Source organism: Ottowia cancrivicina, from assembly GCF_029813755.1.
Taxonomy (GTDB): domain Bacteria; phylum Pseudomonadota; class Gammaproteobacteria; order Burkholderiales; family Burkholderiaceae_C; genus Ottowia; species Ottowia massiliensis.
Map to the genome: position 1 here is coordinate 1 of NZ_JARVII010000003.1, position 55,788 is coordinate 55,788.

Here is a 55,788-nt window from a genome sequence, read left to right on the forward strand (position 1 = left end):
GGATATTTACCATTGCGGGGCGTGCCATCAAATAAATTAAAACGATCGCGAGGGCTAAGCCATTTGTCTTCTTCTTCGGCATCTTTGAAAAGAAAAGAAGCATAACCGTCGAAATTGCATTCCAGGATGTGCATGTCATTCTTTCGGGGGAGCTGGTTTCGATCCGGGATAGGTTCCGTCTAGCAGGCTCTCGCGGATTCTGTTCAGTATATCGACAGCTCTATCACGATTATTAATGCGACCTAAATCTCTGTTTATTGCATTGTAATAATCATCACTATGCAAACTCGGATGGTAAGCCCCTGGCGCCGTGCTGCCGGGCCGGCTGGGCAGGAAAACACCGTTTGCCGCTGAATTCAGGTCTATGGGCGGGTTGAAGCTGCCCAGCAGGTCGCGGATGCGCTGGGCGCGGCGGTCGCCATAGGGCACGATGTGGTGCGCGGCGGTGTCTGGCGGCCTTGGCACGCCTGCAGCCTCAAGGTTGCCGCCCAGTATCTCGGAAGGCGTTTTGTCCCGCATCTGATCGTCCCTGTCTGGCGGCGGCGCAGAGGGGTTGATCAGCGGCGCGGGGGCTGCCGGAATGTGGATTTGCGGCAGCAGCGAGGGCAAGGGCGGCAGTGAGTCCTCGCCATAACCTGGCGTGCCGCGCGGCCTCTCAAGGCGCGGGTCATAGCCGGGCGGGCCATAGGTGTCAGGCGGCGGCGCGAGCGGGAAGCCGCCGCCCACGGCGCCAGGGCCGATCCAGAGCGGGGGCGCAAGCTGGACCAGGGGTGTATTGACGGGGCCGGGCGCGGGCAAATCAGGACGCCAGCGGCCATCGGGGTCGAAATCGAACACGCGGCCGGTTGGCCCGGGACTGCCGCCTTGCGAGCCGGGAGCGTTGCCAGGGCCGCCGCTGGGCAGGCCCGCCGGTGAGCCGCTGCCTGCCGAGCTGCCGCCTGTTGAACCGCCGCCTGGCGTGCCGTCCTCTGGCGAGCCGCTGCCCGGCGTGGGGCCAATGGGGCCTGAGGCGTTGTTTGATGGCTTGCCGTTACCGGGCAGCAGTCTGGGTGAAGTCAGGGTTTCGCAGCCGCTGCCGCCATGCCTGCGCACGCGGCGCGATGAAGCGCCGTCTCTGCGCCAGTCATCGTCGCCGTCATCGCAGCTTGGCGAATCGTGCCAGTCATAAGGCGCATCGTGATCGCTTTTTGCGGCTGCCTGCTCCTGCTGCCCCTGCTGCCCCTGCTGGCGTTCCGGCTTCCGGGCGCGGGCGGGTATCTGGCTGGCAATGGAAAGCGGCAGCGGCAACTGGGTCAGATCCGTCTGTGCGCCTTGGCCTGCGGCGGGAGAAGGCGGGACGGAAGGCTCGGGCAGGGCGGCGGGGGAAGGCGGCGCAATAGGCCGGGCCGCAATGGGCGTCAGTCGCATGGCAACTCCTGTGCAGAACGAAGGTGGAAGACAAGCGGCTGCATGTATACGTGAAATAGACTACCTACGTAAACTATTCAATTACTGGCGTATCGGGAATTGACCATCGTGCCAATACGGATGGAGCGCCGCAGGCATTGATTCTTCAGCACGCGTATGCCAAGCCATCTTTGATGGCCATTCCTGAAAACCGTCGCGCTGACAACATGGCGGAGAACCCAGGCCAATTCACGCGGCCGCGCCTGCTGGCTGATTTTCCCTTTGGCAGAAACCGTCAAATTCATGGAATTCCGGGCCTGTCAAATGGCAATCGGGCGCGCCCTTTATTGCCATGATGAACGGTGATGCCAATATAAGAAACGGGCAACAAAAATGGCCCCGCGCATGGCTGGCCCAGAATTTTCATCACCCGCAAAAATGCAGCCTGCCTGGTATGCGCCGGGACGATTTTCATTACCAGAATGGCGGAAAACCGCAATCCGCTTTCGAGCAAAAGAAGAAGTATTCCTGGTATGCCCCTCCATCAATTCTGATGAGAGCCGCGCGGCTGGGTCTAATTTCCCAGCGCGCTTTGCGCCATCTTCCAGCGTCATGGAGCCAGAAGCGCTACATAGGACCATGATTAACCTATGCATCCAATCCTGGCCGCTGATTTGCCGCACTTTTGAGAAATAGCGCTGCATCGTAGCGGCATCCGGATGTTTCCGAGCAGCCTTCTGGTATTTACCCGGCCAAAACCGACACACTGAATCAAGAATGATCATAAAAATACGGGCCATAGACTTCAGAAGCACGGCTTTAACTTCAGGGCAGAAAAATCATAATATAATATATCGATCCAGGTTGTACCCATCCATGCTTTTGGGCGGACATCAAGGGATGAATTATCACATGACAATGGCCGATCATTTTTCGCAAAATCTAAAAGAGATGCCTTCATGAAAATCATGAAGGCATCGCGAGTCACCTGGCATTATTGCCAGAATGGCGAAAAATCACATTCCGGGTAATATAGGTATATTTTCTGTTTTGGCTCACCCTCGATGATGACATTAGCAGAACGAGCGGCGCTGATTCCCCAATAGGCTTTACGTCCATCTTCCAGCACCAGTGAACCATGAGCTCTACATGAAACCCAGACGATTTCGTGCATCCAGTCCCGTTCGCTGATTAACCGCGCTTTGGAAAAATAACGCCGCACCGTGGCTATGTCGGGCTTGAAAGTACTGCAATCAGGCTCTCGCAGTTCTTTGCCGCGCCCGTGACTGCCTTCAATATGGATTCGTCGAATAGGTGGAAGTGGTGATGGACACAGCAAAATCGTGGATTCGTATTCCATGATTTCCGAGCAGTTTTCTGATATCGGTTGCGCCGGAGATTCGATGGCCGAAATCAAAATAGCTGACAAGCATATGCCCCATCTTAATACATGCCTCATTTCCATTGGGCGGTAAGCGCTTCAGACCCAGTTTTACGGGACACAATAGGATGAGCAAAAATTTCTGATTCTGGTATTGAAAACTCATTACGAAGTTGCTGTATCAACCATTTTAGTGATGTATTTTGTTCTGCAGTAACCTGTTCAAATACGAGAACTTGTTCTTCTTCTGTGGATAATTTACTAATCCTTATCTCCTCTCGCATTTGAGCGGCAATGTTTGTTGACAAATTTTCGTATTTTAGTGTCTTGCCATTTCCAGTGGTGATGGTGAAATTGAAGCTTCCATCCGGATTGCTGGTTTCCTGATGATTTTTGGCCTTGTAAGCCATACCTGCCAGTTCGATTCCAATGGAGTCGCTATTGGAAGGAAAACGGTCGCCAGCCTGTTTTTCCCTTTCCCGCTGGGCTTCTCCTCTTGGATCATGTTTTTGATTCAGCTTCGTTTCTTCAGGCGAGCAGCTTTTTTCTTGCGCGCAGCGGCTCCTGAGTGGCCCTACATGGTTTGTTGTCTGATGTTTTACGGGCTATTTTGGGGTGCAGGCTGCTTTTCCCTGCCCAACCGCCGCCGCAACACCAGCCGCTTGACAAGCAAAAACATGGGAAACGACAGTAAAAACGCTAAAAATCCGTGTCCCACGCTCCACACTTTGAATGACACGGGAATCACTTTATTGTCGGCGGCGATTCGGTAGCGCGCAGTCATAAAGGCATTGGTATCCAATCGGTTGTTTGCGTAAAACAGCTCGAACGTGTCGGACGGCAGGCGGGTCAGTTGCAGGTAGATGCCTTCGCGGTCGCGCAACACGGTGTCTTCGCGCACCAAGGTTTCGCTGCTTTTCCATTGGTTCAGCGGTTGGGCTTGGATTTCGCCCTGCGTGTTGCGGACGGCCACGGCAAACAGCGGGCTGATTTCGTTGCCTTCGGCATACTGTTGTGCCGGGCGGTGGCGTATGCCCCAGGCCAACGCCATAAAAATGGCCAACCATAGGGCGAAATTTAGGGCAAGGCTGACGGTTTTGGCGATTCCGGTAACGAAAAATTTGCGGGTGTTCATATTGCCTGAAACGGATAAAGCCGTTTTCAAACGGCCTTTAAATCCTGTGCATGGCTTTGAACAGCTCTTCGTCCTGCATACGGATTCAGCGAAGCGGTCTGGTAAATGGTTCCGTCCTTGTCAATCAGAAAGTGGGCGCCATTGGCCTTGTCCTGTGCGTAGCTGTTCAAGGTTGAATTGACCGAAGGAGATTGGGTCTGATAGATGATCAGTCCATTCACCTTTGGCATTTCCATACGCTCAATCTTCGGGCTGATGGTTTCGCGCCCTGCTGCCGTTTTCAGCAGCACCCTTTCATGCTGGACGTGGCCTTTGTCGTCAATGTTGAGCTGGGAGGCGCCGGTTGCCGCGCCTTTGGCGGTTGCCGCTGTGGCTTGCTGCTGGCCAGCCAGGGGCGGGCGGGCATCGCGCGCCATCCGCGTGAGCGTTTGGCTGTTGCCGGGCGTGGAGGGGCTGGAGGCTGGCTGCGGGCTGTCTGCGCCGGCGGGCTGCGGCTGGGGCGCATCGGGCAGGGATTGAAGGCTGCTGCGGGAGGCTGTGCTGGATATTCCATTCATGGCCTGCTCCTTGATGAAAACCCTGACATTCGGGCAGTCCGAAGGCTATACGTAATATTTATTCCTTGCAATATATATGTTTCGTTTATGGCTGATATGTTCGTAAAACTTGTCAATTGTCATTTTCACAAACTAACCGGACGCTTGTCCCTGCTGCCGCCGCCATTTCAGCCCCCTTCGTACACTTCATCCAATGACCGGGTCTGACGCGCTTTCTTCCTCATCTTCCGCCGCTGCCGCCCACTCGCCGCAGTTGCTGGCCCAGGTGGCCGCGCTGCCGGCGCTGCCGGGGGTGTACCGCTACTTTGACGAAAAGGGCCAGGTGCTTTATGTGGGCAAGGCGCGCAATCTGAAAAAGCGCGTGTCCAGCTATTTTCAAAAGAACCACGGCGGCACGCGCATTGGCCACATGGTCAGCAAGATTGCGCGGCTGGAGACGACGGTGGTGCGTTCCGAGGCCGAGGCGCTGATTCTGGAAAACAACCTGATCAAGCAGCTCGCGCCCAAATACAACATTCTTTTTCGCGACGATAAAAGCTACCCCTATCTCAAACTGACGGGCACGGGGCATGAAAAAGACACGCCGCCGCCTGCGGCCCCCAGCGCGCTGGCGCACGCGCGGCTGGCTTATTACCGTGGCGCAGTGGATCGCAAAAACCGCTATTTCGGCCCTTATCCGAATGCCTGGGCGGTGAAAGAAACCATCGAGCTGCTGCAAAAGGTGTTTCGGCTGCGCACGTGTGAGGATTCGGTTTTTGCCAATCGCACGCGGCCTTGCCTGCTTTATCAAATCAAGCGCTGCACCGCGCCTTGCGTGCGCCTGATCAGCCATGAGGATTACGCGGCGGACGTGGCGCGCGCCGGGCAGTTTTTGCACGGCGAAACGCAGGCGCTGCTGCAATCGCTGCAAGCGCGCATGGCGGCGCATTCAGAGGCGCTGGAGTTCGAGCAGGCCGCCGTGCTGCGCGACCAGATTGCCGCGCTCTCGCGCGTGCTGCACCAGCAGGCGGTGGAAACGGGCGGCGAGGCTGACGCCGACATTCTGGCCGTGAAAGTGCAAGGCGGCCGCGCGTGCGTGAACCTGGCGATGGTGCGCGGCGGCCGCCACCTGGGCGACCGCGCCTACTTTCCCGCGCAAGTGCAAGACGCGCTGGCGGGCGAGCGGCTGGACGAAGCCGGGCACGACAGCATCGAGGCGCGCGTGCTCGATGCCTTCATCGCCCAGCACTACCTGCACGTGCCCGCGCCCGCGCACCTGATTGCCAGCGCGCCCGTTTCCGCTGCGCTGCTGGACACGCTGGCGGGCAAGGAAGAGCGCCGCATCACCGCCACCTGGGCGCCGCGCGGCCAGCGCCGCGTGTGGCTGCAAATGGCCGAGCAAAACGCCGCCTTGCAACTGGCCCGCCTGCTGTCGGAAGAAGGCTCGCAGCAGGCCCGCACCCGCGCCCTGGCCGAGGCGCTGAACCTGCCTGATGACGATCTGGACAACCTGCGCATCGAGTGTTTTGACATCAGCCACACCGCTGGCGAGGCCACGCAAGCCAGCTGCGTGGTCTTTCACCACCACAAGATGCAAAGCAGCGAATACCGCCGCTTCAAGATTGAAGGCATCACCGGCGGCGACGACTACGCCGCCATGCGCCAGGCGCTTGAGCGCCGCTACGGCAAGCTGGCCCAGGCGCTGCACGGCGACGAGCCGCAAGAGGTGGAAGCCGCGCGCGCGCGCCTGCCCGATCTGGTGCTGGTCGATGGCGGCAAAGGGCAGGTTGCCGTGGCGCGCGAGGTGTTCGCCGCGCTGGGGCTGGAGCTTTCGCGCATCGTCGGCGTGGAAAAAGGCGAAGGCCGCAAAGTGGGCCTGGAGGAGCTGGTCTTTGCCGATGGCCGCCCCAAGGTCTGGCTGGGCCACGACAGCGCCGCGCTCATGCTGGTGGCGCAAATCCGTGATGAAGCCCACCGCTTTGCCATCACCGGCATGCGCGCCGCGCGCGCCAAAACCCGTGTGGGCGGCAGCCGCATTGAAGAAATTCCCGGCATCGGCCCCCGCCGCCGCGCGCGCCTGCTGCAACGCTTTGGCGGCGCGCGCGGCGTGGAAAACGCCAGCGTGGACGACCTCGCTACCGTGGAAGGCATCTCCCGCACCCTGGCCGAGGCCATCTACAAGGCGCTGCATTGAGCGGTCGCCCGGCGCCTGTGCAGCGCCCGCTCGCAAAGGAAGGCAGTCCAGGCAGGCGGAAGGCGGGCTTATTTCGCTCCTTTATCAATAGCATGAGGTCCTAGTGGAAAGGGCGCGAGGCGGCATTTCAGATGCCCTGAATTCGCTCCTTTTTTAAAAGCCTATTTGCAATCTGCCTGCGGGCACAAAAGCGTGGACTCAAGCGGTTTGCGCCTTGCGGCTTATCCCGATCTGCTCTTTCGCCCCTCTCGGCCAGACTCTGAACAGGTTTAAGACAAAACGAATTACTGCGCCTGCACCGAGCCGGAAACCGTTACGCGCACCGTGCTGGTTCCTGGCTCTACGGCCACAGCGGCCTTTTTGCTCAGCAGGCTGGCTGATTCAGGCGCCGCCGCATACATGGCGCGCGGCATGAATTCATCGTTTTCATTGCCCACGCTCACTTCGCGCAGGGTGTAGCTGGCAAAACCAAAGGCGCGGGTGATTTCGGCGGCGCGCGCCTTGAAGGCATCAATGGCCTGCTTCTGCGCTTCGGTCTGCGCCTTGGCGCGCTGCTCGCGGCTCAGGTCGAACTCCACATGGGAAACCGTCATGGCGCTCACGCGCGCCGCCGCTGCGGTAATGCGCGGAAAGTCGCGCCCTTGCAGCAGCACCGAGGCGCGGCCCTGCCAGCCGCTGATCTTGTTGTTGCGGTCATAGCGGGGAATCACGCTGAATTCGCCCGTTTGCACGTCCATTTGCTGAGGTTCGGCGGTTTTTCTGGCTTCTGACAAGGCGGCGTCCAGTGCCGCGCGCAGGTTTTCCTGCACCTGAGCGGCAGAAGCGCCTTCGCGGTCGGCGGAGAGCGTCAGCATGAGCAAGTCCTGTCGGACTTCAACGCTGCCCTGGGCAGCCAGCTGGAGAACGTTCTGGGGAGCGGTCATGGTCATTGGGCGGGTTTCAGCCTGCGCCGCAGCGGCCAACGCGAGCAGGGCGGCGCACAGTCCGAGGCGCGTGGCAGGCGAGAGTCGGGAAGAGGTCATGAGATTGAAAAGATGAAAAAAAGCCGCCAGAACCCGGCGGCAAGGGGAAAAAACGCGAAAACTCAGTCCGTGCTGCTTGCGCTGCCGACTGACGCCGGCACTTGAAGCGTTGCCAACGCAGGCGGCGCTTCACCCGTAGCTATTGGCATGGAAACCACGGCGCCATTGGCGCTACCGGCAGCTGCAGATGGCGGGGCCGCTGGAGTCATGTGCGCGGCCATCTGGGCTGCCATGTGGGCAGCGTCGTGCGCCGTGTAGCCGCGCACCTGTTCTCGCAGCAAGGCGCGCTCTTCGGCGGAAAGGCGGCGCTGCGTGGCGCGCTGTATGGCGGCAGGCGTGCGGTAATGCGCTTCAATGCTGTTCCACAAGTCGCTGCGCTGAACGCCAGGCGCGCCTTCGCCTGCTGGCTGCGCCCAGCAAGGGCTGGCGGGCCAGATGAAGGCGAACAAGAGGATTGAACGGACTGCTGACATGGCGCAGCGGAGCTTCGCACAAACGCCCGCATTTGCCACTCCCCGGCATGGCCGGTCAGTGGCAACAGACGTAACACAGTGAAATCCGGGCGGCAAAACTCCGTTTTTCGCGTTTTGTCAAGGCCACAATCGCCACCGTTACAAATTCGACCTCAGGAGAATCATGAACCAGCTCGCCAATCGCACCGACAAGATCGTGGTTGTTGATGATGACGCCCGCATTCGTGACCTGCTGCGCCGTTATCTGGCGCAGGAAGGCTTTGAAGTGATCGTGGCCGAAGACGCCAAGGCGCTGTCACGCATCATGCTGCGCGATGCCGTGGACCTGATCGTGCTTGATTTGATGATGCCTGGCGAAGACGGCCTGTCTGTCTGCCGCCGCCTGCGCGCTGCGGGCGACAAAACGCCCATCATCATGCTCACGGCCAAGGGCGAGGACGTGGACCGCATCGTGGGCCTGGAAGTGGGCGCGGATGACTACCTGGGCAAGCCCTTCAATCCGCGTGAGCTGCTCGCGCGCATTCACGCCGTGCTGCGCCGCCGCCCGCCGCTGGAAGCGCCTGGCGCGCCCGCTGCCGAGAGCGAGTCGGTGAGCTTCGGCCCCTTCGTGTTCGATCTGAGCGCCCGCTCGCTGCACAAAAACGGCGTTGAAATCTCCCTGACCACGGGCGAATTCGCCATGCTCAAAGCGCTGGTGCGCCATCCGCGCCAGCCGCTGTCGCGCGAAAAACTCGCCCAGCTGGCGCGCGGCCGCGAATTCGAGCCGTTCGACCGCAGCCTGGACGTGCAGATTTCCCGCCTGCGCAAGCTCATTGAGCAAGACCCGGCCAGCCCGCGCTATATCCAGACAGTGTGGGGCGTGGGCTACGTTTTCGTGCCCGACGGCGCCAACTGATTTGCGCTGACCGCGCGCTTTGTCCGCTCTGGCCTGCCAAGGAAACACGGCGGGCCATTTTTGTATGCCTTTCTTTCCCAAACCCGCACATGTCTGACAGCGCCGAATTGTTCGATTCCATGAGCATGCCGCTGGAAGGGCTGCCGCCGTCCGCTTCTTCTCCCCAGAAAAGCCCGGCGCGCCGCAAGCGCAGGCGCTCCGGCACGGGCCTGAGCCTTTTCTGGCGCACCTTCTTTTTGCTGGCGCTGATGCTGCTGGGCAGCGCCCTGGCGTGGTATCAGCTTTTTCGCACGCTGGAGCACGAACCGCGCGCCATCCAAAGCGCGCGGCAGGTCGCCTCGCTGGTCAATCTCTCGCGCGCCGCGCTCATCCACTCCGACGCCATCGCCCGCATCTCTCTCATCAAAACGCTGGCCGAGCAGGAAAAAGTGCGCATCGCTCCGCACGAGCCTGATGACCGCTTCACCCTCTTTGACAACAGTCCCCTGGAGCAGCGCATCAGCGAGGAACTCGTGGCGCGCCTTGGCCCCGGCACCCTCGTGGCCAGCCGCGTCAATGACGAGCCGGGCCTGTGGGTCGGCTTTTCCATCGAGGGCGACTCCTACTGGCTGCTCATGGACCGCTCGCGCGTGAGCGCTGTGCTGGGCGGCGGCGCCTGGCTGCTGTGGATCGTGGGCCTGTGCGCCACCTCCCTGGTGGGCGCTGCCTTGCTGGCGCGCCTGATCAACCGCCCGCTCAAAGACCTGGCCGTGGCCGCCGCCAGCGTGCGCAGCGGCGACTACGTAGGCCACCGGCTGGAAGAAAACGTGGCCTCGCGCGAAGTGCGGGAAGTCAATGTCGGCTTCAACCGCATGGCCGACCAGCTCTCGCAGATTGAGCTGGACCGCGCCCGCATGCTCGCCGGCATCTCGCACGACTTGCGCACCCCGCTGGCCCGCCTGCGGCTGGAAACCGAAATGAGCGTGCCCGACGAACAGGCCCGCGAGCACATGGCCGCCGACATCGCGCAGGTGGACTCCATCATCAACAAATTTCTCGACTACGCCCGCCCTGAAGAAGTGGAAATGCACCCTGTCAGCCTGGCCGAAGTCATTGAAGGCTGCATCTACCCCTTCAGCACCCGGGAAGACATCCGCATCAACGCCACCATTCCGCTGGATTTGCGTGTCATGGCTGACGAAGTGGAGCTGGGCCGCGTGTTCTCCAACCTCATCGAAAACGCCCGCCGCTACGGCAAAACGCCCGGCACCGGCATCACCACCGTGGACATCAGCACCAACTTGCACGAAGGGCGCGTTTTTGTGCGCGTGCGCGACCACGGCCCCGGCGTCTCCGCCGACAACCTGCCCAAGCTCACCCGCCCGTTCTTCCGTGGCGACAGTGCCCGCACCGAAGCCACCGGCGCGGGCCTGGGCCTGTCCATCGTCGTCAAGATGGTGCAGAACATGGGCGGCCTGCTGCGCCTGACCAACAGCCTGGAAGGCACCGGCCTGGTCGCCACCATCCGCCTGCAGCAGGCGACCGCCCAGCCGCAGACAGGCAGCCGCCGCAATGGCCGCAGCCGCAAGGCCGATCCGCAAGCCTGAGGGCCTGTTCAAAGCCACGCCGTGGGCGTGAAAAGCGCGGACCCGGGCGCTCGTGGGCGCCGCAAATTCTTGTCAGGCCACAGTGTTATTCGCTACTCTATACATAGCATGATGTCCTGATGGAATCTGCGCCAAACGCATTTTTTACCCTGTTAGGTCTGCTCTTGTTTTGATGCAAATGAACGCACTGCCGCTTGCAGCGGCGCTCCTGCCGTTTTCTCTTTTGCTGCGCGGCAACACTGAGGCGGGCGGTCTTATCAAACATCAAGGCGCGCCCGCGTGAACAGGCACATAGTTCAAAATTTTTGATACCTGAAGGAGCATAAAAACGATGGCACGAGACGATGCACAGAAACCCCAGGCCGCCAAGGCCAAGAGCGGCAAGAGCGCGCCGGCAGCCAAGGCGGCCCAGCCGGCAGCCGCCAAAACCGGCAGGCGCGCGCCCGAAGTGCGGCCCGCCGCTGCGGGCGACACACCGCCCTCGCTGCAACGCAAGGACATTGAAAACTTCGTGGCCCGCAAAAGCGCTGTTGCCGCGCAAGACACGCTGGTTTCCGCCGCGCAGGGCCTGATTGACCCGCAGGCGCCCGGCACGCCCGCCGAGCGCGCCAAGGCGCTGCGCGCCCTCATCGAAGGCGCATCGCCCGACGATCAGCGCGCGCTGCGCAAGGCGCTGGAGCGCCACGCCACCCTCTCGCCGGGCAAGGTCAATCCTGACGAGGAGCTGGCCGATGACTGGCGCGAAGGCGGCTACCCCTACAAGAACCTGCTGCGCCGCAGCACCTACGAAAAGCAGAAATTCCGCCTGCAAGTGGAGCTGCTCAAGCTGCAAGCCTGGGCCAAGGAAAACGGCCAGCGCATCGTCATCCTCTTTGAAGGGCGCGACGCCGCTGGCAAGGGCGGCACCATCAAGCGCTTCATGGAGCACCTCAACCCGCGCGGCGCGCGCGTGGTCGCCCTTGAAAAGCCCACCGACGCCGAGCGCGGCCAGTGGTACTTCCAGCGCTACGTGCAGCACCTGCCCACGCATGGCGAAATCGTGCTGTTTGACCGCAGCTGGTACAACCGCGCGGGCGTGGAGCGCGTGATGGGCTTTTGCACCAATGACGAATACCGCGAATTCATGCGCCAGGCCCCCGAATTCGAGCGCCATCTCGTGCACTCGGGCATTCACCTCATCAAGTTCTGGTTCAGTGTGAGCCAGGAAGAGCAGCGCCGCCGCTTTGCCGAGCGCAGGGCGCACCCGCTCAAGCAGTGGAAGCTCAGCCCCATCGACAAGGCCAGCCTCGACAAGTGGGACGACTACACCCGCGCCAAGGAAGCCATGTTCTTCGAGACCGACACCGCCGACAGCCCGTGGATCGTGATCAAGAGCGACTGCAAAAAGCGCGCCCGCCTGAACGCCATGCGCTACGTGCTGCACAAGCTGCCCTATACCAACAAGGACGTCACGCAGATCGGCAAGCTCGATTCCCTGATCGTGGGCCGCGCCTACGCCGTCTATGAGCACGGCGAAAAACCACCCCTGATGCCCTGATCCGGACGCGGGGCCGCCCGCCTCGCGCCGCCATTGCGCGGATAGGCCGTCGCGCGGCGGCCCCATCTGGCCAGCGGTGCGCCCTGCTGGCTCGCCTGACCGTCAGGGGCGGAAAAACGAATCGGGCCAGGCCAGGAGTTTCGCCTCTTTTTAGCTCCTTGTTCCATAGCATGAGGTCCTAGTGGAGCATGCGCGAAATGGCCTTTCAACCCTATCAAATTAGCTCCTTTTTTTAATGCCATGCGGCATGGCTGAGGCCGCCCCGCTGGCTCGGCTCTCCCTTTCATCCCTGCGTCCGCCCTGGGCCTGCAGCGCGGGCGCTTTCCATGCGCCCTGCATAAGCAGGCCGCGAGCAGGTTCTGCTTTCCTCGCCCGCACCCACGGCGCTGGCGCATCCCTGCGCAGGCGCTGCCGCGATGCGCAGCTGGTTTGGGAGCGCGCAGCCCTTCATTTCACATCAAAAAGAGGAGCAAATTTGAAGGGATCAAAACCGGTTCTTGCGCCCATTTCACTAGGACATTACGCTATTGAAAGCAGAGCGTAATAACTCTTTCCGCTCACGGCCTGCGGCCCGGCCGAAGCGGCAAAATGCCAGCCGCCGCCCGCCGGGGCAGGCAGGCCGCCTTCATGGCGCGCCGCGCGGGCTGGCTGCCGCTTCGGCGCTGCGCGCCCACCACGTCCAGATGGCCCAGGTTTCGGCCTGAAAGTAGGCGGGCGTGACGGCGGGCGGGTGCAGGCGCCAGGCGTTGTAGGCCATGTTGTGCACGGGCGAATACCACTGGGGCAGCAGGTAGTGGCTGTGGGTGATGACGCGCTCCAGCGCCCGGCAGGCGGCCAGGTAGTCCGCGTGCCCGCGCGCGCCGACCATGCGGGCAATCAGCTCATCAATGGCGGCGCTGGCGGCGCCGGGGTAGTTGCCCGAGCCTTCGGCACGGGCAGCGGCGCTGCCGAAAAGCTCGGCCATTTCCTGCCCTGGCAAGGCGGCGCCGGCATAGGCCAGCGACGTGATGTCAAAGTCAAACCGGTCCAGCCGCTGCTGGTAAAGGGCGAAATCGACGGCGCGCAGGCTCAGGCGCACGCCGATTTTTTCCAGATTGCGCTGCCACGCGCCCACCACGCGCGCGCCTGCTTCGCTGCTGTCCAGGTATTCCAGCGCCAGGGGCTGGCCTTGCGCGTTGCGCAGCCAGCCGCTGGCGTCGGGCCGCCAGCCGGCCTCGGCCAGCAGCGCCTGGGCGCGGCGCAGGTTGTGGCGCAGGCCGTGGGGGCCGTCTTCGGGGCGGTCGGTGCGCGGCGGCTCGAAGGCGGCTCCGAAGGCGGCGGCGGGAATTTGAGCGCGCAGCGGCTCCATCAGGGCCAGCTGGGCGGCGTCAGGCAGGCCCTCGGCGGCGCATTCTGTGTTGCCGAACAGGCCCTTGACGCGGTTGTAGCTGCCGTAGAAAAAGCGCCGGTTCATCCACTCATAGTCCAGCGCCAGGCCCAGCGCCTGCCGCACGCGCGCATCTTGCAGGGCTGGGCGGCGGCTGTTGAGCACGTAGCTTTGAAAGCCGGTGGGCAGCCGGTGGCGAAAGCTGCCTTTGACCAGCTCGCCCGTGGCAAAGCGCTTGCCGCTCATGCGCCGCGCCCAGTCGCCAGCGGAGAACACGCGCATCAGGTCGAACTCGCCCGCCTTGAAGGCTTCCAGCCGGGCGGTGTTGTCGCGGTAAATCTTGACGAGGATGCGGTCGAAATGGCCCGTGCCGCGCCGCACGTTCAGATCGCGCCCCCAGTAAGCGGGGTCGCGCACGTAGGTGATGTCTTTGCCAAAGCGAACGGGGCCGATACGGTAGGGGCCGCTGCCAATGGGCGGCTCCATCACCACTTCATTGAAGGGCTTGCCCTGGCCCCATTGGCGGCTGAACACGGGCAGCGCGCCCACGGTCAGGGGCAGCTCGCGCGAGGGCTTTTTGAAGCGAAAGCGCACGGTGCGCTCATCCAGCGCGTCAGCGCCCGCCACATCGGCCATCAAAGTGGCGTAAGCGGGGCGGGCGTGGGGGCCGGTGAGGGTGTCAAAACTGTGCTTGACATCTGCGGCCAGCACCGGGTCGCCGTTGTGAAAGCGCGCCTGCGGCCGCAGGCGGAAAGTGGCCGAAAGGCGGTCGGGCGCCACCTCCACATCTTCGGCCAGCAGGCCGTAGGCGCTGCCCGCTTCGTCCAGCGAGCCGATGAGCAGGGTGTCAAACAGCAAGTCATCCAGATACGCAGGCGCCGTGCCTTTGAGGGTGAAGGGGTTGTATTTATCGAAAGTGGACACGCGAAAGCTGCTGACCAGCCGCAGCTCGCCGCCCTTGGGCGCGTCGGCATTCACGTAGTCGAAATGGGCAAAGCCGGGCGGGTATTTCAGCTCGCCCCACAGGGCGTAGCCGTGGGCGGCGAAGGCGGCGGGGGCGGCCAGCAGAGCAATCAGAGTCAGCCCCGCGCAGGCCCGTGCAAAGCGGCGGATTCGATACATTCGCGGATTCTGTCTCACACGCACTCACCGGAGTTTTCATTCATGACACAGGGTTTTCTGGCGGGCAAGAAGCTGCTCGTGACCGGCGTTTTGTCCAACCGCTCCATTGCCTACGGTATTGCCCGCGCCTGCCGCGCGCAAGGCGCCGAGCTGGCCTTCAGCTACGTGGGCGAGAAGTTCAAGGGGCGCATCACCGAGTTCGCCGCCGAGTTCGGCAGCGAGCTGGTGTTTGACTGCGACGTGGCCGATGACGCGCAGATTGAGCGCCTGTTCGCCGATCTGGGCGCGGCCTGGGGCCGGTTTGACGGCTTTGTGCACTCCATCAGCTTTGCGCCGCGCGAGGCGATTGCGGGCAATTTTCTGGATGGCCTGTCGCGCGAGGGCTTTCGCATCGCGCACGACATCAGCGCCTACAGCTTTGCCGCCATGGCCAAGGCAGCGCTGCCGTATCTGAACGACCGCTCGGCGCTGCTGACGCTGAGCTATCTGGGCGCGCTGCGCGCCATTCCCAACTACAACACGATGGGGCTGGCCAAGGCCAGTCTGGAAGCGGCGGTGCGCTATCTGGCCGAGGCGCTGGGCCGCACGGCCGATGGCCGCTGCGTGCGCGTGAACGGCATCAGCGCCGGCCCCATCAAGACGCTGGCGGCCAGCGGCATCAAGGACTTTGGCAAGCTGCTGGGCCGCGTGGCCGACGCCGCGCCGCTGCGCCGCAACGTGACGATTGATGACGTGGGCAACGTGGCGGCCTTTTTGCTGAGCGACCTGGCCGCAGGCGTGACGGCCGAAATCACCTATGTGGACGCAGGCTTCAGCCAGACGGCCGGGCTGTCGGCGGACATGGTCTGAAGCCCCCTGCTTTTCAGAACCTGTTCACAGACACGAAAAAAAGGGCGCGCGCGGCGCCCTTTTCTCATGGCAGACGGCGTCTGCCCGAGGCAATCGCTTTGTTACTGCACGATGCGCAGCGCATCCACGTCGATCTCGGTGGTTTCCATCACGTCAGCGTCAACTTCACCCACGATCTCCACCGTGGTGCTGGCCGCAATGGGCTGGCCTTGCGGGAACAGATGGCCGTCAATGTCCACGCGGATTTCGCCCGTGCCGTCGGAGAAGATGTATTTGTCGCCGCGTAGCTGGCGCACGATCTTGCCGCGCAGGGTCACATGCTGGTCATCCACGGGGTGGGCCAGAATGGCCTGCACGCTGGCAGGCGCAGGGGTCGAGCCAGGGCCGGCGTACTGGGCGAAGGAAGCGGCAGCAGCGGCCATCAGGGCCAAGGCGAGAGCGGTTTTTTTCATGGCGTCTCTGAAAAAAGTGGAGAGAAAGGCGCGCATTCTGGCGGCCTGCCGCGCGGCGGCGCGGGCGCTGCCATCTAAATTGAGCGTTTAATGGGTGTATCAGAAAGCAGGGGGCGCGCTTGACGCACCCCCGCTTTCTTTCTGCCGCTGCCGCCGGTTTGCGCGCTGACCTCCGGCTTTCAATTCCCTGGCCCCCAATTCCGCCTGGGCATTGGGGGCAAGAGCGGCTTGATACAGTCGCCGTTTTTTCCGCTTCTTCTTACTGCAAGACAAAGGCATTTGCACATGGCACGCATGGTTCACTGCATCAAGCTCGGCAAAGAGGCCGAGGGACTGGACTTTCCGCCCTATCCGGGCGAGCTGGGCAAGCGCATCTGGGAAAGCGTGAGCAAGCAGGCTTGGCAAGACTGGCTGCGCCACCAGACCATGCTCGTGAATGAAAACCGCCTGAACATGGCCGACCAGCGCGCCCGCGAATACCTCAAGCGCCAGATGGAGGCGCACTTCTTCGGCGCGGGCGCCGATCAGGCCGCAGGCTACGTGCCGCCCACCCAGTAAGCGCCCAAAGAGCGCTTCGGGAGCATCCGCCAGAAAGGGCGACCGCGCGAAGCGGTTGCCCTTTTGCTTTTTTGCGCTGCCTTCGCGCCGCCGGGGGCGCTTTCAGCCGCTGGTGGCGGGCGGGCGCTCCAGCCGCCACTGCGTCAGGCGGCCATGGACGAATTCCGCCGTCACGCTGGAGCCGCCGCCATCGCGCCAGCGCCAGGCTTCGGCCTGCGGCTGGCTGGCTGGCTCCACGCGCTCGCCCAGCGCGCCCGTCATGGCCACCACATGCAGCAGCGGCAGGCGCGGGCGCAGGCGGGCGTTGAGCATCACGGCGCTGTCCACATAGCCCAGGGGCCGCGCGGCGGCGCGGCGCATCACCGCCAGCAGCCGCGTGCAGTGCAGCAGCGCCCATAGCACCACGCCGCTGGCCGCCAACGCCAGGGCTGGCCAGCCGCCCTTGAGCCAGGCCGCAGACAGCAAACCCAGCAAGGCCAGGGGCACAAGCAGGCGCGCGGCGTTCATGCCTTGCGGACCGCTCAATGCCCGCCGTGCGCGGCGGCGGAGGTCATCAGCCGGTCCACCAGTGCGATGGCCAGCGCCGACAGCAAAAAGGTGAGGTGTATGCCTGTTTGCGCGATCAGCATGCGGTCGGAATAGTTGTCGGCGTTGATGAAGGTTTTGAGCAGGTGAATGGAGCTGATGCCGATGATGGACAGCGCCAGCTTCACCTTCAGCACGCTCGCGTTCACGTGGCTGAGCCATTCCGGCTGGTCGGGGTGGTCCTCCAGGTTCAGGCGGCTGACAAAGGTCTCGAAGCCGCCGACGATCACCATGATCAGCAGGTTGGAAATCATCACCACGTCAATCAGCGCCAGCACCACCAGCATGATGACCGTCTCATTCAGCGCCGCCACGGGCGCGCCGCTCTTGTAGCCAATGCTCTCCACCAGCGCCTGCAAGGCATGCTTGTTGCCAAAGGCCGCTTCCACCAGATGCCACAGCTCCATCAGAAAGTGCGCCACATAAACGCCTTGCGCCACGATCAGCCCCAGATACAGCGGCAATTGCAGCCAGCGGCTGGCAAAAATCAGGGCGGGCAGAGGCCGCAGGCGCGGCGGCGAGAGATCGGCTTGATTCATGACGGGGCGTGAAGAAAAAAGCGGCGGATTTTAAAAATCTTGCCCACAGTCTGCTTCCCGGTCAGGCGCTGGCTGGCCAGCCTTGGCGGTCTTGGCCTCAGAACCTGTTCAAAGCCAGCATTCAGAGGCTTCCACAAGAGTGTTTTGCTCTTACAAGAGGAGCAAATTTGAGGCCATGAAAACGTGGCTTGCGCACTTTTCACTAAGACCTCATGCTATTGAACAAGGAGCTAATCAAGGCGTGAAGTCCGCTTGCGCATGAGCGGGCGGCGCTGCTGTAGCCAGCTTCGAACAAGACGCCCGCGCGGCCTGCCAGCCTGCGCGGGCGTTTTGCGCGCTGCGGCGCTCAGTCGCGGTCGGTCTTGCTCAGATCCACTTCCTTGAGCGCAATCAGGCGCGTGCGGTAACGCAGCTTGTGATAGACGAGAAAGCCGAAGAACACGGGCAGCCCCATGTAGGTGACCAGCAGGCGCTCCCAGTCGAAATCGCCGTCCAGTATCAGCTTGGTGTCTTGCCCGATGATGACCAGCACGCACAGCGCCAGCGCCAGCAACGGGCCAAAGGGAAACCATTTGGCGCGGTAGCGCAGCCCGGAAAGCGGCCTGCCTTGCGCCACCCAGGCGCGGCGGAAGCGGTAGTGGCTGATGGCGATGCCCACCCAGGCAATAAAGCCCGTCAGGCCCGAGGCAGCCAGCACGTACTGGTAAGCCGCGTCGTTGCCCAGTTGCAGCATGTACACGCCCAGCACCAGCGCGCCCGTGGCCAGCAGGGCGGGCATGGGCACGCCGCGCGCATCCACCTTGCCGAAGGCGGGCCAGGCCAGGCCGCTGCGCCCCATGGCGTAGAGCATGCGCGTGGAGGCATACATGCCCGAATTGCCCGCCGAGAGAATGGAGGTGAGGATGACGGCATTCATGGCCGCCGCCGCAAAGGCCAGCCCGGCGCGCTCGAATACCAGCGTGAAAGGCGATTTGGAGATTTCATCCACGTCCGCGCCCAGCAATTCGGGGCTGGTATAGGGAATAATGAGGCCGATAATGGCGATGGCGAGAATATAGAAAATCAGGATACGCCAGAAAACCTGGTCAATGGCGCGGGGAATGTTTTTTTCCGGCTCCTCTGATTCGCCAGCGGTAATGCCAATCAGCTCCGTGCCCTGGAATGAAAAGCCCGCCACCAGAAAAACCCCCAGCGTGGTCAGGAACTGCCCGCCCAGGCTGCCGCCCAGAAAAGGCGCGTCGCCCATGCTGAAGTTTTTCAGCCCGATATATTGGCCGCCCATGATGCCGAAAATGGTGAGCACGCCGATGCCGAGAAAAATAATGACGGTGACCACCTTGATGAGCGCCATCCAGTATTCGGTTTCGCCATACACGCGCACCGAGGCCATGTTGAGCAGAAAAATCATGCATAAAAACAGCAGGCTCCAGCCCCAGGCGGGCATGAAGTTGCGCAGCGGCTCCCAGTAGCTGATGACGACGGCGGCCACACTCACGTCCACCGCCGCCGTGATCACCCAGTTGAACCAGTAATTCCAGCCCAGCGCGAAGCCCAGCGAAGGATCGACAAAGCGCGTGGCGTACGTGCTGAAGGAGCCGGAAACGGGCATGAACGTGGCCATTTCGCCCAGCGACGTCATGAAGAAATAGACCATGAGGCCAATGGCGGCGTAAGCCACCAGCGCCCCGCCCGGCCCGGCGCTGTGAATGGCCGAGCCGCTGGCCATGAACAGGCCCGTGCCAATGCAGCCGCCAATGGCGATCATGGAAAGATGCCGCGCCTTGAGGCGGCGCTGGATATGGTGGACAGCAGTGTCTGACATGAATGTGAATGCTGAAAACGAAAGCCGCAATTGTGCGTGAGGCCGCGCGCCAAGGCGCGGCGGCAGGGGTTGCCGCAGGCGGCGGCGCGCGGCGCAGGCGATCCAACCCCCGGTTGGATGGTTATGTGAAAAATATCGTTTCGGGCGCGGCGCAAATGTGGTTTGATACGCGCCTTCGCTGAAGCGGCGCGGCCCGCGCCGGTTTTCCCTATTCCGACAGGAGCAAATGAAATGAAAAAGCAACTGGCATGGCTGGGCGCCGCCGTTCTGGCGCTGGCTTGCACGCAGGCGCTGGCCGACCGGCTGGAAGATATTCAGAAAAAAGGCGTGCTGAAAGTGGCCTCTTTTGACAGCAATCCGCCTTTTGGCTTTGTGGATGCCAAATCCAAGAAAATCGAAGGGCTGGATGTGGATTTTGCCCAGGCGCTGGCCGACAAGCTGAAAGTCAAGCTGGAAGTGATTCCCACCAACCCGGCCAACCGCGTGCCGCTGCTGGTTTCGGGCAAGGTGGATTTGGTAGTGGCCAATTTCACCATTTCGGAAGAGCGCGCCAAGCAGGTGGATTTCAGCATTCCCTATTTCGCTTCGGGCCAGCAATTCATCATCAAGCAAGGCACGGCGCTGGAAAAGCCCGAAGACCTGAACAAGCTGCGCGTGGGCGTGGACAAAGGCACCGTGAATGAGGGCGTGATTCGCAGCCAGTTTCCCGGCGCCACGGTGGTGGCGTATGACGACACGCCTTTTGCCTTTGCCGCCCTGCGCAACGGCAATGTGCAGGCCATCACGCAAGACGGCCCCAAGCTCATCGGCCTGCTGGCCAACGTGCCCGATCGCGACAAATACGTGATTCCGCCATTCACGGTGTCTGAAGACCTGATTGGCATTGGCATTCCCAAAGGCGAGGCGGCGCTCAAGAAAGTGGTGGACGAGGCCCTGCTGGAGCTGGAAAAAAGCGGCAAGGCCGAGCAGATTTACAACGCCTGGTTCGGCCCCGACACAAAAACGCCGCTCAAGCGCCTCTATAAAATCGGCCAGGAAAAACCGCAGGCCAAATAAAACCATGTTTTGTAACGCCCTGTTTTGAAAAGGGCGCGGCCCGGCCCGAAACCCTGCCGTCGCTGAAAGGCAGGGTTTTTCTTTTTTGCAAATGAGCAATGGCACATGGCGATGAATGTTTTTGGCGAACTGCTCGCGCCCCAATATCTGGGCTGGCTGTGGCACGGCTTTTGGGTGACCATCGGACTGTCGCTGTGCGTGTGCGTGGCCGCCACGCTGGGCGGCTTTGCGCTGTGCGTGGCGCGCCTGCAAGGGCGCGGCGTGGTGCAGTGGGCGGCGCGCGTTTATCTCTCGGTGTTTCGCAACACGCCTTTGCTGGTTCAGCTGTTTTTCTGGTATTTCGGCGCGAGCGCCTTTTTGCCTGAAGGCTTTTTGCCCTGGCTGAACACGCCCCGGCAGATTGAAGTGGCCGGGCTTGCGCTGCGCTGGCCTTCGTTTGAGTTCATTGCCGGTTTTTTCGGGCTGACGCTGTTTACGGCGGCTTTCATTGCCGAAGAATTCCGCGCGGGCGTGCAGGGCGTGGGCGCCGGCCAGCGCGCCGCCGCCGCCGCGCTGGGCCTGACGCCTCTGCAAGCGTGGCGCCACGTCATCTTGCCGCAGGCGCTGCACAACGCCTTCTCGCCCCTGGTGGGCCAGTACATGAACGCGGTGAAAAACAGTTCGCTGACGATGGCCATCGGCCTGGCCGAGCTGTCTTACGCCTCGCGGCAGGTGGAAACGCAAACGTTCAAGACCTTTCAGGCGTTCGGCATTGCCACGCTGCTGTATCTGCTGCTGATTGCCGCAATGGAAGCGGCCTCGCAGCTGTGGCAGCGGCGCGGGCGTTTTCGCCGCGCGGGGCGTGAAGCGGTGAAGGCGGCGGCATGAATTTTTCCGTCGTCTGGGACAACCTGCCTTACCTGCTGCTGGGCGCCTGGCCCGATGGCCCGCTGGGCGGCGCGGCGCTGACGCTGGCGCTGAGCCTGGCTTCGGGCGCGGCTTCGGCCCTGCTGGGGCTGGCGCTGGGCATTGCGCTGGCCATGCTGCGCCAGCGCGCGCTGCGCGCCGCGCTGCTGGGTGCGCTGGCGTTTTTGCGCGCCATTCCGGTGCTCATGCTCATCTTCTGGGTTTACTTTTTGCTGCCCATCGCCTTCGGGCTGGATGTGCCGGAGCTGCTGACCGTGGTGCTGGCGCTTTCGCTGGTGGGCGGCGCGTATCTGGCGCATTCGGTGTACGCGGGCATCAGCAGCTTGCCGCCCGGCCAGATGCAGGCTGCGCTGGCGCTGGGCATGACGCGCTGGCAGGCCATGCGCCGCGTGGTGCTGCCGCAGGCGCTGCCGATGATGCTGCCCTCCTTTGTCAATCAATGGATTGCGCTCATCAAGGACACCTCGCTGGCTTACGTGATTGGCGTGGGCGAGCTGTCTTTCGTGGCCACGCAGGTGAACAACCGCGTGATGGTCTATCCCGCCGAAATCTTTCTGGCCGTGGCCGTGCTGTATTACCTGATGTGCGCCAGCCTGGATGTGGCATCAGGCTGGCTGCTCAAGCGCCAGCCCGCGCGCGCCTGGCAGGAGCCGCAAGCGGACTGACTGCGGCAGGTTTTCAAGGTCAAATCGCCCGCAAGTCCTGGTGGAATGGGCGCAGGACGCTCTCTTTTTTGGAGCATACGGCGCGCCTTTCGCGGTTGCGCCGGTTGTGCTCAGTCGCGCGTGGCGCGGCGCTGGATGGCGTCAAGATAGGCGTCGCCGTCGAAAGGGCGGCCGCTGGATTGGGCGTCGGCCAGCATCTGGCCGAGAAAGGCCATGACTTCGTGGTGGGCGCGGTGCAAATCGCCCTGCCGGGAGGCGAGCTGCTCAACGGCGTGGCGAATGCCCCGGGGCTGGTCGATGCTGCATTGCTCGCTGATGGACAGGTGCATGGCCAGGTGCAGGAAGGGGTTGGCCTGGCCGTCCAGCTCCGGGTAGGCGCGGGCGATGGCGCTGGCTTCGTCGGCAAAGTCGGCGTGGTATTCGGGGTGTTCGGCAATCCAGTCAGCGGCCAGAGTTTCGATGGGTTGCATGGGCTGGCCCGCGCGGCGCTTGGCCCACGCGCGGCAGAAGAAGCGGCGCACTTCGGCAGGAGAGGGGGTGAACATGGCGGCGGCGCAGGTGTTTCAGGCCAGCGTCTGCTGCATGGCGTGTTGCAGGTCGCCCTGCAAATCAGCCGTGTCTTCCAGGCCAATGGCAAAGCGCACCAGCGTGCCGCGCGCCAGATGCGCGGGCCAGTCATGGCGCATGGTTTGCAGCTCATACGGCATGACCAGGCTGAACGGGCCGCCCCAGGAGTAGCCAATGCGAAACAGGCGCAGCGCATCGCAAAAGGCATCGACTTGTTCGCGGCTGAATTTCTCATCTATCACCACGCTGAACAAGCTGGCGGCTGCCCCCTGGCCTGCCGCATCAGCCGCGCCGCAGACGGCTTGCCAGTGCGCATGGCCGGGCGAAGCGGGCAGCGCGGGGTGCAGCACTTGCGCGAAAGGGGCCTGGCGCGCGGCCCATTCGGCCAGGCGGCGGGCGCTGCGGTCGGCGGCGGCGTAGCGCAAAGGCAGGGTGGGCAGAGCGCGCAGCACGGCTTCGGCGTCGTTGCCGCCCACGCCCAGGCCCAGGCGCATGTGGCAGAGCTTGAGCTTGCGGTGCAGGGCCGCATCGCGCGTGACCACGCTGCCCATGAGCACGTCGCCGCCGCCGCTGGGGTATTTGGTGAGCGCCTGCACGGAAATGTCCACCGCCAGCCCGCGCCCGTCCAGATTGAAGGGGTTGAAGGCCAGGCCCGCGCCCCAGGTGTTGTCCAGCGCGCTGAGCACGCCCAGCTCGCGGCACAGGCGCGCCTGCGCCAGCAAGTCAGGAAATTCCAGCGTGACGGAGCCGGCCGCTTCCAGCCAGACCAGACGCGTGCGGGGCGTGACGCGATCGGCCAAGTCGGCCGGCTTCATGGGGTCATACACCTGATGGGTGATGCCGAACTGGCGCAGCTCGCCAGCGGCCAGGTCTTTGCCGGGGCCGTAGGCGTTGTCGGGCAGCAGCACTTCATCGCCCGTTTTGAGCAGGCCCAGATTCACCAGCGCCAGCGCAGCCAGACCGCTGGGCGCCAGCAGGCATTGCAGGCCGCCTTCCAGCGTGGCGATGCGCTCTTCGAGCGTGAAGGTGGTGGGCGTGCCGTGCAGGCCGTAGGTGTAGGCGCTTTTGTCCATCCACTGGCGTTCGCGCATGGCCGCCACGTTGGGAAAGAACACGGTGGACGCCTTGTGCACCGCCGGCTGCGGAGCCTCGAACTCCGCAGGCGGAACGTAGGGGTGGTGTATGAGCCGGGTGGACGAAGCGCGCGGCACGGATGCGGCTGGATCGGCGGAAGTTGTTGCAGTGTGTGGCATGAGCGCGATAGTAGTGCCTGGCCTGACAATGGCCGCTTTTGCAATGGCTTCCAGCGCAGACCCGCCCATGAGCACCGTCACCCTCTATCACAACCCCCGTTGCAGCACGTCGCGCCATGCGCTGGAGCTGCTGAAGGCGCGCGGCATCGAACCCGTCGTCATCGAATACCTGAAGAATCCGCCCACGGCGGACGAGCTGCGCCGCATCGCCGCCGCCACGGGCCAGCCGCTGCGCGCCCTGATTCGCACCAAGCAGCCTGAGTACCTGGAGCAAGGGCTGGATAACCCCGCGCTGACGGACGATGAGCTGCTGGCCGCAATGGTGGCCACGCCCGTGCTGATCAACCGCCCTATCGTGGTCACGGAAAAAGGCGCCCGCCTGGGAAGGCCGCTGCAAGCCATTGAGCAAGTGCTTTGAGCCAGGCCGCCGCGCTTGAACCTGGCCTGGATTCAATGCCCTGGTTCAAGGCCCAAACCGGCCTCAAGTCCTGGTGGAATGGGCGCAACCCGCTATTCTTTTCATAGTAATCCGCCAGCCGGGCCGCTGGCAGGCGCAAAAAAAATCGCCCGGCGCTACTGCCGGGCGATTTCGAATGCTGGTAGGCGCGATTGGACTCGAACCAACGACCCCCACCATGTCAAGGTGGTGCTCTAACCAGCTGAGCTACGCGCCTTCGTTGTGAACGAAGCGGCGGATTCTAGCAGTAAAAAAGCAGACTTTTCTCTGGCGCTTGCGGCCCGCATCGGCGCGGCTAGCGCCTTTTGGCGCTGCGCACGCCGGGCACCTGCCGCACGGCGCGCAAAGCGTCGGCCAGATTCAGCGTGCTGCTCACTTCCACGGTGAAGGTCATCCAGGCCGCGCCTTTGGCAGACTGGGTTTGCACGCCGGTCACGTTGATTTTTTCGCGCGCCAGCACGTCGGAAATATCGCGCAGCAGGCCCTGCCGGTCTTGCGCCTCCACCGAAATATCAACGGGGTAGGCAGCTTGTGCGCCAGCGCCCCAGGCCACTTCGATGATGCGGTCCGGCTCGCGCACGATGAGGTCTTGCAAATTGGGGCAGCTCTTGCGGTGCACGCTCACGCCCTTGCCGCGCGTGACGTAGCCCGCAATGGCATCAGGCGGCGCGGGCTTGCAGCAGCGCGCCATCTGGGTCAGCAAGGAATCCAGCCCCACCACCAGCACGCCGCCTTTGCCCGCCGTGGCGCGGCTGGGCTTGCGCAGCAGCACCTGCCCTTCGGGCGGGGGCGGCGGCTCCGGCTCTGCGGGGCGCAAGGCGGCTTCGATGGTGCGCAGCGAAAGCTCGTCTTTGCCCACGGTTTCAAACAGCGCGTCGGGCGTTTTGTAGCCCAGCGAAACAGCCAGCTCTTCCAGCGCCAGGCTGGTCCGGCCTTCGCGCTGAAGGAGCTTTTCCACCATTTCGCGACCACGGGCGATGGTTTCGCGCGTGTGCTGCGCGTTGAACCAGGCGCGCACTTTGGCGCGGGCGCGCGAGCTGGCGATGTAGTTCAGCTCGGGGTTGAGCCAGTCGCGCGAGGGGCCGCCTTCTTTGGCGGCGGTGATTTCCACCGTCTGGCCGTTTTTCAGCGGGGTGTTGAGCGCCACCATCACGCCATCCACGCGCGCGCCCCGGCAGCGGTGTCCCAGCTCGGTGTGCAGGGCGTAGGCAAAGTCCACGGGCGTGGCGCCGCTGGGCAGGTCAATCAGGCGCGCGTCAGGCGTGAAGACGTAGATGCGGTCGTCAAACAAGGTCTGCGATGCCGTGGCGTCCGATAGGTCATGCTCCCAGGCCAGCAACTGGCGCAGCACGGCAATCTTGGCGTCATAGGCGCTGGCGGCGCTCACGCCCGCGTAGCCTTTCACGCCCGCTTCCTTGTAGGCCCAGTGCGCGGCCACGCCGTTTTCGGCGTGCTCGTGCATGGCGCGCGTGCGGATTTGCACTTCCCAGGGCTTGCCGTCCGCGTCGCGCACCACCGTGTGCAGCGACTGGTAGCCATTGACTTTGGGCTTGGCGATGTAGTCGTCAAACTCGCCCGGCACGGGCGTGTAGTGCTCGTTCACCCAGGCCAGCGCGGCATAGCAGTCCTGCACCGTGGGCACGATCACGCGCAGCGCGCGCACGTCGTAGATGTGGGCGAAATCCAGCTTCTTGCCGCGCATCTTGCGCACGATGCTGTAGATGTGCTTGGGCCGCCCGGACACCTCGGCATCCATGCCCAGCGCGCGCAGCGCCTTTTCAATAAAGGCGCGGCGCTCTTCCAGCGCGGCTTCGCGCTCGGCGCGGCGCTCTTCCAGCATGTTGGCAATGTGCCGGTACACCTGCGGCTCCTGCGCGCGAAAGACCAAGTCTTCCATTTCCCACTTGATCTGCCAGATGCCCAGCCGGTTGGCCAGCGGCGCGAAAACCTCGTGCGACTCGCGCAGCAGCGCCGGCGGCAAGGCGCGCCGCTGGGCGGCAAACCAGCGCAGCGTTTGCAGGCGCGAAGCCAGCCGCAGCAGCACCACGCGCAAATCGCGGCTGAAGGCCAGCAGCATCTTGCGCACGTTTTCCGTCTGCTGGCGCGCGCGCTCCGGCGTGGAAAGCTCCTCGCGCCCCATGCGCGAGAGGCGCTGCGCACGCTCCAGCCGCACCGCCTCATGCGCCAGCCGCGCAAATTCGGGGCCAAACGCCTTGCCAATGATTTCTTCGGGGCGGTTGAGCTGCTCGCTGGCATACACCAGATAGGCCGCCGCCTGTATTTCTTCGGAGCTGCCAATGTCGGCCAGGATTTTGGCCACGCCATCGGCATGCGCCAGCGCGTTTTCGCCCGAGTGAAAAGACTCGCTGCTGATCAGCGGTGCGGCAAAGCTGCGCGCGCGCGCCAGAAGCGGCGGCGCGCTGGCGTCAGCCTGGCTGGCCGCTGAAGGCGGATCCGCAGAGTCGATGGCAGAAGAAGAAAGCTGCGCTGGCGTCGTCATTCCTCCATCGTAAACGCCGCGCCTTGCCCTCATTCAGACTTTGCTTAAGCAGTGTGCCTATGCGTATCGCTATCGCGCTTCAGAGCATTGCACTGATGCGCTGGCGCGGAGGATTCAACACTGCAAAACCCATCTTCCTCCCTCTGTTGCTGTGCTGGGCTTGTTGAGCCCCCCTGCAATACCGCAATGGAAAGAAGAGCATCAAGCGACAAGCAATGGGCACAGATGGCCTCGCACTACCTGGGCAAGCCTGGCGATGCAGAGCCAAGAGGCGCGAACAAGCGCTTGGTTTGCAGAGGCCGTGCCGTGGATCGTGCGCACAGGCAGCCCCTGGCGCGACTTGCTCGAGGAATTTGGCAAATGCAACGCCGTCTTCAAGTGCTTTCGCGAATGCGCTGGGCAAACTGGTCAATTTCGTGCTGATCTCATTGAAAACTTCTTTGACAAGCTCAACGTGTTCAAACGCCTTGTGCCATGCACGGAGACAAGACCGACGCCAGCTTCAAAGCTGCGATTTATCCGGCTTCGGCTGTAATTTAGGCTCGGTAATTCTCAACAGGTCCTAGGACGCCATGCTATTGATAAAAGAGCAAAATAAGGTGCCCTGCTGGCTGCCGTCCTGCGACCTGTGCATTGGCACGGCCTGGCCGTTTTGGCCGCCCTGGCGGTCTGGGGCGCGAGCGGGTTGCTGACGGGGCGCATACTCCACCCTCTTTCTCCTGGAGTCTGTTCACGGCCTGCTCGAGAGCGCGCAAGGGTGGACTCGGGCAAGCTTGCGGCGCTGCGGATTGGCCGGGCCGCTGAAGGGTGCAAATGGGCCGCAGATCCAATCCGCAGCCCCTCGGGCCAGATTTTGAGCAGCTTCTTGCGCGGGCGCTTTTCGCTCATGATTTACGCGTTTTCACGCATTCATCTTCCACGTCATTCACAAAAAGGAAACCGGTATGAAACTGATTCTTCTGGGCGCGCCCGGCGCGGGCAAAGGCACGCAGGCGGCGTTTATCTGCCGCCAATACGGCATTCCGCAAATTTCGACGGGCGACATGCTGCGCGCCGCCGTCAAGGCCGGCACGCCCCTGGGGCAGCAGGCCAAGGCCGTGATGGAAGCGGGCCAGCTGGTCAGCGACGATCTCATCATCAACCTGGTCAAAGAGCGCATTGCCCAGCCCGACTGTGCGGCCGGCTTTTTGTTCGACGGCTTTCCCCGCACCATTGCGCAGGCCGAGGCCATGAAGCAAGCGGGCGTCAAACTCGATTACGTGCTTGAAATCGATGTGCCTTTCGAGGCCATCGTGGAGCGCATGAGCGGCCGCCGCAGCCACCCGGCCAGCGGGCGCACCTATCACGTCAAGTTCAACCCGCCCAAAGAGCAAGACAAGGACGACGTGACCGGCGAGCCGCTGGTGCAGCGCGACGACGACCGCGAGGAAACCGTGAAAAAACGCCTGGACGTGTACAGCCAGCAAACCCGCCCGCTGGTGGACTACTACGGCAACTGGGCCAAGGCCGACCCCGCCGCTGCGCCCAAATACCGCACCATCAGCGGCCTGGGCACGGTGGAGGAAATCACCGCCCGCGCCCTGGCGGCGCTGGCGGGCTGATCCGCCGCCGCCCTGTTTCAGGCGTTTCAAAAGCCAGCGCGTCAGCGCTGGCTTTTTGCTTTATGGCGGCGCCTTGGCTGCTTTGGAGCCGGCTTGCATATTCCAGAAAGCTGATTAAAAATACAGGCATCACTGGATATCGAAACAGTCTTTTTATCCGCCACCGCCATCATGACCCGCAAGCTCACGGACCGCCAGCGGCAGATTCTGGATCTGATCAAAACCATCATTGCCGAAACAGGCGCCCCGCCCACGCGGGCGGAAATATCAACGGCGCTTGGCTTCAAGTCGGCCAATGCCGCGCAGGAGCACCTGCAAGCGCTGGCGCAGAAAGGCATGATTGATCTGGTCAGCGGCGCCTCGCGCGGCATCCGCCTGCGCGGAGAAGCCAAACTGATGGTGGTGGATACCTCGCAACTGCCGCCCGAACACCTGGCGCTGCCGCTGATCGGGCGCGTGGCGGCCGGATCGCCCATCCTGGCGCAAGAGCATGTGGACCAGACCTACCACATTGAAGCGCACCTGTTTTCGCGCAAGCCCGACTACCTGCTGCGCGTGCGCGGCATGTCCATGCGCGACGCGGGCATCATCGACGGCGACTTGCTGGCCGTGCAAAGCACCCGCGAGGCCTACAACGGCCAAATCGTTGTCGCCCGCCTGGGCGATGACGTGACCGTCAAGCGTTTTCACCGCAATGGCGACGTGATCGAGCTGCATCCTGAAAACCCCGACTACCCCACCATCACCGTGCGCCCCGGCGAGCCTTTCGTCATCGAGGGCCTGGCCGTCGGCCTGATCCGCAACAGCATGCTGGTGTGAGCGCCCACGCCCGCCAGCGTACGCCCGTGCCCCGTCAAGCCGCAGCGGTTTTTCACGCGTGAAACGCGCCATCGGCGGGTGGCTTGCTACAAAAGAAGGGGCAAATTCAAGAGGCCGAAAGTGGCGCTTGCGCCCGTTTCTCCTGGAGATCATGCTCCCAATAACGGAGCAAACCTATGCCTCAAGGCAACGCACTGCGGGCGCAGCGGGCGCAGCGGGCGCGTGAAGGGCAGAGCAGGGCGGCGGATCGGTGCGCGCAAAGCTCTGGGAACCTGTTCAAAGCCTGTTCGCGGGTGCAGAAAGAGCGGCCTCAAGGCGGCCTGCGGCGTTGCCAATCCTTCCAATCCTTGATGGGCAGCAATTGAACAGTCAGGCTCATCTGCGGCTTGCGCTTTGTAGTCCATCCCGGTTCTCGCTTTCGCCCTCACGGCCAGACGCTGAACAGGTTCTGATGAATCGGTGGATGAACGCCGCCCCATCCGCATTGCCAGCCTGAATCAAACCAGATTTCCCGGCAAAGCAGAAAATGCTTGCCCAATAAACCCATGCGCCGCCGTGAATGGGGTGTTGCATGACCATTCGCAATATTCAGGCAGCACGAAAAATAATCAGCGCCCTTGCCGGTAAAACCCGCCACTGCGCAAGATGCAAGCGGTGAAACGCCGAGAATGACGTTGAATATGCTGGCGCGGCAATGTGAATTGCATTGGCATATGCCGCCAAAATCATGTGGGCGCAATCAATTTCACGCGCCGCAGCGCTTTGAATGCAAAATGAAATCACGCCAGGCGCATGAGCGGCTGCTGATTGGATTGCGTCTTTGCAAATTTGCAATGGCGCTTGATTGAACATCTGCTGCCCGGCGGGACGGGCCAGGCGGGAAAAGCCGCCACCAATAATGATTGGTTTGTCGATGCGGCGCCTTATTGATACCGCGCAATATCGCGCGGGCGCCTGCGCAGTGCGGGGCAAAAAATCAGGATGGCCGGGCGATTGCGACGTGCTGGGCAAGGCAGTTGGCTAGCCTTTTGGGCACCATGCCCTCTTTCTATTTTCCATTTCCCATGTGGCGGCCTTGTCTGTTTTCTAGAGACAGGCGGTGAAAAGCAGCGCTTGGTCCCGCGCTCGCGCCGGAAGCGGCCTTGCGTGGGCGCTTCCGGCAGGCGGATGGATTCTGGCGGCGGCACGCCATGCGTCAGTCAGGCTTTGAAGCTCCCGGCCCGTTTGTGAATAGACGCCTGCAAATGCAGGATGCTCTCAAAAAAAGAGCGAATTTATGAGGGCATAAAACGGCATCTGCGCTGGCTCCACTAAGACCTCATGCTATCGATTAAGGAGCTATATATGTCAGGAAGCCTGCTTTGCGCTCGGCTGTAAGGGCGCAGGGGTGGACCGGGATGGTTTGCAAGAACCACGCCCGGGGCTGCGCTTTTCGCGCCCACGGATGAACGGTTCCGGGGGCAGTTTGTGCCAGGCCTAGGCGCTGTAGGGCGCAAACCAGCTGCGGTTTTCGTCTGCTTGCAGCGCGCGGCCCACGAAGGGGAAGGCGCGTTGCGGGCATTGGGCGCGATCGCACACCTTGCAGCCCATGCCGATGGGGGTGGCTGCGCCGGGGTCGTTCAGGTCCAGCCCCTGGGCATAGACCAGCTGGGGCGCGTGCCGGATGTCGCAGCCCAGGCCGATGGAAAACTGTTTGCGCGGCTGCCCCCAGCCGGGGCGGCCATGCGAGACGGCGCGCGCAATCCACAGGTAGGCGCGCCCGTCGGGCATGACGGCCACTTGCCGCAGGATGCGGTCTGGCTGGCCGAAGGCTTCGTAGACGTTCCACAACGGGCAGGCGCCGCCGGTGCGCGAGAAGTGAAAGTGCGTGGCCGATTGGCGCTTGGAGATGTTGCCCGCCTTGTCTACCCGCACGAAAAAGAAGGGCACGCCGGGCGCGCCCGGCCTTTGCAGCGTGCTGAGCCGGTGGCAGACGGTTTCAAAGCCCACGTCAAAGCGCTGGCCCAGCAGGTCGATGTCGTAGCGCAAGGCTTGCGCCGCTTGCAGGAAGTCGGCATACGGCAGCAGCAGCGCGCCGGCCACGTAGTTGGCCAGGCCAATGCGGGCGAGGCGGCGCGCGGCGTCGTCGTGCGCGAGGGAGGGTGCGTCAATTTGCGCGTCGATGGCTTCGCCCAGCTCCAGCAAGGCCAGTTGCGTGCCCATCTGGAAGGCTTGCTGGCTGGGGGTGAGCGCCGCTGCGATGAAGAGCGTGCGCGTGGCCGGTTCGTAGCGGCGCTTGTCTGCTTGCGCGCCTTCGGCGTGGCGCACGTGCACGCCGTGCTGCTGTTGCAGGCGCTGCTGTAGCCAGGCGGCGAGCGCGCCGCCGCGCACCGGAGCTTGGGTCTGGCTCTGGGCTTGATGGGCCAGCGCTTCGGCGGCGCGGTCCAGCGCGTCGAAGTGGTTTTGGTGCGCGAAGAAGAAATCACGCACGGCCTCAAAGGGCAGGGCGCGCGGCAGTGCGCCGCCGCCGCGTTCGTCGCCCAGGCGCAGCGCCAGCGCTTCCAGGCGCTCGGCGGCTTCGGCATTGCGGCGGTGCAGCGCCAGCACGGCGCGCGCCAGCGCGGGCATTTGCGCGGCAACTTCCCGCAGCTCGGGCAGGGAGATGGCGTCGGGCGCGTCTGCCAGCGCTTCGCGCAGGGCGGCGACCAGGCGCGCCTCGTCGTCTTCGGAGAACTGCTGCACGTCCACACCCAGCGTCTGGCTGATTTTGAGCAGCACGGACACGGTGAGCGGGCGCTGGTTTTGCTCAATCTGGTTCAGGTAACTGGGCGAGATGCCCAGCGTGTGCGCCAGGGCTGTTTGCGACAGGCCGCGCTCGGCGCGCAGACGGCGCAGCTTCAGGCCCATGAAGGTTTTTTTCATGGCCCGGATGATGCGCCATGCGGGATGGCGAGCATTCGCAATATTTGCAAAAGGCCCGGAATTTTCACGCAACTATTCGCCATTTCAGTGCTTTTGCAGCGCAGCCGTTTTGCGTAAATTGCGAGTGATGACGAGAGATGAGCAGACGGCGATTTCGAGCGCCGAACTTCAGGAACTGGTGCTGCCGGGCATGGCCAACCACCACGGCACCTTGTTTGCGGGCCTGGGCCTGCAACTGATGGCCAAGGCGGCTTTCATGGCCGCGCGCAAGCTGGCGCGGCGCGAGGTGGTGATGGCGGGCGCGTCGGGCATTGATTTCATGCGCCCCATTCCCGTGGGTCGCACGCTGGCGCTGCGCGCCTGGGTGAGCCGGGTGGGGCGCAGTTCGATGACGGTGTGCATCAGCGGTTTTGCCGAAGCGCCCGGCGCGCGGCGCGAAGAAGTGATCAAGGGCGTGTTCGTGATGGTGGCCGTGGACGGCCAGGGCCGCCCGGCGGCCATTGACGCGGCCTGCGCCCATGCCACCCCTGCACCGCAAACGCCAGAAGTGTCATGACCTTGCCTGCCGCCATCCGGCCCGGGCAGCCGCCTGTCCTGTTTGTCTTTGGTTCCGGGCAGCGCCGCGCGCTGCGCCTTTCATCTTTTTTCCGGGAGATCTGATCCGTGACCACGTCTTCACTCAGCGCCGCCGCGCCTGCCATGCCCGCCGCCGTCATCCAGCGCGACGGCCAGCGCGCCGTTTTTGACGCCTGCCGCATCCGCTCGGCCATTGCCCGCGCGGGCGCGGCCACGGGCGAGTTCGGCGATGCGCAAGCCGCGCTCCTGACCGATGAGGCATGCCGCGTGCTGGCCTACCGCTGGCCGGGCGGCGCGCCGCACATCGAGCAGATTCAGGACGTGGTGGAGCAAACGCTCGTTGCCGCGCGCCACATGGCCACCGCGCGCGCCTACATGGCCTACCGCCAGCGCCGCGCCACGCTGCGGGCCGACGCGCAGACGCTGGTGGACGTGCAAAGCTCCATCAACGAATACCTCACGCGCGCCGACTGGCGGGTGAACGCCAACGCCAACCAGGGCTATTCGCTGGGCGGCCTCATCCTGAACGTGGCGGGCAAGGTCACGGCCAATTACTGGCTCTCGCATGTGTATGCGCCCGACATCGGCCAGGCGCACCGCGAGGGCGACATTCACATTCACGATCTGGACATGCTCAGCGGCTACTGCGCGGGCTGGTCGCTGCGCACGCTGCTCACCGAAGGGCTGAACGGCGTGCCGGGCAAGGTGGAGGCCGCGCCGCCAAAGCACATGTCTTCCGCCGTGGGGCAGATCGTCAATTTCCTGGGCACGCTGCAAAACGAATGGGCGGGCGCGCAGGCGTTTTCGTCATTCGACACCTACATGGCCCCCTTCGTGCGCAAGGACGGCATGGACTACGCCGCCGTGCGCCAGTGCATGCAGGAGATGATTTACAACCTGAACGTGCCTTCGCGCTGGGGCACGCAAACGCCTTTCACCAACCTCACCTTCGACTGGGTGTGCCCTGAAGACTTGCGCGAGCAAGTGCCCGTGATCGGCGGCGAGGAAATGCCTTTCGCCTACGGCGACTTGCAGGCCGAGATGGACCTGATCAACCGCGCCTACATCGACGTGATGACCACGGGCGATGCGAAAGGGCGCGTGTTCACCTTTCCCATTCCCACCTACAACATCACGCCCGACTTTCCGTGGGAGAGCGAAAACGCCGGGCGCCTTTTTGCCATGACGGCCAAATACGGCCTGCCGTATTTCCAGAACTTCATCAATTCCGAGCTGAAGCCCAACATGGTGCGCTCCATGTGCTGCCGCCTGCAACTGGATTTGCGCGAGCTGCTCAAGCGCGGCAACGGCCTGTTTGGCAGCGCCGAGCAAACGGGCAGCGTGGGCGTGGTCACCGTCAATTGCGCGCGCCTGGGCTACCTGCACGCGGGCGACGAAGCCGCGCTGCTGGACGCGCTGGGCCGCCTGCTGGAGCTGGGCAGCCAGAGCCTGGAAGTCAAGCGCAAGCTCATCCAGCGGCTGATGGATCAGGGCCTGTTTCCCTACACCCGGCGCTACCTGGGCACGCTGCGCAACCACTTTTCCACGCTGGGCGTGAACGGCATCAACGAAATGGTGCGCAACTTCACGCGCGGCGAGCAGGACATCACCACCGCATGGGGCCACGCCTTCGCGCTGCGCCTGCTGGACTTCGTGCGCAAGCGCATCACCGGTTTTCAGGAGCGCACCGGCCATCTCTACAACCTGGAAGCCAGCCCCGCCGAAGGCGCAACCTACCGCTTCGCCAAGGAAGACCTCAAACGCTGGCCGGACATCCTGCACGCGGGCACGCCCGGCAAGCCCTACTACACCAACTCATCGCAGCTGCCCGTGGGCTTTACCGACGACCCCTTCGAGGCGCTGGCGCGGCAGGAAGACTTGCAAACCAAATACACCGGCGGCACCGTGCTGCACCTGTACATGGGCGAGCGCATATCAGACGCCGCCGCCTGCCGCGAGCTGGTGCGCCGCGCCCTCACGCGCTTTCGCCTGCCTTACATCACCGTCACGCCCACTTTTTCCGTCTGCCCCGTGCATGGCTACCTGGCAGGCGAGCACCCATACTGCCCCTTGTGCGACGCCGAAAAGCTGGCGGCCAAACGCCAGGCCATTGAGCGCCAGCAGCAGGCGCGGGCGGCTTGAGAACCAGCTCCAAACCTGTTCGCAGACTGGCGTATTTCACTCTGTTTTCGAGAGCGAATTCAAGGCCTGAAGAACGCATTTACCGCACGATCTCACGGGACTTGATGCAATCAAATTGGTAGCGAAATAAATGATGGTTCCGGGAGCGTTTTGACGGCAGGCTCAGAGCAGGCTGCAAATGCCTGTTCAAGAAACGGCCCGGTCTGGCGCAAGCCTTCCATCACGCGCGGCAGCAGCCATCAAAGAAGCAGCGACAGCCTTCTTCCCCTTTTCTTCAACCACCCGAAAGGAGCTTTCCATGAGCAAAACCATTGCCATCCGGCCGGTTGCGGCGCCTGCCGCCGACGCCGTGCAACTCACCGACGAAGAGCGCCAGCCCTGCGAAGTCTGGACGCGCGTGATGGGCTACCACCGCCCCGTTGCCAGCTTCAACATCGGCAAACAGGGCGAGCACGCCGAGCGGCGCTTCTTTGCAGAACCTGCCGCGCTGGGCCGTTGCGCCTGAGCGGCTGCTTCAGAGTCGCCATTCCCGCCCGCGCGGGAATGGCGATGGTCATTACGGCCATGCCGTGAATTTGCTCCTTCGTCAATAGCATACTTTTCAATATGCTCTAGGACATCACGGCATTCAAGATGCCTGAATTCGCTCCTCTTTTTGATGTGAAAACACCAGCCAGCCTGCCGCCAGAGGCCGCCTGCCCTGCGGCGGAAAGCGGCAAGCCCCTGCGCCTGGGAGGCCTCACGCCGCTGACCACCATCGACTTTCCGGGCCGCCTGGCTGCCGTTCTCTACTGCCAGGGCTGCCCGTGGCGCTGCACCTACTGCCACAACACGGAGTTGCTGGACGCCGCCACGCCGCCCGCCCTGCCGTGGCCGGACGCGCTGGCCTTTTTGCACCGGCGGCGCGGCCTGCTGGACGGCGTGGTCTTCTCCGGCGGCGAACCCACCTTGCAGGCCGCTCTTGCCGACGCCCTTGCCGCCGTGCGCGCGCTGGGCATGCAAACGGCCCTGCACACCGCCGGCATGTACCCGCAGCGCCTGGCCGCGCTGCTGCCGCAGCTGGACTGGGTGGGGCTGGACATCAAGGCCCCCGCGCACCGGCACGACGCCATCACCGCCACCCCCGGCAGCGCCGGCCGTCCCCGGCAAGCTCTGCGCGCGCTGGCGGACAGCGGCATCGACTTTGAATGCCGCACCACCTGGCACCCGGGCCTGTTCAGCGCCAGCGAATTGCTGGCCCTGGCTGACGAACTGCGCGCCAGCGGCGTGACTTGCTGGGCCGTGCAGGAATGCCGCACCCCCGCCGCTCCCGCCTGGACGCTCACGCCAGAGCAAATCCGCCAGCTTGGCGCGGGCTTTGAGCGCTTTACCCTGCGGCGCGCCTGAAAAAAGAGTGCGCCCGCAAGAGTGCGCCTGCGCTTGCCGCCTTTCAGCGAAAGCGCAGCCTCTTGAGCCTCTTATCAGGCAGGCCCAGACAGGGGCGATGCAATACAATCCGCCGGTTTTGCATGTCGCAAAACGCACGCCGCGTGCAGTTCCGGCGCGTGGCGCAAGTCAAACCATTTGGAACGCAAGGATTCAAGCAATGATCTCCAAAGAGAACAAGGCCGCCGTGGTCAAGGACAACGCCCGCAAGGCTGGCGACACCGGCAGCCCCGAAGTGCAGGTGGCCCTGCTGACGGCCCGCATCAACGAGCTGATGCCCCACTTCAAGCAGCACGCCAAAGACCACCACGGCCGCCGTGGCCTGCTGCGCATGGTCAGCCGCCGCCGCAAGCTGCTGGACTACCTCAAGGGCCGCGATGCCGACCGCTATCTGGCCCTGATTCAGAAACTCGGCCTGCGCAAGTAAGCCGCCATGCACGCCAAAACGCCTGACGCCTTTGCTGGCCCAGGCGTTTTTGTGTTTTTTCAACCCCGGAGCGCGGCGTTTCACAGGCGAGGCTGTGTCATTCCAAAACCCGAAAAAGTTTGCAGGCCCTGCCGGTTTGGCTGGCGGGCCGGGTTCTGGAATGGCATCGCGTCTTGAGAAAAACCGGCTCCAGCGCCCGCAAAACAAGCGCGGGCAGCTATCAAACAAGGAGCAAACATGAGCCTTTTCAACAAAGTCACCAAAACCTTCCAGTGGGGCGACAAAACCGTGGTGATGGAAACGGGCGAAATCGCCCGCCAAGCCACAGGCGCGGTGCTGGTGAACATGGACGACACCGTGGTGCTGGCCACGGTGGCCGCCAGCAAGCAGGCCAAGCCGGGGCAGGACTTTTTCCCGCTGACGGTGGACTACATCGAGAAAACCTACGCGGCGGGCAAGATTCCCGGCAGCTTTTTCAAGCGTGAAGCCAAACCCAGCGAGCTGGAAACGCTGACCAGCCGCCTGATTGACCGGCCCATCCGCCCGCTGTTTCCGGAAGGCTTTTTCAATGAAGTGCACGTGGTGGTGCACACGCTGTCGCTGAACCCGGAGGTGGATGCGGATATTGCCGCCATGATTGCCGTGAGCGCGGCGCTGTCGGTGAGCGGCATTCCCTTCAACGGCCCCATTGGCGCGGCGCGCGTGGGCTACGTCAATGGCGAATACGTGCTCAACCCCGGCCCCACGGCGCGCAAGAACAGCCAGCTGGACCTGGTGGTGGCGGGCACGGAATCGGCCGTGCTGATGGTGGAGTCGGAAGCCGATCAGCTTTCGGAAGACGTGATGCTGGGCGCGGTGGTGTTCGGCCACGAGCAGGGCAAGATTGCCATTGAGGCCATTCACGATCTGGTGCGCGAAGCGGGCAAGCCCCTGTGGGCCGAAGACGGCACCTGGGCGCCGGAAGCCCGGGACGAAGCCTTCATGGCCAAGGTCAAGGCGCTGGCTGAAGAAAAACTGCGCGCGGCCTACCAGATTCGCAGCAAGCAGGCCCGCACGCAGGCCCTGCGCGAGGCGTATGCCGCCGTCAAGGCCGCTTTGGCCGAAGAGGGCGCGGAGTTTGACGAAGTGAAGGTGGACAACCAGCTGTTCGAGCTGGAGGCGGCCATTGTTCGCGGGCAGATTCTGGCGGGCGAGCCGCGCATTGACGGGCGCGACACGCGCACCGTGCGCCCCATTGAAATCCGCAGCAGCGTGCTGCCGCGCACGCATGGCTCGGCCCTGTTCACGCGCGGCGAAACGCAGGCGCTGGTGGTGACCACGCTGGGCACCGAGCGCGACGCGCAGCGCATTGACGCGCTGGCGGGCGAGTTTGAAGACCGCTTCATCTTCCACTACAACATGCCGCCTTTTGCCACGGGCGAGGCGGGCCGCATGGGCAGCACCAAGCGGCGCGAAATCGGCCACGGCCGCCTGGCCAAGCGCGCCCTGGCGCCGCTGCTGCCCGGCAAGGATGAGTTCCCCTACACCATCCGCGTGGTGAGCGAGATCACCGAGTCCAATGGTTCTTCATCCATGGCTTCCGTGTGCGGCGGCTGTCTGAGCCTGATGGATGCGGGCGTGCCCATGAAGGCGCATGTGGCCGGCATTGCGATGGGCCTGATCAAGCAAGGCAACCGCTTTGCCGTGCTGACCGACATTCTGGGTGACGAAGATCACCTGGGCGACATGGACTTCAAGGTGGCGGGCACGACGGGCGGCATCACGGCCTTGCAGATGGACATCAAGATTCAGGGCATCACCAAGGAAATCATGCAAGTGGCGCTGGCGCAGGCCAAGGAAGCGCGCATGCACATTCTGGGCAAGATGCAGGAAGCATTGGGCGAGGCCAAGGCCGAAATCAGCAGCTACGCGCCCAAGCTCTACACCATGAAGATCAACCCGGAAAAAATCCGCGACGTGATCGGCAAGGGCGGCGCGACCATCCGCCAGCTCACGGAAGAAACGGGCACCACCATAGACATTGCCGAAGATGGCGTGATCACCATTGCCAGCAATGACGCCGCCAAGGCTGAAGAGGCGCGCCGCCGCATTGAGGAAATCACTGCCGAGGCGGAAGTGGGGCAGGTTTATGAAGGCCCCGTGACCAAGATTCTGGACTTTGGCGCGCTGGTGAACATCCTGCCCGGCAAGGACGGCCTGCTGCACATCAGCCAGATTGCCCATGAGCGCGTGGAAAAGGTGAGCGACTACCTGCAAGAAGGCCAGGTGGTGCGCGTGAAGGTGCTGGAAACCGACGACAAGGGCCGCATCAAGCTGTCGATGAAAGCCCTGCTGGAACGCCCGGCGCGCGAAGAACGCCAGCCAGCGGCTGAATGATAGCTATCAAAAAGAGAGCACTCCAGCCTTGTTTTACTAGGACCCAAGCCGGTTTTGAATGATGAAATGCATTGAAATCAGGGAAAACGGCGGCCCTGCCGTGCTGGCGCCTGCCGAGCGGCCTGTGCCGCAGGCGGGCGTGGGCGAGGCGCTGATTCGCGTGGCAGCTTCAGGCGTGAACCGGCCTGACGTGGTTCAGCGGCAAGGGCACTATCCGCCGCCGCCCGGCGCGTCTGACCTGCCGGGGCTGGAGGTGGCGGGCGTGATTGAAGCGGGCGATGCCGCCGCGCTGGCCGAATGCGGGCTGGCAGTGGGCGACCGGGTATGCGCCCTGGTGGCGGGCGGCGGCTATGCCGAATATTGCGTGGCCCCGGTGGCGCAATGTCTGCCTATCCCCAAGGGGCTGACTGACGCGCAGGCCGCCGCACTGCCGGAAACCTTCTTCACCGTGTGGAGCAACGTGTTTGACCGTGCGCGGTTGCAGCCGGGAGAAACCCTGCTCGTGCAAGGCGGCGCCAGCGGCATCGGCGTGACGGCCATTCAGCTGGGCAAGGCGCTGGGCGCGACCGTCATCGTGACCTGCGGCTCTGACGAAAAGTGCGCGAAAGCCTGCGAGCTGGGCGCTGATCACGCCATCAATTACAAGACCGCTGACTTTGCCGAAGAAGCCAAAAAGCTCACCAATGGCAAAGGCGTGGACGTCATTCTGGACATGGTAGCGGGCGATTACGTGCAGCGCGAGGTGGAATGCATGGCCGAAGACGGCCGCCTGGCCATCATTGCGGTACAAGGCGGCGTGAAAAGCGCGTTCAACGCAGGGCGGCTGCTGGTCAAACGCCTGACCGTGACGGGCAACACGCTGCGCGCCCGCCCCGTGGCCTTTAAGGCGGCCATTGCCAGGGCGCTGCGCGAAAGGGTATGGCCGCTGCTGGAAAGCGGCGCCATCCGGCCCGTGGTTCATGCCACTTTTCCGGCGCTGCAAGGCGCGGATGGATGGCCCAGCGGCGCAGCCCGCGCCCATGCGCTGATGGAAAGCGGCGCGCACGTGGGCAAGATCATTCTGACCTGGAGCTGATGTCATGGGCCGGAAAAAACTGATTGCAGGCAACTGGAAGATGAACGGCAGTCTGGCTGCCAATGCAGCTCTGATGGGTGAGTTGCTGGCAGGCATCGGGCAACCGGCATGCGATGTGGCCGTGTGCGTGCCTGCCGTTTATTTGGCGCAGGTGCAGCTGCTTTTGGCAGGGCAGGGCGGCATTGCGCTGGGCGCGCAAGACGTGTCGCAGCACGAAAGCGGCGCCTATACGGGTGACGTATCGGCGGCCATGCTGAAAGAGCTGGGCGCGCGCTATGTCATCGTGGGCCATAGCGAGCGCCGCCAGTACCAGGGCGAAACCGACGCGCAAGTGGCAGTCAAAGCGCAACGCGCGCTGGCGGCGGGCCTTACGCCTATCGTCTGCGTGGGTGAAACCCTGCGAGAGCGCGAGCAGGGAGAGACCGAATCTGTGGTCAGCCGCCAGCTTTCGGCGGTGATTCAGCTGAACGGCGAACGTCTGGCTGATCTGGTGGTGGCTTATGAGCCTGTCTGGGCCATTGGCACAGGCAGAACTGCAACGCCTGAGCAGGCGCAGACGGTACATGCCGCATTGCGCGCCTTGTTGGCCGCCGCCGATTTGCAAGCGGCGGGTGTGCGCATCCTCTATGGCGGCAGCATGAATGCAGGCAATGCAGCTGAGCTGCTGGCCCAGCCTGACATTGACGGCGGATTGATTGGCGGCGCGAGCCTCAAGGCGCGGGACTTTCTGAAAATCATTGAGACGGCCAGCTAATCGAGCGCTTGGCCACATCAAAAAATACATTGGAGTGAACGAATGAGCTTTGTCATGAACCTCGTGCTGGTGGCACAAATCCTGTCTGCCTTGGGCATGGTGGGCCTCATCCTGGTGCAGCACGGCAAGGGCGCTGACATGGGGGCCGCCTTTGGCAGCGGCAGTTCCGGCAGCCTGTTTGGCGCTAGCGGTAGCGCCAACTTTCTCTCGCGCAGCACGGCCGTGCTGGCAACGGTTTTTCTGGCCAGCACGCTGCTGTTGTCTTACTACGGTTTCAGCCCGCGCGTTGAAGCATCTGGCGGCAGCGTGCTGGAGGGCGTAAAGGCCCCTGAGACCGTTCAACCGGACGCAGCGGCAGCTATCCCCGCCGGGGCGGCTGCGTCGCATGCAACGCCTCAGAACGAGGGCAAACCGGCTGATGCCAATCAGGGAGAAGCCAAGCCGGAGGCGGGCAAGAAGACAGGCGATGCCGCCGAGCAGGCGCCCAAAAATTAAAAACCTTGCTCTGCCGTAAGGCGATTTTTTCCAGATAGAATTCCCGTCTTGCTTCACGGACTGAACAAAGGTCACAAAAAAACGCAGCAAGTGAAAGCAAGCAACAATCAGCCGTCGTGGTGAAATTGGTAGACACGCTATCTTGAGGGGGTAGTGGCGAAAGCTGTGCGAGTTCGAGTCTCGCCGACGGCACCAAACAAAAAAACACCGGGAGCGAGTTCCCAGCGCATCCCGGTTCCTGACGATGAATGCGCAATGAGTCTGGCTCAGTATTTTCCTGTTCTGGTCTTTATTCTGATCGGTTTGCTCGTTGGCGCGCTGTGTCTGGGGATGGGAGCTTTTTTTGGCCCCAATCGCCCTGACGCTGCCAAGAACTCTCCTTACGAGTGCGGCTTTGATGCCTTTGAGGATGCGCGCATGAAATTTGATGTGCGTTATTACCTCGTAGCCATCCTGTTCATTCTGTTCGACCTGGAAATCGCCTTTCTCTTTCCGTGGGCGGTAGCCCTGCGCGATGTGGGCTTGCCAGGATTCATTGCTGTTCTTGTCTTCCTGGCGATTCTGGTTGTCGGATTCGTTTATGAATGGAAGAAAGGCGCCCTGGATTGGGAGTGATGGCAATGTCGGCAGTCTGGCAAGGATGGCAGCATGATTGAAGGGATGATGGAGAAAAACTTCATCACCACGAATTTTGACGCGGTGATGAATTGGGCCAAAACGGGTTCGCTTTGGCCTATGACTTTTGGTCTGGCCTGTTGCGCGGTGGAAATGATGCATGCCGCCACGGCGCGCTATGACATAGCGCGTTTTGGCGCAGAAGTATTTCGTGCGTCGCCGCGTCAGTCGGATCTGATGATTGTCGCGGGCACGCTCTGCAACAAAATGGCGCCAGCCTTGCGCAAGGTATATGACCAAATGGCCGAGCCGCGCTGGGTGCTTTCCATGGGTTCATGCGCTAATGGCGGAGGCTATTACCACTACAGCTATTCAGTGGTGCGTGGCTGCGACCGCATCGTTCCAGTGGATGTGTATGTGCCCGGATGTCCGCCGACGGCCGAGGCATTGATATACGGAATCATCCAATTGCAGCAAAAGGTGCGGCGCACCAACACGATTGCGAGGGCGTGATTTCATGCTGACAGAAACAGTGAATTACGCCATTGCGCCTGGCGTCTTGCGGGACAAGATAGCTCTTGCTCTGGATGGGTTGGCGAGCAGTGTGGAGGTGGCGCTTGGCGAAGTGACGGCGCTTGTGCCCGCTTCATCCTATTTACAGGCTGCCCAGATTTTGCGGGATGTGCCTGATTGCCGCTTTGAACAGATGATTGATTTGTGCGGCATGGATATGTCTGCTTACGGAGATGGGCGCTGGGAAGGAGCGCGCTTCGCCGTGATACTGCACTTGCTATCTGTAAGCCACAACCAGCGTGTGCGCTTGCGCGTGTTTTGCGAGGACGATGACTTTCCGGTGCTGCCTACGGTCACGGGCATCTGGAGCTCGGCCAATTGGTATGAGCGGGAAGCGTTCGATCTATATGGAATCATGTTCGACGGGCACGGCGATCTGCGCCGCATCTTGACGGATTATGGTTTCGTTGGGCATCCATTCCGCAAAGATTTCCCTTTGACGGGGCATGTGGAAATGCGTTACGACGCCGATCGTCAGCGCGTAGTTTATGAGCCGGTTTCAATTGAGCTGCGTGAAATTACGCCTCGAGTCATCCGTGAAGAGTCATACGGAGGCATGCGATAAATGGCGGAAATCAAGAATTACACGCTGAATTTCGGCCCCCAGCACCCGGCGGCGCACGGGGTGTTGCGATTGGTGCTAGAGCTGGACGGCGAAGTGGTGGAACGCGCCGATCCGCATATTGGCCTGCTGCATCGCGCAACGGAGAAACTGGCTGAACACAAAACTTTCATTCAGGCATTGCCATACATGGATCGGCTCGATTATGTGTCCATGATGTGCAATGAGCATGCCTATTGTCTGGCAGTTGAAAAACTGTTGGGTATTGAGGTGCCCATTCGTGCGCGATATATTCGCGTAATGTTTGCCGAGATTACGCGAATCCTGAATCATTTGATGTGGCTCGGCTCGCATGGCAACGACTGTGGCTCTTCAACGATCCTGATTTACGCCTTCCGCGAGCGCGAAGATCTGTTTGATATGTATGAGGCCGTTTCGGGTGCGCGCATGCACGCGGCTTATTTCCGGCCAGGCGGCGTGTACCGTGACTTGCCGGATTCCATGCCGCAATACAAGGCGAGCAAAGTGCGTAACGCCAAGTCGCTGGAGGCGCTCAACGCCAATCGCCAAGGATCGCTGCTCGACTTTATAGAAGATTTCACCAAGCGTTTTCCTGTTTATGTGGATGAATATGAAACGCTGCTGACGGATAACCGGATATGGAAACAACGGACGGTCGGCATTGGAGTCGTTGATGCAGACCGCGCCTTGAATATGGGGCTGACGGGGCCTATGCTGCGCGGTTCTGGCGTTGCGTGGGATTTGCGCAAGAGGCAGCCATATGATGTTTATGACAAGGTAGATTTTGATGTTCCTGTTGGAAAAACGGGCGACAGTTACGACCGTTACCTTGTTCGCGTGCAGGAAATGCGCGAGTCCAACAGGATTATCAGGCAATGCGTGGATTGGCTGCGCGCCAATCCAGGTCCGGTTATTGTGCAGAACTACAAGGTGGCCCCGCCTCCGCGTGAGCGCATGAAGTTCGGCATGGAAGATCTGATTCACCATTTCAAGTTGTTTACCGAGGGCATGCATGTGCCCGAAGGTGAAGCTTATGCTGCGGTGGAGCACCCAAAAGGGGAATTTGGCATCTACATGGTGAGCGATGGCGCCAATAAGCCCTATCGCATGAAGATTCGCGCGCCGGGGTTTGCGCACCTGTCGGCCTTTAACGAACTGGTTAAAGGCCATATGCTGGCTGACGCAGTGGCGATTATTGGCACGCTGGATATCGTGTTTGGGGAGATCGACCGATGAATACACGTGTCGCATCCATTACCGCAACGCCTCTATCAGAGGCGACTCGCATGCGGTTTGATCGTGAAGTTGCGAAATATCCAGCGGGTCAGAAACAGTCTGCCGTCATGGCCTGTCTTTCCATCATCCAGCAGGAGCAGGGATGGGTCAGTCCCGAGAGCGAAAAGGCGATCGCCGAATATCTGGAAATGCCGCCGATGGCAGTGCATGAAGTGACGACTTTCTACAATATGTACAACCAACATGCTGTTGGAAAGTACAAATTGAATGTCTGCACGAATTTGCCTTGCGTATTGCGCAATGGCGCGAAGGCGTTGGCGCATTTGGAACGGAAACTCGGCATTTCGGCTGGAGAAACCACGCCTGACGGCTTGTTTACCCTTCAGCAATGCGAATGCCTGGGGGCTTGTGCTGACGCGCCTGTTATGCTGGTTAATGACCGCACCATGTGCAGCTTCATGGAAAGCGATAGACTGGATCAGCTTGTTGATGGTCTGCGCGCGGCTGAAAATGGAGACGCCGCATGAAAGATGTCGCTCAGTTTCTCTCTCAGTTTCAGTCTTCGGGAGAAAAAACCTGTTTTCATGGCCGTCATATCAATCCCCAGATTTATGCGGGGTTGAATGGCAACAATTGGAGTCTCAAGGATTACGAGGCGCGTGGAGGGTATCAGGCCCTGCGCAAAGTTCTTGGCAAAGATGGCGGTGAAGGTCTGACGCAGGATCAGATCATTGCCATCATCAAAGAGTCAGGCTTGCGTGGCCGTGGCGGCGCGGGTTTCCCGACTGGCCTCAAATGGAGCTTCATGCCACGACAGTTTCCGGGCGACAAGTTTCTGGTTTGCAACTCTGACGAAGGCGAGCCTGGAACCTGCAAGGATCGTGAAATTCTGATGCATAACCCTCATATTGTTATTGAAGGGATGGCTATCGGAGCTTTCGCAATTGGCGCGTCCCGTGGATACAATTATATTCACGGAGAAATCTTCCAGGTTTATGAAAGATTCCAGGCGGCCTTGCAAGAGGCGCGCGAGGCTGGCTATATTGGCCAAAATATTATGGGCAGCAACTTCAGCTTTGAGCTGAATGCGCATCATGGTTTCGGTGCTTATATTTGCGGAGAAGAAACGGCGCTGCTTGAATCCATAGAAGGAAAGAAAGGGCAGCCTCGCTTCAAGCCGCCATTTCCAGCGAGCTTCGGCCTGTATGGCAGGCCAACCATCATCAATAACACGGAAACATTTTCTGCTGTTCCCTGGATCATCCGTAATGGTGGGCAGGCTTATCTTGAATGCGGGAAGCCCAATAATGGAGGCACCAAGATCTTTTCCGTAAGTGGTGATGTGGAGCGCCCCGGAAATTATGAAATTCCACTCGGAACGCCTTTTTCTGTCTTGCTGGAGTTGGCAGGCGGTGTTCGCAGTGGACGGCAGCTTAAGGCGGTCATTCCCGGCGGCTCTTCATCGCCTGTCCTGCCTGCTTCCATCATTATGGATTGCACAATGGATTATGACTCCATTGCAAAAGCAGGCTCCATGTTGGGTTCTGGCGCAGTTATCGTGATGGACGATACGCGTTGCATGGTTAAATCTCTTCAGCGTTTGTCTTATTTTTATATGCATGAATCTTGCGGCCAGTGCACGCCTTGCCGTGAAGGGACGGGCTGGCTATGGCGAGTGGTTGATCGCATTGAAAATGGCAAAGGCCGTCCAGCGGATATGGATCTGCTCGACTCGGTTGCAGGAAATATCATGGGGCGCACGATTTGTGCTTTGGGCGATGCAGCCGCCATGCCTGTGCGAGCCATGCTGAAGCATTTCCGTCCTGAATTTGAATACCACGTTGAACACAAGACCTGCACGGTCTCGTCCTATGTCTGAAAGGCGCGAACGTCATGGTTGAAATTGAAATTGATGGCAAGAAAGTCGAAATAGCTGAGGGAAGCATGGTGATTCATGCTGCAGACAAAGCTGGCATGTATATTCCCCACTTTTGCTATCACAAAAAACTATCCATCGTAGCCAGTTGCCGCATGTGTCTGGTGGACGTGGAAAAAGCGCCTAAACCGGTGCCTGCTTGCGCAACACCCGTCACGCAAGGCATGGTGGTGCGCACTCACAGTGCCAAAGCTATCTCAGCGCAAAAATCGGTAATGGAGTTCCTCCTGATCAATCATCCGCTGGATTGTCCGGTTTGCGATCAGGGCGGAGAATGCCAGTTGCAGGATCTGGCTGTGGGTTATGGCATGTCTGGCACGCGTTATGAAGAAGAAAAGCGCGTAGTCAAGCCCAAGGACGTGGGACCGCTGATATCCATGCAGGAAATGACGCGCTGTATTCATTGCACGCGTTGTGTGCGTTTTGGGCAGGAAATTGGCGGCTCAATGGAATTCGGCATGGCGAATCGTGGCGAATTTTCTGCAATTGAAACATTCATTGGCCGTAGCGTGGATTCTGAACTATCGGGCAACATGATTGATGTTTGTCCAGTCGGCGCACTGACCAGCAAGCCCTTCCGTTTCAGTGCCCGCACGTGGGAATTGTCTCGGCGAAAAAGCGTCAGTCCGCATGATTCCACTGGCGCGAACCTGATTGTGCAGGTCAAGAACAACAAGGTCATGCGCGTTGTTCCATTTGAAAATGAAGCTGTCAATGAATGTTGGATTGCGGATCGTGACCGCTTTTCTTATGAGGCGTTGAATGGTGAGGATCGCCTGACCAAGCCAATGCTCAAGCAGGGCGGGCAATGGCAGGAAGTGGATTGGCAAACCGCTCTTGAGTATGTGGCCAATGGCCTGAATGACATCAAGGCGGAATTTGGAGCGGACAAAATTGGCGCTTTGGTGAGTCCGCACAGCACACTGGAGGAGTTGTATCTCGCAGCTCAATTGGTGCGGGGCTTGGGTAGTGAAAATATCGACTATCGCCTTCGCCATACTGAATTTGACCAGCCTGAGGGCATTCGGTGGCTTGGCACGACAGTTGAGTCTCTCTCCAGTTTGCAGGGGGCGCTGATTGTGGGGTCAAACCTGCGCAAGGACCATCCCTTGTTTGCACAGCGAATTCGCCAATCAGTGCGGCATGGCGCAGTCGTTTCGGCGATTACATCGCGCAATTTGCTGCGTGATGCGGATGCTTGGGCCATGCCCGTCCAAAATCAGTTTCTGCTTGATCCAGCCGATTGGTGCCAGGCGCTGGCTGCGGTTGCACAGGCCGTGGCGGCTGAAAAAGATGTGCCCGCTCCGGTTGAAGTGTTTGCTGATATTCCGGATTTGGCGATGTCCATTGCCAAGGCTTTGCTTGCGGGCGGCACTCAGGCGATTTTGCTGGGCAATGCGGCGGCGCATCATCCACAGGCCAGCAGCCTGTTGGCTTTGTGCCAGTGGCTGGGCTGCCAGACGGGAGCCAGCGTTGGTTATTTGACGGAAGCTGCCAATACGGTTGGCGCACAGTGGGTGAAGGCATTGCCGGGCCACAATGGGCTGAATGCTGGACAAATGCTCGCAGGCGGCCTCAGGGCGTTGCTGCTGCTCAATACTGAGCCTGCGATGGATGCAACTGCTCCGGTTGAAATGGAAGGCAACGGCATGGTGGTTACGTTCAGCCCATTCAAAGCCAACATGGATGTCAGCGATGTGCTGCTGCCCATTGCGCCTTTTTCCGAAACATCGGGAACGTTTGTGAACGCTGAGGGCCGCGTGCAGAGTTTTCATGCCGTGGTCAAGCCGTTGGGCGACACGCGACCGGCATGGAAGGTGTTGCGCGTGCTTGGCGATATGTTGGGATTGGCACAGCCTGTTTTCAATTCCTCGCAAGAAGTATTGGCGCACGCGTTGGGTGGTTCAGGTATTTCCATGCTGCCCGCCAGCTCGTTGAGCAACGCAACGCAAGCGTCCATCACAGTGGAAAAAGCTGTCAATGTGCCCCGTGATTGGGGAATCTACGAGCTGGATGGCATTGTGCGGCGCGCGCCTGCGCTTCAGCAGACAACGGATGCGCGCGAATACAGATCGCAGGGTGAGCAAGGAGTGGCGGCATGATTGATGCGCTGCACGATTTTGGATTGCACCTGTTTGCAGGCCAATGGTGGGTGCATGCCGCATGGCCCATTGTTTGGACCCTGCTGAAAATCATCGCAATCATTGCTCCATTGATGATTGCCGTGGCCTACACCACCCTGTGGGAGCGCAAGTTGCTGGGCTGGATGCAAGCGCGGCACGGGCCCAATCGCGTGGGGCCCTGGGGTCTGCTGCAACCGGCTGCTGATGGCATCAAGTTGCTGACCAAGGAGATTATTCAGCCAATGGCTTCCGCCAAGGGGTTGTTCATCATGGGGCCGCTGATGGCCATCATGCCCGCTCTTGCAGCCTGGTCAGCCATTCCATTCGCGCCTCATGTGGCGTTGGCCGATGTGAATGCGGGGCTGCTGCTGGTCATGGCCATCACTTCGATTGAGATTTATGGCGTGATTATCGCGGGGTGGTCTTCCAACTCGAAATACGCTTTTTTGGGCGCTTTGCGTGCTTCGGCCCAGATGATCAGCTATGAGATCGCCATGGGCTTTTGCTTTCTAGCCGTGCTCATGGTGTCTGGCAGCATGAATTTGACCGATATTGTCATGAAGCAGGCGGAAGGCGTGGCCTTTGGCGGCGTTTTTGCCGGCACTTTCCTGTCATGGAACTGGCTCCCGCTTATTCCGATGTTCGTGGTGTATCTGATTTCCATGGTAGCTGAAACCAATCGGCACCCATTCGATGTGGTGGAAGGCGAAGCCGAGATTGTCGCAGGCCATATGGTCGAATATTCGGGCATGGGTTTCGCGGTATTTTTCCTGGGCGAATATGCTGCCATGTGGCTGGTTTCCATCTTGGCAGTCATCATGTTTTTGGGCGGATGGCTGCCGCCGGCTGATTTCGCACCGTTCACATGGATTCCTGGGTGGATTTGGCTGGGCGTCAAGACAGCCATCGTGCTGACCATGTTCATTTGGATTCGTGCCACTTTCCCTCGATTCCGTTATGACCAGATCATGCGCTTGGGATGGAAGGTGTTTATTCCCGTCACACTCGTTTGGTTATTGGTCATTGGCGTCTGGATGCATACGCCGCTGAATCTCTGGCTCTGAACACCGGAGCGCGAATATGAATCCTGTTGCAACTCCTTTTTCGATCAAGGACTTTTTCAAGAGCTTCATGCTCCTGGAATTGTTCAAAGGCATGGCTTTGACGGGGCGTTACGCTTTCCGCCGCAAAGTCACGGTGATGTTTCCAGAAGAAAAAACACCGCTGTCACCGCGTTTTCGCGGCCTGCATGCCTTGCGCCGTTACGAAAACGGCGAGGAACGCTGCATTGCCTGCAAATTGTGCGAGGCCATCTGTCCGGCGATGGCCATCACTATCGAGTCCACTCAGCGGGAAGATGGCACGCGCCGCACCACGCGCTATGACATTGATCTGACCAAATGCATCTTCTGCGGTTTCTGCGAGGAAAGCTGCCCAACCGATTCCATTGTCGAAACCCAGATTTTTGAATACCACGGCGAAAAGCGCGGCGATCTTTATTTCACCAAGGAAATGCTGCTGGCCGTGGGTGACCGGTACGAAAAAGACATCGCCGCCGCGAAGGCCGCTGATGCCAAATATCGCTGATTCACAGGCACGATTCATGGACATCCAGGCTGGTTTTTTCTATCTGTTCTCTGCCGTGCTGCTGTTTTCAGCATTCAGGGTGGTGACGGCACGCAACCCCGTGCATGCCGTGCTTTTTCTGATGCTGGCGTTTTCGCAAGCTGCGGGAATCTGGCTGCTGCTGAAAGCCGAATTTCTTGCCATCACGCTGGTGCTGGTTTATCTGGGCGCGGTGATGGTGCTGTTCCTTTTTGTCGTGATGATGCTGGACATCAATATTGACAGTGTGCGACAAGGTTTTTGGAAGCATTTTCCGCTGGCGTTGGGCGTAGGTGCCGTGATTACGCTTGAAATGGCGGCTGTACTTAAAGGCGGCTTCAGCGCGGCGCAAGCGCCTGAAATGCAGGCTGTGCTGGCTGCCGTGAACGTAGGCAATACCAAGATGCTGGGCGGACTGCTATACACGCAATACCTGTACCCGGTGCAGATTGCCGCAGTCATTTTGTTGGTGGCCATGATCGCTGCCATTGCGCTCACGCTGCGCGAACGCAAGACTACCAAGAAAATTGATCCTTCCATTCAGGTGCGTGCCAAAGCGGCAGACCGTTTGGTCGTCGTTTCCATGCAGGCGACGCAGGCGGCCCCGGCAGTGGAGGAGGCGGCTGCTCCAGCCGAGGAGACGAAACGATGACACTGGCGCATTGCCTGACATTGGGCGCAATTCTGTTTGCGATAGCCATCGTCGGCATTTTTCTCAACCGCAAGAATCTGATTGTGCTGCTCATGGCCATCGAGCTGATGCTGCTGGCTGTCAATCTGAATTTCGTGGCTTTTTCGCATTATCTGGGTGATATGCACGGGCAGGTGTTTGTTTTTTTCATCCTCACGGTGGCCGCTGCTGAATCGGCCATTGGCCTGGCTATTTTGATGCTGCTGTTCCGCAATCGATCCAGCATTAATGTAGATGAACTCAATGAATTGAAAGGGTAAACGCATCATGAGTCAGACCCTTTCCACTGCGGCTCTGCTGGCCGTTCCGCTTGCGCCTTTGGCTGGGTGCCTGGCTGCCGGTATTTTGGGCACAACCTTCGGCGGCAACGTCATTGGCCGCCGCGCTTCGCATACAGCCACCATTCTGGGTGTTTTCATTGCCTTCCTTATTTCCGCCTGTACGCTCAAAAGCGTGGCGCTGGATGGCGCGCGATTCAACCAGACCATTTATGAGTGGATGGTTGTGGGCGGCCTGAAAATGGAAGTGGGCTTCATGGTCGATGGTCTCACGGCCATGATGATGTGCGTTGTCACCTTTGTATCGCTCATGGTGCACGTATATACCATTGGCTATATGGATGAAGATGCAGGCTACAACCGCTTTTTCTCTTATATCTCGCTATTCACTTTTTCCATGTTGATGCTGGTGATGAGCAACAACATGCTCCAGCTGTTTTTCGGCTGGGAAGCTGTGGGGCTGGTGTCTTATTTGCTGATCGGTTTCTGGTTCAACAAGCCAACAGCCATTTTCGCCAACATGAAGGCGTTTTTGGTAAACCGCGTGGGCGATTTCGGCTTTATTCTGGGAATCGGCCTGATTGCAGCTTATACCAATACCCTCAACTACACCGAAATATTCACCCATGCCCGCGAGCTGGCGGCCCAGACGATGCCGGGCACGGACTGGATGCTGGTGACGGTTATCTGCATTTGCCTGTTTATTGGCGCAATGGGCAAGAGCGCGCAGTTTCCACTGCACGTGTGGCTGCCGGATTCCATGGAAGGCCCCACGCCTATTTCCGCGCTGATTCACGCGGCCACCATGGTGACGGCAGGCATTTTCATGGTGACGCGCATGTCGCCGCTGTATGAGCTGTCGGATGCCGCCTTGAGTTTCATTATGGTTATCGGCGGCATTACGGCGTTGTTCATGGGCTTTCTGGGCATTATTCAGAATGACATCAAACGCGTGGTGGCGTATTCCACGTTGTCGCAGCTGGGCTATATGACAGTCGCGTTGGGCGCTTCGGCTTATTCCGTGGCCGTGTTTCACCTGATGACGCATGCGTTTTTCAAGGCGCTGCTGTTCCTGGCAGCTGGTTCGGTCATTATGGGTATGCACCATAACCAGGATATGCGCTGGATGGGCGGCGTGCGCAAATACATGCCTGTTACGCACTGGACTCTGCTGATTGGCACGCTGGCTCTGGTTGGCACACCCTTTTTCTCGGGCTTTTATTCCAAGGACGCCATTATTGAAGCAGTAGGCGCCAGCCATGTCTGGGGGGCAGGCTTTGGCTATTTCGCCGTGCTGGCGGGCGTGTTTGTCACTTCTTTCTATTCATTCCGTCTTTATTTCCTCGTCTTCTGGGGCAAGGAGCGGTATGACCAGAACCCGGAAATCCACCACCATGATGATCATCATGGCCACGGTCATGATGCCCAACCGCACGAGTCGCCCTGGGTCGTCTGGGTGCCGCTGGTCATGCTGGCCATACCTTCCATTTTCATCGGCTTTTTCACGCTCATGCCGCTGCTGTTTGGCCCGTATTTCAGCGATGTCATTTTTGTCGATGTCATGCGCCACGGCGCGATGGCCGAGCTGTCCGAACATATTCATGGCGCTGTCAGCATGGCTTTGCATGGCTTTGTTTCCTGGCCGTTCTGGCTGGCCGTGGCGGGTGCGGCATCAGCTTGGTACATGTACATGGTCAATCCGGCGCTGCCGGTGGCGCTCAAGCGGTTCTTCATGAGCGCGGGCATTTACCAGTTTCTGGAAAACAAATATTTCATGGACTGGATTTACGAAAACATCTTTGCCCGTGGCGGCCGCGTGATTGGCACGGGGCTATGGCTGGGGGGCGACCGCGCGCTGATTGATGGCGCGGTGGTCAATGGCTCCTGGAAGCTGGTCGGCCGGATTTCGGCCCTGGTGCGCCGTGTGCAGACGGGCTATCTCTACCACTACGCCCTCTGGATGATTCTGGGTGTTTTCGTGTTCATGACGTTCTTTGTCTGGCTCAACAAGTAAAAGGAAGCGTTGGAAATGAGTTGGTTGAGCCTTGCCATCTGGACGCCCATCGTCTTTGGCCTTGTCATCCTGCCGCTGGGGCGCGATAGCCAAGCTTCGCTGGCGCGCTGGCTCGCGCTGGCCGGGTCTGTCTTGGGCTTTCTGGTTACGCTGCCGCTGTACACCGGCTTTCAGGCTGGCACGGCGCAAATGCAGTTTGTCGAAAAAGCGTCGTGGATTGAGCGTTTCAACATTTATTACCACCTCGGCGTGGATGGCATCTCGCTGTGGTTCGTGCTGCTGACAGCGTTCATCACCATCATCGTCGTCATTGCCGGCTGGGAAGTCATCCAGAAGAAGGTCAATCAGTACATGGCGGCCTTTCTCATCCTGTCCGGGCTGATGATTGGCGTGTTCGCCGCGCTGGACGGGCTGCTGTTTTACGTGTTCTTTGAAGCCACGCTGATTCCGATGTATCTCATCATCGGCGTCTGGGGCGGACCCAACCGGATTTATGCCGCCTTCAAGTTCTTCCTCTACACCCTGATGGGGTCGCTGCTCACGCTGGTGGCCTTCGTCTATCTGTATTGGCGTTCGGGCGGCAGTTTTGATATTCAAACCTGGCACCAGCTGCCCCTGCCCCTGCCGGTGCAGACGCTGCTGTTCTTCGCCATGTTCGCCGCCTTCGCCGTCAAGGTGCCCATGTGGCCCGTGCATACCTGGCTGCCGGATGTGCACGTGGAAGCGCCCACGGGCGGCTCCGCCGTGCTGGCGGCCATCATGCTCAAGCTGGGCGCGTATGGCTTTTTGCGCTTTTCCATGCCCATCGCGCCTGATGCCGCGCATGAATGGGCCTGGCTGATGATCACCTTCTCCCTTGTGGCTGTGATTTACGTGGGCCTGGTGGCGCTGGTGCAGCAGGACATGAAAAAGCTCGTGGCTTATTCCTCTGTGGCGCACATGGGTTTCGTCACCCTGGGTTTTTTCCTGTTCAACGACCTCGGCGTGGCGGGCGGCCTGGTGCAAATGGTTTCGCACGGGTTCGTTTCCGCCGCCATGTTCCTGGGCATTGGCGTGCTGTATGACCGCGTGCACTCGCGCGAAATCGCGGCCTATGGCGGTGTTGTCAATACCATGCCGCGCTTTGCCGCCTTCGCCCTGCTGTTTTCCATGGCCAACTGCGGTTTGCCGGGCACGGCGGGCTTCGTGGGCGAATGGATGGTGATTCTGGGCGCTGTGCAATTCAACTTCTGGATTGGCCTGGGCGCTGCCACGGCGCTGATTCTGGGCGCCTCCTACACCCTGTGGATGTACAAGCGCGTCTATCTGGGCGCCACCGGCAACGACCACGTGCGCCAGCTCAAGGACATCAATGCCCGCGAATGCCTGATGCTGGCCCTGCTGGCGGCCGCCATACTGGGCATGGGTCTGTATCCCAAGCCGTTCACTGACGTCATGGACGCTTCTGTAACCCACTTTTTGCAACACGTTGCCACATCCAAGCTGAATTGAGGAGCTGCAAACATGATTGACCGACTCAGCTGGCTGGCGATCTACCCTGAAATCGTGCTGCTGGCCATGGCTTGCGTGATTCTGCTGATGGACCTGATGGTCAAGGGCAGGCTGCGCACGCCCACCTACCTGATGTCCCTGCTCACGCTGGCCGTGGTGGCTGCGCTGACGGCGTTTTTCGCGCAAGACGGCAAAACCGTCTATGGCTTTGGCGGCCTGGTGGTGAGCGATCCCATGAGCAACTGGCTCAAGTGCTTTGCGGCCCTTTCCACCATCGTCTGCTTCGTCTATGGCCGCGCTTACGCGGCCGACCGGGGCATGCTGCGCGGTGGCGAGCTTTTCTCGATGGGCCTGCTGTCGCTGCTGGGCGCGTTCGTCATGGTTTCGGCCAACAACTTCCTGCTCATTTACCTGGGGCTGGAGCTGATGACCCTCTCGGCCTACGCGCTTGTGGCGCTGCGCCGCGACGACGCCACGGCCACTGAAGCGGCCATGAAGTATTTCGTGCTGGGCGCGCTGGCTTCTGGCTTTTTGCTCTACGGCCTGTCCATGCTTTACGGCGCCACGGGCACGCTCGATATTGGCGGCGTGCGCCAGGCCATTGAAGCGGGCGCGGCGCAAAAACAGGTGCTGGTATTCGGCCTTGTTTTCGTGGTGGCCGGCCTGGCCTTCAAGTTCGGCGTGGCGCCTTTCCACATGTGGCTGCCTGATGTGTACCAGGGCGCGCCTACGGCCATCACGCTCATGATCGGCTCGGCTCCCAAGATCGCGGCCTTCGCCATGGCCATCCGCCTGCTGGTGGAAGGTCTGCTGCCGCTGGCCTTTGACTGGCAGCAAATGCTGGCGCTGCTGGCCATTGCCTCGCTGCTTCTGGGCAACCTGGCGGCCATTGCGCAGACCAACCTCAAGCGCATGCTGGCCTACTCCACCATCGCGCAAATGAGCTTCGTGCTCATGGGCCTGATGGCGGGCGTGACGGACGGCAACCCGGCCGGGGCCGAAAACGCCTACAGCAGCGCCATGTTCTACACGCTCTCCTACGTGCTCACCACGCTCGTGAGCTTTGGCGTGATCATGCTGCTGGCGCGCCAGGGCTTTGAAAGCGAAGAAATCGCCGACTTCGCGGGCCTGAACCAGCGCAGCCCCTTGTTCGCCGGCATCATGCTCATCTGCCTGTTTTCGCTGGCGGGCATTCCGCCGATGGTGGGCT

General features: G+C 61.2%; 54 protein-coding genes, 2 tRNA genes and 1 pseudogene (1 of these 57 only partly in view). 37 read left to right on the forward strand and 20 right to left on the reverse strand.

Annotation, left to right across the window (positions count from 1 at the left end):
• Positions 1–135: 135 nt before the first annotated feature.
• The 7 genes from QB898_RS02330 to QB898_RS02360 form a co-directional block, all read right to left on the reverse strand.
• Positions 136–1,407 (reverse strand): AHH domain-containing protein, encoded by a 1,272-nt coding sequence (locus QB898_RS02330; protein WP_279523637.1) that lies wholly within the window; start codon positions 1,405–1,407, stop codon positions 136–138.
• Between the two features lie 77 nt (positions 1,408–1,484).
• The gene (locus QB898_RS02335; protein ID WP_279523638.1) at positions 1,485–1,691 is read right to left on the reverse strand and encodes a hypothetical protein; all 207 of its coding nucleotides are present in this window, start codon (positions 1,689–1,691) and stop codon (positions 1,485–1,487) included.
• Between the two features lie 39 nt (positions 1,692–1,730).
• Entirely contained in the window at positions 1,731–2,201 is a 471-nt protein-coding gene (locus QB898_RS02340; protein WP_279523639.1) for a hypothetical protein, read from the reverse strand.
• A 179-nt stretch (positions 2,202–2,380) separates the two neighbouring features.
• Positions 2,381–2,746, reverse strand: coding sequence for a hypothetical protein (locus QB898_RS02345; RefSeq protein ID WP_279523640.1), 366 nt, complete (start codon positions 2,744–2,746; stop codon positions 2,381–2,383).
• A 95-nt stretch (positions 2,747–2,841) separates the two neighbouring features.
• The gene (locus tag QB898_RS02350; protein WP_346429791.1) at positions 2,842–3,177 is read right to left on the reverse strand and encodes a hypothetical protein; all 336 of its coding nucleotides are present in this window, start codon (positions 3,175–3,177) and stop codon (positions 2,842–2,844) included.
• 188 nt (positions 3,178–3,365) lie between these two features.
• Positions 3,366–3,902 (reverse strand): hypothetical protein, encoded by a 537-nt coding sequence (locus QB898_RS02355; RefSeq protein WP_279523641.1) that lies wholly within the window; start codon positions 3,900–3,902, stop codon positions 3,366–3,368.
• 26 nt (positions 3,903–3,928) lie between these two features.
• Positions 3,929–4,318, reverse strand: coding sequence for a peptidoglycan recognition protein family protein (locus QB898_RS02360; protein ID WP_279523642.1), 390 nt, complete (start codon positions 4,316–4,318; stop codon positions 3,929–3,931).
• 334 nt (positions 4,319–4,652) lie between these two features.
• On the opposite strand from QB898_RS02360, the gene uvrC reads away from it, so the two are divergent.
• The gene (uvrC, locus tag QB898_RS02365; RefSeq protein ID WP_279523643.1) at positions 4,653–6,632 is read left to right on the forward strand and encodes an excinuclease ABC subunit UvrC; all 1,980 of its coding nucleotides are present in this window, start codon (positions 4,653–4,655) and stop codon (positions 6,630–6,632) included.
• A 284-nt stretch (positions 6,633–6,916) separates the two neighbouring features.
• Here the strand turns inward: uvrC and QB898_RS02370 are convergent, their stop codons facing one another.
• Both QB898_RS02370 and QB898_RS02375 read right to left on the reverse strand, forming a co-directional pair.
• Complete coding sequence (locus QB898_RS02370) at positions 6,917–7,654, reverse strand: SIMPL domain-containing protein (RefSeq protein ID WP_102283101.1); 738 nt, start codon at positions 7,652–7,654, stop codon at positions 6,917–6,919.
• Between the two features lie 62 nt (positions 7,655–7,716).
• Entirely contained in the window at positions 7,717–8,103 is a 387-nt protein-coding gene (locus QB898_RS02375) for a hypothetical protein (protein ID WP_279523644.1), read from the reverse strand.
• A gap of 187 nt (positions 8,104–8,290) precedes the next feature.
• Here QB898_RS02375 and ompR point away from each other — a divergent pair, with 187 nt between their 5' ends.
• The 3 genes from ompR to ppk2 all read left to right on the forward strand — a co-directional run bounded on the left by ompR (position 8,291) and on the right by ppk2 (position 12,145).
• Positions 8,291–9,022, forward strand: a complete 732-nt coding sequence (gene ompR, locus QB898_RS02380) for an osmolarity response regulator transcription factor OmpR (RefSeq protein WP_050715726.1) — start codon at positions 8,291–8,293, stop codon at positions 9,020–9,022.
• Positions 9,023–9,147: 125 nt separating this feature from the next.
• The gene (locus tag QB898_RS02385; protein ID WP_279523735.1) at positions 9,148–10,608 is read left to right on the forward strand and encodes an ATP-binding protein; all 1,461 of its coding nucleotides are present in this window, start codon (positions 9,148–9,150) and stop codon (positions 10,606–10,608) included.
• A 331-nt stretch (positions 10,609–10,939) separates the two neighbouring features.
• Complete coding sequence (gene ppk2, locus QB898_RS02390; RefSeq protein WP_050715727.1) at positions 10,940–12,145, forward strand: polyphosphate kinase 2; 1,206 nt, start codon at positions 10,940–10,942, stop codon at positions 12,143–12,145.
• A 625-nt stretch (positions 12,146–12,770) separates the two neighbouring features.
• On the opposite strand, the gene QB898_RS02395 is transcribed toward ppk2, so the two are convergent.
• Positions 12,771–14,633 carry an extracellular solute-binding protein gene (locus QB898_RS02395; protein WP_279523646.1) on the reverse strand — a complete coding sequence of 621 codons (1,863 nt, stop codon included), beginning with the start codon at positions 14,631–14,633 and terminating at the stop codon, positions 12,771–12,773.
• A 42-nt stretch (positions 14,634–14,675) separates the two neighbouring features.
• Here QB898_RS02395 and fabI point away from each other — a divergent pair, with 42 nt between their 5' ends.
• A complete protein-coding gene (fabI, locus tag QB898_RS02400) occupies positions 14,676–15,482 on the forward strand; it encodes an enoyl-ACP reductase FabI (protein ID WP_102283095.1) in 807 nt (268 codons plus the stop codon).
• 101 nt (positions 15,483–15,583) lie between these two features.
• Here fabI and QB898_RS02405 read toward each other — a convergent pair whose 3' ends face one another.
• Positions 15,584–15,934: a YgiW/YdeI family stress tolerance OB fold protein gene (locus QB898_RS02405; RefSeq protein ID WP_050715730.1), complete on the reverse strand. Its 351-nt coding sequence runs from the start codon at positions 15,932–15,934 to the stop codon at positions 15,584–15,586.
• Between the two features lie 285 nt (positions 15,935–16,219).
• On the opposite strand from QB898_RS02405, the gene QB898_RS02410 reads away from it, so the two are divergent.
• Entirely contained in the window at positions 16,220–16,492 is a 273-nt protein-coding gene (locus tag QB898_RS02410) for an oxidative damage protection protein (RefSeq protein ID WP_050716549.1), read from the forward strand.
• Between the two features lie 102 nt (positions 16,493–16,594).
• Here the strand turns inward: QB898_RS02410 and QB898_RS02415 are convergent, their stop codons facing one another.
• The 3 genes from QB898_RS02415 to QB898_RS02425 form a co-directional block, all read right to left on the reverse strand.
• Positions 16,595–16,999, reverse strand: a complete 405-nt coding sequence (locus QB898_RS02415; protein WP_279523647.1) for a glycerate kinase — start codon at positions 16,997–16,999, stop codon at positions 16,595–16,597.
• Positions 17,000–17,013: 14 nt separating this feature from the next.
• Positions 17,014–17,616, reverse strand: a complete 603-nt coding sequence (locus tag QB898_RS02420) for a TIGR00645 family protein (RefSeq protein WP_050715732.1) — start codon at positions 17,614–17,616, stop codon at positions 17,014–17,016.
• A 346-nt stretch (positions 17,617–17,962) separates the two neighbouring features.
• Positions 17,963–19,438, reverse strand: a complete 1,476-nt coding sequence (locus QB898_RS02425; RefSeq protein ID WP_279523648.1) for an amino acid permease — start codon at positions 19,436–19,438, stop codon at positions 17,963–17,965.
• Between the two features lie 231 nt (positions 19,439–19,669).
• Here QB898_RS02425 and QB898_RS02430 point away from each other — a divergent pair, with 231 nt between their 5' ends.
• The 3 genes from QB898_RS02430 (at position 19,670) to QB898_RS02440 (ending at position 22,065) form a co-directional block, all read left to right on the forward strand.
• Positions 19,670–20,494 carry an ABC transporter substrate-binding protein gene (locus QB898_RS02430; RefSeq protein ID WP_050715734.1) on the forward strand — a complete coding sequence of 275 codons (825 nt, stop codon included), beginning with the start codon at positions 19,670–19,672 and terminating at the stop codon, positions 20,492–20,494.
• A gap of 105 nt (positions 20,495–20,599) precedes the next feature.
• Positions 20,600–21,361 carry an amino acid ABC transporter permease gene (locus tag QB898_RS02435; RefSeq protein ID WP_371256826.1) on the forward strand — a complete coding sequence of 254 codons (762 nt, stop codon included), beginning with the start codon at positions 20,600–20,602 and terminating at the stop codon, positions 21,359–21,361.
• Positions 21,358–22,065, forward strand: coding sequence for an amino acid ABC transporter permease (locus QB898_RS02440; RefSeq protein WP_050715736.1), 708 nt, complete (start codon positions 21,358–21,360; stop codon positions 22,063–22,065). Before QB898_RS02435 ends, QB898_RS02440 begins: the two co-directional genes overlap by 4 nt.
• Positions 22,066–22,175: 110 nt before the next feature.
• Here the strand turns inward: QB898_RS02440 and QB898_RS02445 are convergent, their stop codons facing one another.
• The gene (locus QB898_RS02445) at positions 22,176–22,610 is read right to left on the reverse strand and encodes a DUF1841 family protein (protein WP_279523649.1); all 435 of its coding nucleotides are present in this window, start codon (positions 22,608–22,610) and stop codon (positions 22,176–22,178) included.
• Positions 22,611–22,628: 18 nt separating this feature from the next.
• Entirely contained in the window at positions 22,629–23,885 is a 1,257-nt protein-coding gene (locus QB898_RS02450; protein WP_279523650.1) for a PLP-dependent transferase, read from the reverse strand.
• A gap of 43 nt (positions 23,886–23,928) precedes the next feature.
• Here QB898_RS02450 and arsC point away from each other — a divergent pair, with 43 nt between their 5' ends.
• Complete coding sequence (gene arsC, locus QB898_RS02455) at positions 23,929–24,303, forward strand: arsenate reductase (glutaredoxin) (protein ID WP_314538600.1); 375 nt, start codon at positions 23,929–23,931, stop codon at positions 24,301–24,303.
• A gap of 179 nt (positions 24,304–24,482) precedes the next feature.
• Here the strand turns inward: arsC and QB898_RS02460 are convergent.
• Together QB898_RS02460 and QB898_RS02465 are read right to left on the reverse strand one after the other, a co-directional pair.
• Positions 24,483–24,559: transfer RNA gene (locus tag QB898_RS02460), tRNA-Val, on the reverse strand.
• A 78-nt stretch (positions 24,560–24,637) separates the two neighbouring features.
• The gene (locus QB898_RS02465; protein ID WP_279523651.1) at positions 24,638–26,842 is read right to left on the reverse strand and encodes a RelA/SpoT family protein; all 2,205 of its coding nucleotides are present in this window, start codon (positions 26,840–26,842) and stop codon (positions 24,638–24,640) included.
• Positions 26,843–27,131: 289 nt separating this feature from the next.
• Here QB898_RS02465 and QB898_RS02470 point away from each other — a divergent pair.
• The 3 genes and pseudogenes from QB898_RS02470 to lexA form a co-directional block, all read left to right on the forward strand.
• A pseudogene (locus tag QB898_RS02470) lies at positions 27,132–27,227 on the forward strand (transposase); the annotation flags it as partial.
• 559 nt (positions 27,228–27,786) lie between these two features.
• Complete coding sequence (adk, locus tag QB898_RS02475; RefSeq protein ID WP_279523652.1) at positions 27,787–28,443, forward strand: adenylate kinase; 657 nt, start codon at positions 27,787–27,789, stop codon at positions 28,441–28,443.
• Positions 28,444–28,614: 171 nt separating this feature from the next.
• Complete coding sequence (gene lexA, locus QB898_RS02480; RefSeq protein WP_050715740.1) at positions 28,615–29,262, forward strand: transcriptional repressor LexA; 648 nt, start codon at positions 28,615–28,617, stop codon at positions 29,260–29,262.
• Positions 29,263–29,850: 588 nt separating this feature from the next.
• Here lexA and QB898_RS02485 read toward each other — a convergent pair.
• Complete coding sequence (locus tag QB898_RS02485) at positions 29,851–30,273, reverse strand: hypothetical protein (RefSeq protein ID WP_279523653.1); 423 nt, start codon at positions 30,271–30,273, stop codon at positions 29,851–29,853.
• Positions 30,274–30,738: 465 nt separating this feature from the next.
• Complete coding sequence (locus QB898_RS02490) at positions 30,739–32,163, reverse strand: short-chain fatty acyl-CoA regulator family protein (RefSeq protein ID WP_279523654.1); 1,425 nt, start codon at positions 32,161–32,163, stop codon at positions 30,739–30,741.
• A gap of 127 nt (positions 32,164–32,290) precedes the next feature.
• On the opposite strand from QB898_RS02490, the gene QB898_RS02495 reads away from it, so the two are divergent.
• The 24 genes from QB898_RS02495 to nuoN form a co-directional block, all read left to right on the forward strand.
• A complete protein-coding gene (locus QB898_RS02495) occupies positions 32,291–32,719 on the forward strand; it encodes an acyl-CoA thioesterase (protein ID WP_279523655.1) in 429 nt (142 codons plus the stop codon).
• Positions 32,720–32,862: 143 nt separating this feature from the next.
• The gene (locus tag QB898_RS02500; protein ID WP_279523736.1) at positions 32,863–34,881 is read left to right on the forward strand and encodes a ribonucleoside triphosphate reductase; all 2,019 of its coding nucleotides are present in this window, start codon (positions 32,863–32,865) and stop codon (positions 34,879–34,881) included.
• A 298-nt stretch (positions 34,882–35,179) separates the two neighbouring features.
• The gene (nrdD, locus tag QB898_RS02505) at positions 35,180–35,386 is read left to right on the forward strand and encodes an anaerobic ribonucleoside-triphosphate reductase (protein WP_279523656.1); all 207 of its coding nucleotides are present in this window, start codon (positions 35,180–35,182) and stop codon (positions 35,384–35,386) included.
• A gap of 128 nt (positions 35,387–35,514) precedes the next feature.
• Positions 35,515–36,267, forward strand: a complete 753-nt coding sequence (locus tag QB898_RS02510; RefSeq protein WP_279523657.1) for an anaerobic ribonucleoside-triphosphate reductase activating protein — start codon at positions 35,515–35,517, stop codon at positions 36,265–36,267.
• Positions 36,268–36,466: 199 nt separating this feature from the next.
• Positions 36,467–36,733, forward strand: coding sequence for a 30S ribosomal protein S15 (gene rpsO, locus QB898_RS02515; RefSeq protein ID WP_050715744.1), 267 nt, complete (start codon positions 36,467–36,469; stop codon positions 36,731–36,733).
• Positions 36,734–36,970: 237 nt separating this feature from the next.
• Complete coding sequence (gene pnp, locus QB898_RS02520; protein ID WP_346429792.1) at positions 36,971–39,109, forward strand: polyribonucleotide nucleotidyltransferase; 2,139 nt, start codon at positions 36,971–36,973, stop codon at positions 39,107–39,109.
• A 61-nt stretch (positions 39,110–39,170) separates the two neighbouring features.
• Positions 39,171–40,184 carry an NAD(P)H-quinone oxidoreductase gene (locus QB898_RS02525; RefSeq protein WP_279523658.1) on the forward strand — a complete coding sequence of 338 codons (1,014 nt, stop codon included), beginning with the start codon at positions 39,171–39,173 and terminating at the stop codon, positions 40,182–40,184.
• Positions 40,185–40,188: 4 nt separating this feature from the next.
• Complete coding sequence (gene tpiA, locus QB898_RS02530; protein ID WP_279523659.1) at positions 40,189–40,938, forward strand: triose-phosphate isomerase; 750 nt, start codon at positions 40,189–40,191, stop codon at positions 40,936–40,938.
• A gap of 42 nt (positions 40,939–40,980) precedes the next feature.
• Positions 40,981–41,433: a preprotein translocase subunit SecG gene (secG, locus tag QB898_RS02535; RefSeq protein ID WP_279523660.1), complete on the forward strand. Its 453-nt coding sequence runs from the start codon at positions 40,981–40,983 to the stop codon at positions 41,431–41,433.
• 110 nt (positions 41,434–41,543) lie between these two features.
• A tRNA-Leu gene (locus QB898_RS02540) sits at positions 41,544–41,628 on the forward strand.
• Between the two features lie 60 nt (positions 41,629–41,688).
• Positions 41,689–42,048, forward strand: a complete 360-nt coding sequence (locus tag QB898_RS02545; protein WP_102283081.1) for an NADH-quinone oxidoreductase subunit A — start codon at positions 41,689–41,691, stop codon at positions 42,046–42,048.
• A 33-nt stretch (positions 42,049–42,081) separates the two neighbouring features.
• On the forward strand, positions 42,082–42,561 hold the full coding sequence (locus tag QB898_RS02550) for a NuoB/complex I 20 kDa subunit family protein (protein WP_050715749.1): 480 nt from the start codon (positions 42,082–42,084) through the stop codon (positions 42,559–42,561).
• 4 nt (positions 42,562–42,565) lie between these two features.
• The gene (locus QB898_RS02555; RefSeq protein WP_279523661.1) at positions 42,566–43,186 is read left to right on the forward strand and encodes an NADH-quinone oxidoreductase subunit C; all 621 of its coding nucleotides are present in this window, start codon (positions 42,566–42,568) and stop codon (positions 43,184–43,186) included.
• Complete coding sequence (locus tag QB898_RS02560; RefSeq protein WP_279523662.1) at positions 43,187–44,440, forward strand: NADH-quinone oxidoreductase subunit D; 1,254 nt, start codon at positions 43,187–43,189, stop codon at positions 44,438–44,440.
• Positions 44,437–44,967 (forward strand): NADH-quinone oxidoreductase subunit NuoE, encoded by a 531-nt coding sequence (gene nuoE / locus QB898_RS02565; RefSeq protein WP_102283078.1) that lies wholly within the window; start codon positions 44,437–44,439, stop codon positions 44,965–44,967. Before QB898_RS02560 ends, nuoE begins: the two co-directional genes overlap by 4 nt.
• Positions 44,964–46,319: an NADH-quinone oxidoreductase subunit NuoF gene (nuoF, locus tag QB898_RS02570; protein WP_279523663.1), complete on the forward strand. Its 1,356-nt coding sequence runs from the start codon at positions 44,964–44,966 to the stop codon at positions 46,317–46,319. Before nuoE ends, nuoF begins: the two co-directional genes overlap by 4 nt.
• A gap of 14 nt (positions 46,320–46,333) precedes the next feature.
• Entirely contained in the window at positions 46,334–48,478 is a 2,145-nt protein-coding gene (gene nuoG, locus QB898_RS02575; RefSeq protein ID WP_279523664.1) for an NADH-quinone oxidoreductase subunit NuoG, read from the forward strand.
• Entirely contained in the window at positions 48,475–49,563 is a 1,089-nt protein-coding gene (gene nuoH, locus QB898_RS02580; RefSeq protein WP_279523665.1) for an NADH-quinone oxidoreductase subunit NuoH, read from the forward strand. The genes nuoG and nuoH overlap by 4 nt, the downstream gene beginning before the upstream one ends.
• 16 nt (positions 49,564–49,579) lie before the next feature.
• On the forward strand, positions 49,580–50,086 hold the full coding sequence (nuoI, locus tag QB898_RS02585; protein WP_102283074.1) for an NADH-quinone oxidoreductase subunit NuoI: 507 nt from the start codon (positions 49,580–49,582) through the stop codon (positions 50,084–50,086).
• Positions 50,087–50,102: 16 nt separating this feature from the next.
• Positions 50,103–50,756 carry an NADH-quinone oxidoreductase subunit J gene (locus QB898_RS02590; protein ID WP_279523666.1) on the forward strand — a complete coding sequence of 218 codons (654 nt, stop codon included), beginning with the start codon at positions 50,103–50,105 and terminating at the stop codon, positions 50,754–50,756.
• Positions 50,753–51,055, forward strand: a complete 303-nt coding sequence (gene nuoK, locus QB898_RS02595; RefSeq protein WP_050715758.1) for an NADH-quinone oxidoreductase subunit NuoK — start codon at positions 50,753–50,755, stop codon at positions 51,053–51,055. Before QB898_RS02590 ends, nuoK begins: the two co-directional genes overlap by 4 nt.
• 7 nt (positions 51,056–51,062) lie before the next feature.
• Entirely contained in the window at positions 51,063–53,087 is a 2,025-nt protein-coding gene (gene nuoL, locus QB898_RS02600) for an NADH-quinone oxidoreductase subunit L (RefSeq protein ID WP_279523667.1), read from the forward strand.
• A 15-nt stretch (positions 53,088–53,102) separates the two neighbouring features.
• Entirely contained in the window at positions 53,103–54,578 is a 1,476-nt protein-coding gene (locus tag QB898_RS02605; protein WP_279523668.1) for an NADH-quinone oxidoreductase subunit M, read from the forward strand.
• A gap of 12 nt (positions 54,579–54,590) precedes the next feature.
• On the forward strand, positions 54,591–55,788 hold the 5' portion of the coding sequence (gene nuoN / locus QB898_RS02610; protein WP_050715761.1) for an NADH-quinone oxidoreductase subunit NuoN. The gene runs 299 nt beyond the window's last position; the window shows 1,198 of its 1,497 coding nt (coding positions 1–1,198); it begins with the start codon at positions 54,591–54,593; the stop codon falls past the right edge of the window.

Bases quoted from the DNA above. Each gene is read 5' to 3' on its own strand.
- QB898_RS02545 (WP_102283081.1), top strand. From the start codon at position 41,689: ATGAGTCTGGCTCAGTATTTTCCTGTTCTGGTCTTTATTCTGATCGGT.
- QB898_RS02420 (WP_050715732.1), bottom strand. From the start codon at position 17,616: ATGAATCAAGCCGATCTCTCGCCGCCGCGCCTGCGGCCTCTGCCCGCC.
- QB898_RS02560 (WP_279523662.1), top strand. From the start codon at position 43,187: ATGGCGGAAATCAAGAATTACACGCTGAATTTCGGCCCCCAGCACCCG.
- adk (WP_279523652.1), top strand. From the start codon at position 27,787: ATGAAACTGATTCTTCTGGGCGCGCCCGGCGCGGGCAAAGGCACGCAG.
- nuoK (WP_050715758.1), top strand. From the start codon at position 50,753: ATGACACTGGCGCATTGCCTGACATTGGGCGCAATTCTGTTTGCGATA.
- QB898_RS02605 (WP_279523668.1), top strand. From the start codon at position 53,103: ATGAGTTGGTTGAGCCTTGCCATCTGGACGCCCATCGTCTTTGGCCTT.
- nuoE (WP_102283078.1), top strand. From the start codon at position 44,437: ATGAATACACGTGTCGCATCCATTACCGCAACGCCTCTATCAGAGGCG.
- QB898_RS02410 (WP_050716549.1), top strand. From the start codon at position 16,220: ATGGCACGCATGGTTCACTGCATCAAGCTCGGCAAAGAGGCCGAGGGA.
- rpsO (WP_050715744.1), top strand. From the start codon at position 36,467: ATGATCTCCAAAGAGAACAAGGCCGCCGTGGTCAAGGACAACGCCCGC.
- QB898_RS02415 (WP_279523647.1), bottom strand. From the start codon at position 16,999: ATGAACGCCGCGCGCCTGCTTGTGCCCCTGGCCTTGCTGGGTTTGCTG.
- nrdD (WP_279523656.1), top strand. From the start codon at position 35,180: ATGAGCAAAACCATTGCCATCCGGCCGGTTGCGGCGCCTGCCGCCGAC.
- QB898_RS02355 (WP_279523641.1), bottom strand. From the start codon at position 3,902: ATGAACACCCGCAAATTTTTCGTTACCGGAATCGCCAAAACCGTCAGC.
- nuoG (WP_279523664.1), top strand. From the start codon at position 46,334: ATGGTTGAAATTGAAATTGATGGCAAGAAAGTCGAAATAGCTGAGGGA.
- secG (WP_279523660.1), top strand. From the start codon at position 40,981: ATGAGCTTTGTCATGAACCTCGTGCTGGTGGCACAAATCCTGTCTGCC.
- QB898_RS02385 (WP_279523735.1), top strand. From the start codon at position 9,148: ATGCCGCTGGAAGGGCTGCCGCCGTCCGCTTCTTCTCCCCAGAAAAGC.
- nuoH (WP_279523665.1), top strand. From the start codon at position 48,475: ATGATTGATGCGCTGCACGATTTTGGATTGCACCTGTTTGCAGGCCAA.
- QB898_RS02500 (WP_279523736.1), top strand. From the start codon at position 32,863: ATGCCCGCCGCCGTCATCCAGCGCGACGGCCAGCGCGCCGTTTTTGAC.
- lexA (WP_050715740.1), top strand. From the start codon at position 28,615: ATGACCCGCAAGCTCACGGACCGCCAGCGGCAGATTCTGGATCTGATC.
- QB898_RS02490 (WP_279523654.1), bottom strand. From the start codon at position 32,163: ATGAAAAAAACCTTCATGGGCCTGAAGCTGCGCCGTCTGCGCGCCGAG.
- QB898_RS02465 (WP_279523651.1), bottom strand. From the start codon at position 26,842: ATGACGACGCCAGCGCAGCTTTCTTCTTCTGCCATCGACTCTGCGGAT.
- QB898_RS02350 (WP_346429791.1), bottom strand. From the start codon at position 3,177: ATGGCTTACAAGGCCAAAAATCATCAGGAAACCAGCAATCCGGATGGA.
- QB898_RS02430 (WP_050715734.1), top strand. From the start codon at position 19,670: ATGAAAAAGCAACTGGCATGGCTGGGCGCCGCCGTTCTGGCGCTGGCT.
- QB898_RS02495 (WP_279523655.1), top strand. From the start codon at position 32,291: ATGACGAGAGATGAGCAGACGGCGATTTCGAGCGCCGAACTTCAGGAA.
- QB898_RS02405 (WP_050715730.1), bottom strand. From the start codon at position 15,934: ATGAAAAAAACCGCTCTCGCCTTGGCCCTGATGGCCGCTGCTGCCGCT.
- nuoL (WP_279523667.1), top strand. From the start codon at position 51,063: ATGAGTCAGACCCTTTCCACTGCGGCTCTGCTGGCCGTTCCGCTTGCG.
- QB898_RS02335 (WP_279523638.1), bottom strand. From the start codon at position 1,691: ATGAATTTGACGGTTTCTGCCAAAGGGAAAATCAGCCAGCAGGCGCGG.
- QB898_RS02525 (WP_279523658.1), top strand. From the start codon at position 39,171: ATGAAATGCATTGAAATCAGGGAAAACGGCGGCCCTGCCGTGCTGGCG.
- QB898_RS02425 (WP_279523648.1), bottom strand. From the start codon at position 19,438: ATGTCAGACACTGCTGTCCACCATATCCAGCGCCGCCTCAAGGCGCGG.
- QB898_RS02360 (WP_279523642.1), bottom strand. From the start codon at position 4,318: ATGGCGCGCGATGCCCGCCCGCCCCTGGCTGGCCAGCAGCAAGCCACA.
- QB898_RS02510 (WP_279523657.1), top strand. From the start codon at position 35,515: ATGCCTGAATTCGCTCCTCTTTTTGATGTGAAAACACCAGCCAGCCTG.
- QB898_RS02450 (WP_279523650.1), bottom strand. From the start codon at position 23,885: ATGCCACACACTGCAACAACTTCCGCCGATCCAGCCGCATCCGTGCCG.
- QB898_RS02395 (WP_279523646.1), bottom strand. From the start codon at position 14,633: ATGTATCGAATCCGCCGCTTTGCACGGGCCTGCGCGGGGCTGACTCTG.
- QB898_RS02445 (WP_279523649.1), bottom strand. From the start codon at position 22,610: ATGTTCACCCCCTCTCCTGCCGAAGTGCGCCGCTTCTTCTGCCGCGCG.
- QB898_RS02370 (WP_102283101.1), bottom strand. From the start codon at position 7,654: ATGACCTCTTCCCGACTCTCGCCTGCCACGCGCCTCGGACTGTGCGCC.
- QB898_RS02440 (WP_050715736.1), top strand. From the start codon at position 21,358: ATGAATTTTTCCGTCGTCTGGGACAACCTGCCTTACCTGCTGCTGGGC.
- nuoI (WP_102283074.1), top strand. From the start codon at position 49,580: ATGAATCCTGTTGCAACTCCTTTTTCGATCAAGGACTTTTTCAAGAGC.
- QB898_RS02590 (WP_279523666.1), top strand. From the start codon at position 50,103: ATGGACATCCAGGCTGGTTTTTTCTATCTGTTCTCTGCCGTGCTGCTG.
- QB898_RS02555 (WP_279523661.1), top strand. From the start codon at position 42,566: ATGCTGACAGAAACAGTGAATTACGCCATTGCGCCTGGCGTCTTGCGG.
- uvrC (WP_279523643.1), top strand. From the start codon at position 4,653: ATGACCGGGTCTGACGCGCTTTCTTCCTCATCTTCCGCCGCTGCCGCC.
- arsC (WP_314538600.1), top strand. From the start codon at position 23,929: ATGGCTTCCAGCGCAGACCCGCCCATGAGCACCGTCACCCTCTATCAC.
- pnp (WP_346429792.1), top strand. From the start codon at position 36,971: ATGAGCCTTTTCAACAAAGTCACCAAAACCTTCCAGTGGGGCGACAAA.
- QB898_RS02345 (WP_279523640.1), bottom strand. From the start codon at position 2,746: ATGGAATACGAATCCACGATTTTGCTGTGTCCATCACCACTTCCACCT.
- QB898_RS02435 (WP_371256826.1), top strand. From the start codon at position 20,600: ATGGCGATGAATGTTTTTGGCGAACTGCTCGCGCCCCAATATCTGGGC.
- QB898_RS02330 (WP_279523637.1), bottom strand. From the start codon at position 1,407: ATGCGACTGACGCCCATTGCGGCCCGGCCTATTGCGCCGCCTTCCCCC.
- nuoF (WP_279523663.1), top strand. From the start codon at position 44,964: ATGAAAGATGTCGCTCAGTTTCTCTCTCAGTTTCAGTCTTCGGGAGAA.
- ompR (WP_050715726.1), top strand. From the start codon at position 8,291: ATGAACCAGCTCGCCAATCGCACCGACAAGATCGTGGTTGTTGATGAT.
- ppk2 (WP_050715727.1), top strand. From the start codon at position 10,940: ATGGCACGAGACGATGCACAGAAACCCCAGGCCGCCAAGGCCAAGAGC.
- tpiA (WP_279523659.1), top strand. From the start codon at position 40,189: ATGGGCCGGAAAAAACTGATTGCAGGCAACTGGAAGATGAACGGCAGT.
- QB898_RS02550 (WP_050715749.1), top strand. From the start codon at position 42,082: ATGATTGAAGGGATGATGGAGAAAAACTTCATCACCACGAATTTTGAC.
- fabI (WP_102283095.1), top strand. From the start codon at position 14,676: ATGACACAGGGTTTTCTGGCGGGCAAGAAGCTGCTCGTGACCGGCGTT.